The 57671-nt window shown below is 37.0% G+C and carries 48 protein-coding genes and 1 tRNA gene (1 of these 49 running past the window's edge); 30 read left to right on the top strand and 19 right to left on the bottom strand.

The window, feature by feature from the left end:
* Window positions 1-110: the beginning of a DNA (cytosine-5-)-methyltransferase gene (gene dcm, locus CWD90_RS13395; RefSeq protein ID WP_103476578.1), read on the bottom strand. 1120 nt of this gene lie to the left of the window's left edge; 110 of the gene's 1230 nt are visible here — the first part of the coding sequence; its start codon is at window positions 108-110; the stop codon falls past the left edge of the window.
* Window positions 111-244: 134 nt separating this feature from the next.
* Between dcm and CWD90_RS23470 the strand changes: the two genes are divergently transcribed.
* Window positions 245-736 (top strand): SH3 domain-containing protein, encoded by a 492-nt coding sequence (locus CWD90_RS23470; protein WP_239986518.1) that lies wholly within the window; start codon window positions 245-247, stop codon window positions 734-736.
* Between the two features lie 104 nt (window positions 737-840).
* Window positions 841-1446: a C40 family peptidase gene (locus CWD90_RS23465; RefSeq protein WP_239986517.1), complete on the top strand. Its 606-nt coding sequence runs from the start codon at window positions 841-843 to the stop codon at window positions 1444-1446.
* 7 nt (window positions 1447-1453) lie between these two features.
* On the opposite strand, the gene CWD90_RS13385 is transcribed toward CWD90_RS23465, so the two are convergent.
* The 6 genes from CWD90_RS13385 to CWD90_RS13360 all read right to left on the bottom strand — a co-directional run bounded on the left by CWD90_RS13385 (window position 1454) and on the right by CWD90_RS13360 (window position 9254).
* The gene (locus tag CWD90_RS13385; protein WP_103476577.1) at window positions 1454-2482 is read right to left on the bottom strand and encodes an SMP-30/gluconolactonase/LRE family protein; all 1029 of its coding nucleotides are present in this window, start codon (window positions 2480-2482) and stop codon (window positions 1454-1456) included.
* Window position 2483: 1 nt separating this feature from the next.
* Window positions 2484-3806, bottom strand: coding sequence for a GntP family permease (locus CWD90_RS13380; protein WP_103476576.1), 1323 nt, complete (start codon window positions 3804-3806; stop codon window positions 2484-2486).
* Window positions 3807-3850: 44 nt separating this feature from the next.
* Window positions 3851-5011, bottom strand: coding sequence for a galactonate dehydratase (gene dgoD, locus CWD90_RS13375; protein ID WP_103476575.1), 1161 nt, complete (start codon window positions 5009-5011; stop codon window positions 3851-3853).
* A 180-nt stretch (window positions 5012-5191) separates the two neighbouring features.
* Window positions 5192-6253 carry a Gfo/Idh/MocA family protein gene (locus CWD90_RS13370; protein ID WP_103476574.1) on the bottom strand — a complete coding sequence of 354 codons (1062 nt, stop codon included), beginning with the start codon at window positions 6251-6253 and terminating at the stop codon, window positions 5192-5194.
* Window positions 6254-6281: 28 nt separating this feature from the next.
* Entirely contained in the window at window positions 6282-8405 is a 2124-nt protein-coding gene (locus CWD90_RS13365; RefSeq protein WP_103476573.1) for an outer membrane protein assembly factor BamB family protein, read from the bottom strand.
* A gap of 189 nt (window positions 8406-8594) precedes the next feature.
* Entirely contained in the window at window positions 8595-9254 is a 660-nt protein-coding gene (locus CWD90_RS13360) for an SGNH/GDSL hydrolase family protein (RefSeq protein ID WP_103476572.1), read from the bottom strand.
* Between the two features lie 214 nt (window positions 9255-9468).
* Between CWD90_RS13360 and CWD90_RS13355 the strand changes: the two genes are divergently transcribed.
* A complete protein-coding gene (locus CWD90_RS13355; protein ID WP_103476571.1) occupies window positions 9469-10575 on the top strand; it encodes an acyltransferase family protein in 1107 nt (368 codons plus the stop codon).
* Between the two features lie 33 nt (window positions 10576-10608).
* Here CWD90_RS13355 and CWD90_RS13350 read toward each other — a convergent pair whose 3' ends face one another.
* The 6 genes from CWD90_RS13350 to CWD90_RS13325 form a co-directional block, all read right to left on the bottom strand.
* Window positions 10609-12237: a S41 family peptidase gene (locus CWD90_RS13350; protein ID WP_103476570.1), complete on the bottom strand. Its 1629-nt coding sequence runs from the start codon at window positions 12235-12237 to the stop codon at window positions 10609-10611.
* A gap of 11 nt (window positions 12238-12248) precedes the next feature.
* Window positions 12249-12677, bottom strand: a complete 429-nt coding sequence (gene rnpA, locus CWD90_RS13345; RefSeq protein ID WP_317045729.1) for a ribonuclease P protein component — start codon at window positions 12675-12677, stop codon at window positions 12249-12251.
* 171 nt (window positions 12678-12848) lie between these two features.
* On the bottom strand, window positions 12849-14717 hold the full coding sequence (locus CWD90_RS13340; RefSeq protein ID WP_103476569.1) for a M1 family metallopeptidase: 1869 nt from the start codon (window positions 14715-14717) through the stop codon (window positions 12849-12851).
* A 144-nt stretch (window positions 14718-14861) separates the two neighbouring features.
* Entirely contained in the window at window positions 14862-16493 is a 1632-nt protein-coding gene (locus tag CWD90_RS13335) for a S8 family peptidase (RefSeq protein WP_103476568.1), read from the bottom strand.
* Window positions 16494-16607: 114 nt separating this feature from the next.
* On the bottom strand, window positions 16608-17468 hold the full coding sequence (locus tag CWD90_RS13330; protein WP_103476567.1) for an MBL fold metallo-hydrolase: 861 nt from the start codon (window positions 17466-17468) through the stop codon (window positions 16608-16610).
* Window positions 17469-17585: 117 nt separating this feature from the next.
* A complete protein-coding gene (locus tag CWD90_RS13325) occupies window positions 17586-19367 on the bottom strand; it encodes a cation:proton antiporter (RefSeq protein WP_157941225.1) in 1782 nt (593 codons plus the stop codon).
* 239 nt (window positions 19368-19606) lie between these two features.
* Between CWD90_RS13325 and CWD90_RS13320 the strand changes: the two genes are divergently transcribed.
* Together CWD90_RS13320 and CWD90_RS13315 are read left to right on the top strand one after the other, a co-directional pair.
* Window positions 19607-21457 carry a cation:proton antiporter gene (locus tag CWD90_RS13320; RefSeq protein ID WP_103476619.1) on the top strand — a complete coding sequence of 617 codons (1851 nt, stop codon included), beginning with the start codon at window positions 19607-19609 and terminating at the stop codon, window positions 21455-21457.
* Between the two features lie 109 nt (window positions 21458-21566).
* A complete protein-coding gene (locus CWD90_RS13315; protein WP_103476565.1) occupies window positions 21567-23036 on the top strand; it encodes a sodium:solute symporter in 1470 nt (489 codons plus the stop codon).
* Window positions 23037-23146: 110 nt separating this feature from the next.
* Here CWD90_RS13315 and lepA read toward each other — a convergent pair whose 3' ends face one another.
* Entirely contained in the window at window positions 23147-24943 is a 1797-nt protein-coding gene (lepA, locus tag CWD90_RS13310; RefSeq protein ID WP_103476564.1) for a translation elongation factor 4, read from the bottom strand.
* Between the two features lie 385 nt (window positions 24944-25328).
* On the opposite strand from lepA, the gene CWD90_RS13305 reads away from it, so the two are divergent.
* From CWD90_RS13305 to dusB, 3 genes are all read left to right on the top strand, one after another.
* Window positions 25329-27686 carry an outer membrane beta-barrel family protein gene (locus tag CWD90_RS13305; RefSeq protein WP_157941224.1) on the top strand — a complete coding sequence of 786 codons (2358 nt, stop codon included), beginning with the start codon at window positions 25329-25331 and terminating at the stop codon, window positions 27684-27686.
* A 271-nt stretch (window positions 27687-27957) separates the two neighbouring features.
* On the top strand, window positions 27958-30282 hold the full coding sequence (locus CWD90_RS13300; protein WP_157941223.1) for an outer membrane beta-barrel family protein: 2325 nt from the start codon (window positions 27958-27960) through the stop codon (window positions 30280-30282).
* A 97-nt stretch (window positions 30283-30379) separates the two neighbouring features.
* Complete coding sequence (gene dusB / locus CWD90_RS13295; protein ID WP_103476561.1) at window positions 30380-31375, top strand: tRNA dihydrouridine synthase DusB; 996 nt, start codon at window positions 30380-30382, stop codon at window positions 31373-31375.
* Here the strand turns inward: dusB and CWD90_RS13290 are convergent.
* Both CWD90_RS13290 and rbfA read right to left on the bottom strand, forming a co-directional pair.
* Window positions 31372-32580: an ABC transporter permease gene (locus CWD90_RS13290; protein ID WP_103476560.1), complete on the bottom strand. Its 1209-nt coding sequence runs from the start codon at window positions 32578-32580 to the stop codon at window positions 31372-31374. The two genes, dusB and CWD90_RS13290, sit on opposite strands and share 4 nt — an antisense overlap.
* Before the next feature lie 2 nt (window positions 32581-32582).
* Window positions 32583-32975, bottom strand: a complete 393-nt coding sequence (gene rbfA, locus CWD90_RS13285) for a 30S ribosome-binding factor RbfA (protein WP_103476559.1) — start codon at window positions 32973-32975, stop codon at window positions 32583-32585.
* Window positions 32976-33160: 185 nt separating this feature from the next.
* On the opposite strand from rbfA, the gene mce reads away from it, so the two are divergent.
* The 3 genes from mce (at window position 33161) to CWD90_RS13270 (ending at window position 35247) form a co-directional block, all read left to right on the top strand.
* The gene (gene mce, locus CWD90_RS13280) at window positions 33161-33589 is read left to right on the top strand and encodes a methylmalonyl-CoA epimerase (protein ID WP_103476618.1); all 429 of its coding nucleotides are present in this window, start codon (window positions 33161-33163) and stop codon (window positions 33587-33589) included.
* Window positions 33590-33741: 152 nt separating this feature from the next.
* Window positions 33742-33818: transfer RNA gene (locus CWD90_RS13275), tRNA-Ile, on the top strand.
* Between the two features lie 217 nt (window positions 33819-34035).
* Window positions 34036-35247, top strand: a complete 1212-nt coding sequence (locus CWD90_RS13270) for a site-specific integrase (protein ID WP_103476617.1) — start codon at window positions 34036-34038, stop codon at window positions 35245-35247.
* A 21-nt stretch (window positions 35248-35268) separates the two neighbouring features.
* Here CWD90_RS13270 and CWD90_RS13265 read toward each other — a convergent pair whose 3' ends face one another.
* A complete protein-coding gene (locus tag CWD90_RS13265) occupies window positions 35269-35490 on the bottom strand; it encodes a helix-turn-helix domain-containing protein (protein WP_103476558.1) in 222 nt (73 codons plus the stop codon).
* Between the two features lie 161 nt (window positions 35491-35651).
* On the opposite strand from CWD90_RS13265, the gene CWD90_RS13260 reads away from it, so the two are divergent.
* From CWD90_RS13260 to CWD90_RS13170, 19 genes are all read left to right on the top strand, one after another.
* The gene (locus CWD90_RS13260) at window positions 35652-36413 is read left to right on the top strand and encodes a hypothetical protein (RefSeq protein ID WP_103476557.1); all 762 of its coding nucleotides are present in this window, start codon (window positions 35652-35654) and stop codon (window positions 36411-36413) included.
* Window positions 36414-36591: 178 nt separating this feature from the next.
* Window positions 36592-37074: a hypothetical protein gene (locus tag CWD90_RS13255; RefSeq protein WP_103476556.1), complete on the top strand. Its 483-nt coding sequence runs from the start codon at window positions 36592-36594 to the stop codon at window positions 37072-37074.
* A gap of 35 nt (window positions 37075-37109) precedes the next feature.
* On the top strand, window positions 37110-38126 hold the full coding sequence (locus CWD90_RS13250; protein ID WP_103476555.1) for a hypothetical protein: 1017 nt from the start codon (window positions 37110-37112) through the stop codon (window positions 38124-38126).
* Window positions 38127-38161: 35 nt separating this feature from the next.
* Window positions 38162-38575 carry a hypothetical protein gene (locus CWD90_RS13245; protein WP_103476554.1) on the top strand — a complete coding sequence of 138 codons (414 nt, stop codon included), beginning with the start codon at window positions 38162-38164 and terminating at the stop codon, window positions 38573-38575.
* Between the two features lie 186 nt (window positions 38576-38761).
* On the top strand, window positions 38762-39106 hold the full coding sequence (locus CWD90_RS13240; RefSeq protein ID WP_103476553.1) for a hypothetical protein: 345 nt from the start codon (window positions 38762-38764) through the stop codon (window positions 39104-39106).
* A 121-nt stretch (window positions 39107-39227) separates the two neighbouring features.
* Entirely contained in the window at window positions 39228-40118 is an 891-nt protein-coding gene (locus tag CWD90_RS13235; RefSeq protein ID WP_103476552.1) for an AAA family ATPase, read from the top strand.
* Window positions 40102-41085, top strand: a complete 984-nt coding sequence (locus CWD90_RS13230) for a DUF3871 family protein (RefSeq protein ID WP_103476551.1) — start codon at window positions 40102-40104, stop codon at window positions 41083-41085. The genes CWD90_RS13235 and CWD90_RS13230 overlap by 17 nt, the downstream gene beginning before the upstream one ends.
* A 66-nt stretch (window positions 41086-41151) precedes the next feature.
* Complete coding sequence (locus CWD90_RS13225; protein ID WP_103476550.1) at window positions 41152-41403, top strand: hypothetical protein; 252 nt, start codon at window positions 41152-41154, stop codon at window positions 41401-41403.
* Window positions 41404-41617: 214 nt separating this feature from the next.
* Window positions 41618-42364, top strand: coding sequence for a hypothetical protein (locus CWD90_RS13220; RefSeq protein WP_103476549.1), 747 nt, complete (start codon window positions 41618-41620; stop codon window positions 42362-42364).
* 191 nt (window positions 42365-42555) lie between these two features.
* Window positions 42556-43581 carry an AAA family ATPase gene (locus CWD90_RS13215; protein ID WP_103476548.1) on the top strand — a complete coding sequence of 342 codons (1026 nt, stop codon included), beginning with the start codon at window positions 42556-42558 and terminating at the stop codon, window positions 43579-43581.
* An 11-nt stretch (window positions 43582-43592) separates the two neighbouring features.
* Window positions 43593-44243 (top strand): NUMOD1 domain-containing DNA-binding protein, encoded by a 651-nt coding sequence (locus CWD90_RS13210; RefSeq protein WP_103476547.1) that lies wholly within the window; start codon window positions 43593-43595, stop codon window positions 44241-44243.
* A 232-nt stretch (window positions 44244-44475) separates the two neighbouring features.
* A complete protein-coding gene (locus tag CWD90_RS13205; RefSeq protein ID WP_103476546.1) occupies window positions 44476-45483 on the top strand; it encodes a restriction endonuclease subunit M in 1008 nt (335 codons plus the stop codon).
* Window positions 45484-45488: 5 nt separating this feature from the next.
* The gene (locus CWD90_RS13200) at window positions 45489-49415 is read left to right on the top strand and encodes an Eco57I restriction-modification methylase domain-containing protein (RefSeq protein ID WP_103476545.1); all 3927 of its coding nucleotides are present in this window, start codon (window positions 45489-45491) and stop codon (window positions 49413-49415) included.
* A gap of 62 nt (window positions 49416-49477) precedes the next feature.
* Complete coding sequence (locus CWD90_RS13195) at window positions 49478-51979, top strand: DUF4268 domain-containing protein (protein ID WP_103476544.1); 2502 nt, start codon at window positions 49478-49480, stop codon at window positions 51977-51979.
* 291 nt (window positions 51980-52270) lie between these two features.
* Complete coding sequence (locus tag CWD90_RS13190) at window positions 52271-52534, top strand: hypothetical protein (RefSeq protein WP_103476543.1); 264 nt, start codon at window positions 52271-52273, stop codon at window positions 52532-52534.
* 640 nt (window positions 52535-53174) lie between these two features.
* On the top strand, window positions 53175-53561 hold the full coding sequence (locus tag CWD90_RS13185) for a plasmid mobilization relaxosome protein MobC (RefSeq protein ID WP_103476542.1): 387 nt from the start codon (window positions 53175-53177) through the stop codon (window positions 53559-53561).
* Window positions 53558-55858 carry a relaxase/mobilization nuclease domain-containing protein gene (locus CWD90_RS13180; protein WP_103476541.1) on the top strand — a complete coding sequence of 767 codons (2301 nt, stop codon included), beginning with the start codon at window positions 53558-53560 and terminating at the stop codon, window positions 55856-55858. Before CWD90_RS13185 ends, CWD90_RS13180 begins: the two co-directional genes overlap by 4 nt.
* Before the next feature lie 254 nt (window positions 55859-56112).
* A complete protein-coding gene (locus CWD90_RS13175) occupies window positions 56113-56388 on the top strand; it encodes a ribbon-helix-helix domain-containing protein (protein ID WP_103476616.1) in 276 nt (91 codons plus the stop codon).
* Window positions 56381-56671 carry a type II toxin-antitoxin system RelE/ParE family toxin gene (locus CWD90_RS13170; RefSeq protein WP_103476540.1) on the top strand — a complete coding sequence of 97 codons (291 nt, stop codon included), beginning with the start codon at window positions 56381-56383 and terminating at the stop codon, window positions 56669-56671. The genes CWD90_RS13175 and CWD90_RS13170 overlap by 8 nt, the downstream gene beginning before the upstream one ends.
* A gap of 135 nt (window positions 56672-56806) precedes the next feature.
* Here the strand turns inward: CWD90_RS13170 and CWD90_RS13165 are convergent, their stop codons facing one another.
* Together CWD90_RS13165 and CWD90_RS13160 are read right to left on the bottom strand one after the other, a co-directional pair.
* Window positions 56807-57163, bottom strand: coding sequence for a type II toxin-antitoxin system HicB family antitoxin (locus tag CWD90_RS13165; protein ID WP_103476539.1), 357 nt, complete (start codon window positions 57161-57163; stop codon window positions 56807-56809).
* Window positions 57164-57173: 10 nt separating this feature from the next.
* Entirely contained in the window at window positions 57174-57419 is a 246-nt protein-coding gene (locus tag CWD90_RS13160) for a type II toxin-antitoxin system HicA family toxin (RefSeq protein ID WP_103476538.1), read from the bottom strand.
* Window positions 57420-57671 lie beyond the last annotated feature (252 nt).

Genomic DNA, 57671 nt, shown 5'->3' with positions numbered 1-57671 from the left:
GGCTCCCATTGGTTGGACCATATTATATCGTAGTTTTTCGTTTTTTCCAATCCTAATCGGAAGCCACCAACTCCGGCAAATAATTCTATGGTTTTTAATTTTTTCGTCATTGTAGTGCTTAAAATTAGACAAAAAATAGCTTATAAATTTAATTTTTGCTCTTGTAGTGGCCCTCTATCCTTAAATTTTTATAATTTTCCAGATTCCAAAATAATTTTCGTTTCACAATCCTAAAATAGTTTACATGAATTACTGCCAAAAGGGAAGGCTTTTTTTATTGATTACAGGTGTTTTTCTATTCTTTTCTTGTGGACCCGGAGTTGACGAAGGAGAGCTTATTATCAATACTTTGTATGAAGAAATAAAACAAGAATTTGCTCCGGATAAAAGGGTAGCCCTTTTTAATGTGGAAGTTCTTAAAATCGGGAACGAAACTATCTTGAAGGGGGAGTCTAACCTTCCTAAAGCTGTTGTTGCTTTCAAAGAAAAGCTGGTAGAAAATAAAATCGACTTTATAGATAGTATTCAATTATTACCTGCACCCTATATAAATGGGTCTACCCAAGGCCTTATTACAATTTCTGTGGCCAATTTACGGGCTAAACCTGCACACTCGTCCGAATTGGTTACCCAGGCCACCTTGGGAACGCCTGTAAAAATATTGAAGATAGAGGATGATTGGTACCTGATTCAAACTCCGGATAAATATTTATCCTGGGTAGATGGGGAGGGATAGAAGTACTTTCCAGTGAGAGGTTTAAATCTTGGAAATCTACATCAAAAGTAATTTACACCAATACTATCGGACATTCTTACTCTAAACCTGATAAGGAAGTACAAGTGGTTTCCGATATGGTAGCTGGAGGTGTATTGGAACGTATTGGAGAAGAAGGGGAGTTCTATTTTGTGGGTTACCCAGATGGAAGAAAGGCTTATATTGATAAACATGAAGCTCTGGATTATGATATTTGGTTGGCAGCTTTGGACCCTAGTCAGGAATCTTTGGTGAATACTTCCAAAACCTTAATGGGCGTTCCCTATTTATGGGGCGGTACTTCCACCAAAGGGGTAGATTGTAGTGGATTCACAAAAACAATATATTTTTTAAACGGAATTGTTCTACCTAGAGACGCTTCTCAACAAATACACACTGGTAAGGAGGTAGATGCTGAGAAGGATTTTGATAAGCTGGTTCCAGGAGACCTATTATTTTTTGGAAAACCGGCAACCGAAACTACTAAAGAACGTGTAATTCATGTGGGTATGTGGATAGGGAACAATGAGTTTATCCATTCTGCGGGAAGAGTGCATATTAGCAGTATGGACAAAAATGCCACAAATTATGACGAATATAATTTAAATAGGTATTTGCGCTCCAATCGATATCTCAAGGAAGCTAAGGACGGTTTAATAGAGCTAGCCATAACACCAGTTTTTAAGGACTAGTGCAGGATTATTTTAAGTTTACTCCCAAAATATAGTCATCTGCTGTAATGTAGAGTCTTTTTTCTTCTGAATCAAAAGCACAATTGGCTGTGGCCTGACCTGTATGGATTCTTGCCAATGCCTTCCCCATGGGATTAAATATCCAAATACCGCCTGGACCTGTAGCAAATAAGATTCCCTTGCTATTTGTTTTTAATCCGTCTGGCAGTCCCTGTTGCCCTTTTTTCCCTATAAGATCAGTTACCTCATGAAATAGCTTTTTATCGCTTAGCTTTCCTGGTTCCACAATCTTATATTGATACCAAGCTGCGTGTTCCTCGTCAGAATTTGCAACATAAAGCGTCTTACCATCAGCCGATATTCCAATTCCGTTAGGGCGGGAAAGGGAGTCCAATAACATTAATTCTCCTGAAGTCATTAAGCAATAAATACCTTGAAAATTTAACTCCTTATTGGGGTCACCCATTCTTTTTGGCAGCCCATAAGGGGGGTCGGTAAAATAGAGGTTGCCTTTTTCATCGAAAGTTCCATCATTTGGGCTATTTAATTTCTTGCCCATATATGAAGAAACTAGGGCAGTAAAGTCAGGCTTGGGAGCATCAATGGGTGCATTCATTTTGGCTACCTGTCGATTACCATGTTGCATAAGCACTAATTCGCCTTCCCCATTTAACAAGAGACCATTGGAGCCAGGTTCGTCTCCTGTAAACTCGGTACCCGAAAACCCTGAGGAATATAGGTAGGTAACCGTATCATTATTTTTTGGATCTAGCTTGTAGACCTTATTATTTGGGATGTCCGAAAACAATAAATAGTTGCCTTCTTTTATCCATAGTGGTCCTTCGGTCCAGGCAAAGCCGCTAGCAAGTATCTCAATTTTAGATTTTGGGTCAATAATCTGCAACGCTTCATCATCAAGTATTTCTATTGAAAATGAAGAAGAAATATCTTCTGCTGGCATTGATTTTTTGCTCACTTCTTTACAAGACCCCAAGAGAAGAACGGAGCTTATGATAGCACATGTTATTTTATTCATTTTAAGTCATTATTTTAACGATTATAGTGATAACGGTCATTGCCGTGACACCTAGGACAAAAGTTCCGGCAGATTGGATCTGATAGCCTTGTTTTACATTCATTCCGGTAAGTTGGGTAAGTACCCAAAAGAAACTGTCATTTACGTGAGATACTACTGAAGCTCCAGCACCAATGGCCAAGACGGTCATGGTAGCCATAAAAGGCTCGCTAAGACCTAATGCGGGCATTAATGGGGCTATTATGGAGGCGGTGGTTACCAATGCCACTGTGGATGATCCCTGAGTGGTCTTTAGACAGGCAGCCAAAAGAAAAGGCAGGAACAAACCCAATTGCATACCCGTAAATTCTGAGGTAATGGTATCGGCAATTCCTGAATTTTGCAACATCTTTCCAAAAACACCACCGGCTCCAGTGATAAAGATAATTGGAGCGGCCTCCCTTAACGATTCTCCAAACCAACCAGTAGAAGAGAATATCTTTTCGTCCAATTTTTTAGGCAATACCAGGGACAATAACACCCCTACCAAAAGCGCAATTACAGGAGTACCTAAAAAGGAAATAATCGTTTTAAAAATCGAAGGTTGAAAAGTAAACTCTGGATAATCCATGACCGATTTAAAAATAATCAGCAGAATGGGAATTACAATGGCCAATAAAGATTTCCAAAGGGCCGGTTGTTCCTGTTTGGTTGTCACTGCCTCCAGGATTATAGGAACATGAATGCGGGAGGCGAATTTAGTAGCAAAGAAATAACATGGAATTAAGGAAATACTACTGATCAGCAAGCCCCAAATCATTACACTCCCTAAATCGGCCCCCAAAATACCTGCAGCGGCAATGGGTCCAGGGGTAGGTGGCACCATGGTATGCGAAGCGGTTAAACCTAATGCCAGGGCCGCGGTGGTACCTGCAAAGGATACCCCAGCTTTATGTGAGAGTACCTTGTTCAAAGGGTTCATGATGAGAAGGGCGCTATCCGCAAATACGGGAATGGAAAGGATATATCCTGTAAGTAGCATGGCCAAATGAATGGATTTAGCTCCAATAACTTTTAAAATTTTTGAGGCTATAACAAATGCTCCGCCCGATTTTTCCAGGACCTTGCCAATGGTAACACCAAATAAAATTATTAAGCCTATTTTGCCCATTATATCCCCAAATCCATTATTGATTGAATTAATAATGGCTTCAATGTCCATTCCTGTCATAAATCCGTAAGCGATGGCTGAAAAAAGAAGCACAAAAAAAGGATGCACTTTAAATTTGATGATGCCTACTATCAATAGGGTAAGGGAAAGTATTAAGGCGATAAGGTAAGTCATGGTGTTTTTGGTTGGTTGTTGGTATTATTCAATTATAGATATACTTACCACTCGGTAAAGTTTCCATCAGGGCCCCGCCATATTGGGTTGGACCAATTATGTCCGATTTTTTGGCCTTCCCTTAATTTCTCTTCATTCAATTCAACACCCAATCCGGGTTTTTGAAATAAGTTAATATACCCATCCTTGATATCAAAAATTTCAGGATTCAGTACATAGTCCAATAGATCAAAGCCCTGATTGTAATGAATTCCTATGCTATTTTCTTGAATAAAGGCATTAGCTGAGACAAAATCGATATGTAATGCGGAAGCTAAAGATATGGGGCCTAAAGGGCAATGTGGAGCCAAGGCCACATCATAGGCTTCTGCCATAGTGGCTATTCTCCTTACCTCGGAAATTCCTCCGGCGTGGCTAAGATCTGGTTGAATAATGTCTACCACACCTTCTTCCAGAATTTTTTTAAAATCCCAACGGGAAAACATACGCTCCCCAGTGGCAATGGGTATACTGGTGTACGGATAAATATGTTTTAAGGCATCATTATTTTCGCTAAGTACCGGTTCTTCAATAAACATGGGTTCATAGGGCGAAAGTTCATCTATGAGTCGCTTAACCATGCCTTTGTGGACGCGCCCATGAAAATCCAGTCCTATGTCCAGATCGGTTCCAAATTCCTCCCTTAACAAACGAATGTTGTTTGCCACTTGTTTTACATCCTTTAAAGTAGATATCCAGTCCATTCCCCCTGTAGCATTCATTTTTACTGCTTTAAAACCTGCCTTTACTTTCTCATGGGCTTGTTCCAATAGCACTTCGGGATGATCGCCGCCTATCCAGCAGTACATTTTCATTTTATGTCGCACAGCACCTCCCAATAAATCGTAAACGGGAACCCCTAGAAACTTACCTTTTATGTCCCAAAGTGCTTGATCTATTCCTGAAAGAGCACTCATCAGGATGGGACCACCCCTGTAAAACCCACCACGATAGAGGACTTGCCATATGTCTTCAATATTTGATGCCGACCTTCCGATGAGGTATTGTTGAAGTTCCATTACGCAGGCGGCTACTGTATCGGCTTTTCCTTCCACCACCGGTTCACCCCAACCAATAATCCCTTCTCTAGTGGTTATCTTAACAAAAAGCCATCTTGGAGGGACTTTAAAAAGTTCAATTTTTTCAATAATAAGTTGTTCCTTCATAATGTTTTTACAATTTCTTTAACCCCTTCTAGGTTGTTCTAAAAATCGTATTTATTTATAGTGGTTGTAGTTAATCCGACACATGATTTTCATAAGTCTATGATATTAAAAGTATTAAGAAATTAAATATAACTAATTGTTATGAATATTTAGAATATCAGAGTTTTTCAACATATCAATCTAAAGTATAACAGTTAGTCCTGTCCTTACCGACTCATCGGCTGCCAATACAATTTTCAGGCTACTAATGGCATCCAATAAATGGGATGAAAGATCTTGATCGTTTACAATAGCATTTAATAAATATTGCTGTTCCAGTAAGCAAAGTCCATCATGATCAGGTTCTTCTTCCGTGGTAATATGATCATCCTTTTTAATAAAATTTCCTACCTTATCCAATTCGCTATAGTGAATTTTTAGGCTTCCAGTTTTTGTATGTCCTTCTATATCCTGTGAATTGTCTTCTGGTTTGTCTGCTATGGATACCGCTCCTTTTGGGCCAATAACATCCTTGATAAAAACGGCTGTTTCACTCATCATAGGTCCCCAGCCGGCCTCGTACCACCCAACAGAACCATCTTTAAAGCGCACCTGTAATTGACCGTAATTATACATCTTGGAATCAATTTCATTGGTTAAATTAGCTCCAATGGCACTGACACTAATGGGTGTAGATTGGGTCATTAAACACATAACATCTACATAATGAACGCCACAATCTACTATGGGCGACATTGAATTCATTAGTTGTTTATGGGTATACCACTTATCACCAGAACTTTGTTGGTTTAAGTTCATGCGCATTACCAACGGTTTACCAAGGGTACGGGCAATTTCAACAAATTTGGTCCAAGAAGGATGTACCCTAAGAATATAGCCTACTACCATTTTCCTGTTTTTTGCCTTGGCCAAAGCCACTAATTCTTCCGCCTCTTTAACGGTAAGGGCAAGGGGTTTCTCAACAAAAACATGGGCTCCTGCAAGTAAACTTTTTCTAACATAGTCGGCATGGGTGTCGGGATAGGTGTTAATAGATACTACATCTGGTTTGGATTCCCTCAAAGCGGTATCAAAATTATCAAAGGTGGGCAAGCCATCCAATTCCTGGGATAATTTCTCCCTACTTTGGGGCGTACGACTTACAAGGCCCACAATATCAAATTCAGGAAGTTTGTGATAGGCTCTTGCATGGGAGATTCCCATATTTCCGCACCCTACTACAAGGGTTTTTAATTTTTTCATATTCCTAATTTATATAGTTTCTTAATTTTTATTCCAAGGCAAAAGCAATAATTTGGTTTCCTTTTTCGGTTCCTAATTTTTCACCACCACATGCAATGGCAATGTACTGCTTGCCGTTTACTTCATACATGGCAGGAGTAGCAAATGCTGCGGCTGGGAGTTTATATTCCCATAGTAACTTACCGCTATTTTTATTAAAAGCTCTAAAATATCCATCTTTCGTGGCCCCAATAAACAATAGTCCGTTTTTAGTCACTACGGCCCCGCCATAATTTTCTGAACCTGTCTGTGGAAATCCTTTTTCTTTTAGTGTCAAAGTTTCTCCAAAAGTAATAGACCAGAGGTAATCGCCAGTATTAAGGTCTATAGCATGTAATGTGCCCCAAGGAGGGGAAATGGCAGGAAGCCCTTTACTGTCCAAGAATTTCTTATATCCTGTATGTTTATATATTGTTTCTATAGGTTTTGCCTCCTTTTTAATCACATTTTGTACTATTTCTTCTCCATACAAGAATTGCAGCAAAGCGTCCATTTCCGCTTTTTTAATCTGTGGAAATCCGGTCATCATTCCTTTTCCCATTTCAATAGTCAAGGCAACGGCGTTTTTTTTATGAGTTGATCTTAGGTTTACGAGGGATGGATATCCACTTGCCACATTACCTTTGCGGTCTTTTTGATGACATACCACGCAATATTTATTATAGGTATATTCTCCTAAAGGTAGGCTTGCATCCAAGGAGTCTTTTTCCATTTGAAGGAACCAGGCCATTTCATTGGAGTTTACGTACAAAATCCCTTCTTCGGGATCGGCGGCAGCACCGCCCCATTCCGCAGCCCCGTCATAACCAGGCAATAGGAGAACTGGATCTAAACCCGGAGGAGCATAGATTCTTTTGTCCGCTTCATTGAATTGGGTCAGTAATTCTTCCCTGTTTTCGGCATACGGACTTAGGTCTTTTTCGGTCAAGAGATTGGACTGTCTTGCAAAAGGTCTGGGTTTTGTTGGAAATGGTTGGGTTTCCCATGTTTCTTCACCATCCAAAGTAGAGGCGGGTACGGAGATCTCTTCAATATCGAACAATGGGGTTCCCGTTGCCCTATCGAAAAGAAACACATAGCCCTGTTTGGTTACTTGGGCCACCGCCAGAATCTTTTTCCCTTCCCTAGAAATTGTTATCAGGTTGGGCGGTGCCGAAGGATCTCTATCCCATAAGTCGTGGTGGGTAAATTGATAATGCCAAAGAAGTTTTCCTGATTGGGCATCCAAAGCCAATAAAGAATTGGCATAAAGGTTACTTCCTTTCCTTTCGCCACCATAAAAATCAGGAGCTGCAGATCCTGTTGGTACATAAAGGATTCCAGTTGCTTCATCCAAGGCCATACCGGCCCAGTTGTTGGCGGCACCTACTATCTCGCTTTTATAGGTATTGGGGTCTTCCCATGTTTCATTACCAGGTTCACCGGGATAAGGTATGGTATGGAAGGCCCATACCAGGGTACCGGTTAATACATTAAATGCCATTATATCTCCTGGAGCTGCTCCTCGACCTTCAGAGAGTCTAATGGGCATAACAATTAAATCCTTGTAAACCGTTCCTGGAGTATTGGATACTACAAATTTATCCTTTGCATTTGATGGCAATCCGGAGTGAAGGTCAATTTTTCCTTGTGTTCCAAATGAATAAATAGGTTTGCCCGTACTGGCATTTAAAGCAAAAAGATGGGCCCCTTGGGTAAACAGAATACGTTCATCTTCATTTTTTTTCCAATACGCTACACCTCGGCTGGTGGAATTCTCCTGGTTTAATGAATCGCCAAATTGCCAGATTTCTATTCCAGTTCGGGCGTCCAGGGCCACTGCCCGTAATGCTGCCGTAACCCCGTATAAAATAGAGTCCACTACAATGGGATTCATTTGCATTTGACCACTGTCAGGGGCCGAATAGGTCCAGGCGACCTTAAGTTGGGTAACATTTTCTGGAGTTATTTGTGAAAGGACGGAATAGTGGTTACGGTCCGACCCACCTAAATAGGATTTCCAAGTGGTATACTTACCGTAATCCGTATTGGTAGTAGTAACATCCTTGCAACCTAATAAACAAATTGCCGCTATAGTTAAGAGTGATAAATGTTTGGCAGTTGGAAGCGACATTTGTGGTGGTTTTATCGCTTAAATTAATTAATTTTTAGAGAACATAGGTCTTATTTTTCAGTTGTTCTAAATACTTTTAATTGTTTATAGATAGGACGGTTCAATTTTGTATTGGTTAAAATATGGAGGTAGGGGGTAAGCTATTTAGGTTTTATAAATAAAATACTTTTTTCTTTTGGTCTGTTTGAGCTATAATTTTTTCATTGTTTTTTTAAGGACAGGAACAATTAGTTTACTAAGATCTACATATCCCTCCTTGCTATAGTGGACATCTTTATCTCCCAAGCCATTTTTATGATGAATTGCAATAGATTTTTTATAAATGTCGTTGATAATAACGCCATTTTTTTTCATTATTGATTTTGCAACGGCATTGTATTTGTCAACATCGGCAGCATTTCTGCCAGCTTCATTAATAGGGACATAGGTAGTTGTTACATAGATTAATTTTGCAGAGGTATTGGACTTAAGGAAACTGACCAATTCTTCCAGATTTTGTCCATAGGTTTGAAGATCATAGGTTATAGTGCCGTTAATTTTATCTCTATTCCCATAGACTTTAGAATCTGGGTGTCGGTAACAAAGATCCCATAACCCCCAATTAAATTGAATAATATCCCAATCCTCCTGACCTACCCAAGTCTCAATTTTTTCCAATCCCGTTCCAGTATGTTGTGCATTTCCAGGATTGTGCAATACTATTGCCTTTGAGGCCAGGGCTTCTTTAACTTTAGGAAAATATCCTAAAGAAATGGAGTCTCCTATGATCAGTATTTTAGGCTCTTTTGGCTTGTAGCCTAGACAAAGAAAAATACTTAAGGCAATTAGAAGGAGAACCTTGTTTTTCATTGGAATGATTTTTCGAAAGGGAAAATTACTTAAAAAAATTTAGAAGGGGCATGGTGGCATTACTATAATGCCGTAACTTTATGGTTAGAGCCAATAAATAGGCAGCTTGTATTTTTAGGTGGGGATAGAACAATTTGCCCATGTTTATAATTCTTTATGAAGGTCTAAAGAAAATCACTACATTGTTCTTGCCAAATAACCAACCAATTATAAGATGACTAACGAATCTACCAACCTTACCAAGAGGTTATTTTCCCTAGACGTATTTCGCGGATTAACTATGTTTTTACTCATTGCAGAGGCTGCAGGCTTTCACGGAAGTTTTGGGGATTATACTGAAAATAATGCCTTTTTGCATCCTGTGGCAGAGCAGTTACATCACCATCCTTGGAACGGATTGCGGTTTTGGGACCTTATTCAGCCCTTTTTTATGTTTATAGTAGGGGTGGCGATGCCATTTTCATTGAGAAAGCGTTTGGCTACTGGAAGCAGAAAGGCCGCCACTAAACATATTTTGAGAAGATGTTTATTGCTATTTAGTTTTGGAGTATTGTTGCACTGCGTATATAGCCATGCATTGGTGTGGGAGTTATGGAACGTTTTGGTCCAATTGGCTTTTACCATCCTTATAGCCTATGCGATTATGAATCTTCCGCATCGTACCCAGATTATAATTTGTCTTGGAATATTAATTCTTACCGAAATTCTTTATCGAGTTTATAACCCACAAGATCCTTATAATCAAGGACAAAGTTTTGGATCTTGGATAGATATGTTGGTTATGGGAAAAATTAACGATGGAGGCTGGGTTTTCATAAATTTCCTACCCACCGCGGTCCATACGATAATGGGTGTGATTTGTGGCCAATTGTTGCTTTCCAATAAATCGGCCAAGGAAAAGTTAAGTCCCATATTAATGTGGGGAGCAGCTTTACTTGTGATGGGTTATGGGATGGATCTTCTAGGGATAACACCAATAATTAAAAGGATTGCAACTTCCTCATTTACTTTAGCATCAGGCGGATGGGCACTGCTGGCCTTGGCATTATTCTATTGGTGGATAGACATTAAAGATCATAAAAGTAATTGGTTGAAGATTTTTTCTGTAGTTGGGACAAATTCAATATTTATTTATTTGTTTGCTGAAACAGTGGGGTCACAGTGGTTTAGAGGTTTTGGGTTGATTTTTACAGAAGGAATATTGGCTCCTTTAGGGATGCAGGAAGGATTAATATTGGTGATAAATTCCTTTTTTGTCCTTTTTATGTTTTGGTATATAACCTACTTTTTGGATCAAAGGAAGGTATATTTTAAGATTTAGGGACCAAGGATTATTAAGCTTGCCGATAGTGGATTATTTTAGGATATCCGTATACTTGCTATTATCGTTTAACAAAACAGTGGCTGTCATTATGGCTTCGTCATTTTGTAGATGATAGTCATAAAGTCCATCCCTATAGAAATAACGCTTAAGAATCTCATCCTCTAAATTCTTTTGTATTTCCGCTTTATATTTATCCAAGGCCAAAATCTTGCTTTTGTCCATTTCTAACAATAGCGATTTATACTTCTCGGTAACCGAATTATTATATAGGGAGCTGTCCTCACCTGCCATCGCTTCCTTTAGCGCTTTTTCGGCTTTGGTTTCAAAGTCAAAACTACTTTTTGAAACATAATTCTTAAATGATGAAAAATCATCATCATTAAAGTTGAAATCCAAAACCTTTTCCAACGTGTTATTATAATAATAATCGGTGGCGTAATCAAAAATTACGTTGCCAGATAACAGGGCTTGGGTTAGGGTATTTGTTTTGGCTGCAGCGATTTCTATATCGGGTAAAACCCCACCCCCATCTTGTACTTTACGGCCATTTTTGGTTTTGAAATCCCTGAATTGGGTATTTTTAACTGCGTTTCCATTCTCATCCCTATTCCAATAGTCTAAAGATTGAATACACCTACCGGATGCCGTATAATATCTGGAGATGGTTACTTTTAATTGGGTACCATAAGTAAGTTTTAAAGGACGTTGTACCAATCCCTTGCCAAAGCTTCTTGCACCTACTATAACGGCACGGTCCAAATCCTGAAGACTGCCCGAGACAATTTCGCTGGCCGAGGCACTTCTGCCATTTACAAGGACTGCCAGTGGTATTTCAGTATCCACAGCTTGATTTGTAGTTTTATATTCCCTATTGAATTTCTTTACTTTGGACTTGGTAGTAACCACAAGTTCTCCTTTTGGGATAAAAAGATTGGTTACATTTATGGCTTCGCTCAATAGGCCTCCCGGATTATCCCTCAGGTCCAGAATAATTTTTTTGGCGCCATCATTTTTTAGATCTAGGAGTGCTTTTTTTGTTTGTTCCGTAGCTTTCTTATTAAATTTTAAAAGAACAATATAACCCGTATCCTCGCTGATCATCTTATAATATGGAACAGCGTCTACTTCTATGGATTCTCTATTCACTGTGGTAGATTTGGTTTCTCCCTGTCTAACATAGGTAATAGCTACACTTGTGTTGTTGGCACCCTTTAAAAGTTCGTCTGCATCATCCTTAACGTCAGATATGGCAATATCCCCGATCTTAATAATTTCGTCCCCTGCTTTAAGTCCGGCCTTATCTGCCGGGTAGCCTTTATAAGGCTCAACAATAACAATTTTATCTTTATAACTTCGAACAATAGATCCAATTCCTGAATATTCTCCGGCATTGTTTATTTTAAAGGATTCTACATCTTGTTCGTTAAGGAATTTAGTATAGGGATCAAGCTCTTCCAGCATGTTTTTAATGGCCGTATCCATTAGTTCTGCAGGATTGGTTTCATCCACATAGTTCATGTTCAATTCCTTGAACAGGGTAGTAAAAATTTCTATCTGTTTGGCAATTTCAAAAAAATCGCCCTTAAAGCTACTTCCGGCAATCAATAAGGCAACGGCGATAATGGGAATTAACACCCTCTTTTTAAAAATCTCTTTCATTAGTTCATAATTTATTTACTACCCTTGGCAATTTCATCAACAAATTTTCGCATCAGAGGAATAATAGTGTTTGTTATTTTAGATTGCGAAGGGATCTCCTTACCAAGGTATAAAAACATAAACGCAAAGTTGCTCTCTATGTTGTTAAAAATAAGATGCTTGTTCAGCCGATAGCTTTCGCGCATCAATCGTTTAATACGATTTCTTTTTACGGCACTTTTGAAATTTCTTTTGGAAACGGTTACCCCTACCTTGCATTTGGCATCGTCTTCATAACTGGTTTTTAGGTAAACAAGTTTTATGGGATAATTGGTAACACCAACCCCTTCGGCAAACAACTTCTCAATAAGTTTTTTGCTTTTTAGCTTTTCTTTTTTTGGGAAGCTAAAATTTGGATTGTCGCTGTTGGTCATAATAATATTGTCCCCTTGTGGGGGCAACCTAGAGTGATTGTTTATTGGATAAAGATACTATTTAGGGTTCAGAAGGAATAATTTTGTTTTTTCGCAAGATTCTAATTCTAAACACGCTTGGGGTCTCCTTAAGGGGACAACCCATTCCTATTATATAAATAACTAGGACCCAATGGGTGATCAACACTTTTTTAAGGACTAAGGGGCCTCTTGCCAAACATTGTTTTCCGGATCTACATCGGCCATTAATTGGGATGGGTCCAAAACAATTGCTTTAATGGCACTTAGCGGTTTGTCCAAGACAAAGTCATAGCTGGTATTCGCCCAAGGCCAATCTGGCAATACAGTTCTTTTTAAATTGGAATAAGGGTTCTCTTTTTCACCATACATCATACGCAAGGGCGCATAATACGTTTCTTGAGTACCATCATTAAAAAGCACCAATATATCTATAGGCATCGGCATAAGACCAATACGTTCCATGTTTACTTTTGTTTTTTGCCCTTCTGCCTCCACGGTCTTAATGCCGTAGTCTATGGTGTTGGTTGTTTGGGTCCAATCGGTAAGGTACCAGTCCAATTCCATACCGGATACTTTTTCAGCGGTTCTTTTTATGTCGTTTGGCGTAGGGTGTTTAAATTTAAAGTCTTGGTAATATTTTCTTAGGGTCTCCATAAGCTTATCCTGGCCTATGATATAGCCCAATTGTGATAAGAAGATAGCCCCTTTGCTATAGGCTGCGACACCATAGGCAAAATTTAGCTCATATCTATCTGCATGGGTAGTTTGGGGTTGTTCTTTACCGGAAGCCACCAAATTGTAGTATCCTTGATAGGAACTTTCAAAGGGGTTATCCTTTTTTTGGTCCATGATTTGGTCCATACCTAAGGTGGAGATAAAGGTGGTAAAACCTTCATCCATCCATTCATGTTTGGATTCGTTGCTTGCCAGTACATGCTGAAACCAGGAATGGGCCATTTCGTGAACCATAACGCCTACTAGGCTTCCAAAGTTTCTGCCTCCAGTAATCAGGGTACTCATGGCATATTCCATGCCTCCATCACCACCTTGTATTATCGAGTATTGTTCATATGGATAATCGCCAATATTTTTATTAAAAAATTTCATAGCCTCAGCCGTTTTAGGCTGAAGTTTTTTCCAATTTTCTAAGATTTCCTTATCATTCTTATAGAAAAAATGAAGCATTGGGCCATTTTCCACCTGCAAGGTGTCGTGAAGGTAGTCAGGGTCTGCGGCCCACATAAAATCGTGGACCATTGGAGCTTTAAAGTGCCATGTAAGTGTTTTTCCTTTGGTCTTTTTTACTTTTGACCCAGGAGATTCATACCCATGGCCTATTTCTTGGGCATTTTGTAAATATCCTGTTCCACCAACTACATATTTTTTGTCCAAGGTTAGCTTTACATCAAAATTGCCCCAAACCCCATGAAATTCACGCGCTATATAGGGATCGGCATGCCAGCCTTCAAAGTCGTACTCAGCCATTTTTGGGTACCACTGGCTCATGGATAGGGCCACACCTTCACTGCTGTTTCTACCGGCTCGTCTTATTTGCAGTGGTATTTGTCCATTAAAGGTCATTTCAAAGGTAGTTTTTCCGCCTGCAGGAATAGGTTTATTTAATTCAACAACCAAAACAGTACCCTCTTCCAAATAGGAAACCGCTTGGTTGTCCTGAGTAAGGGAAGAAACCCTTAGAAAACCTATTTCTTCTTGGGTAAGGCTTGCTATTCTGCTTTTGCCTTCCTCCATCATTCTACCGTCAGGATCGGAAATACTTTGTAAACGCATGTCCATTTCACTGCCAGGTTGAAAGGCATTGAAAAAAAGATGATAATAGACCCGGCTTAGTTCATCTGGTGAGTTATTGGTATAGATCAATTTTTGGGTCCCCTTGTAATGATAATTTTTAACGTCCACCTCTACTTCCATGGCATAATCTACATGTTGCTGCCAATAAGTGGTATTGTTTTGTGCTTCTAATGTAGCTGTTAAGCTTAGAATCGCAACGACTAAACCTATAAAAAGTCCTCTATTATATTTCATATGTTTAAACCTATTTAATAATAAAATGGAGAACGTGGATAAGGGCTGCGTTCCCCAATTTAAAAATTTAAATCATTCTCTTTAGATGACCAAAACAATCCTACTTCAGAGTACTTAATGACTGTTATAGCCTTGCCTTTTGCGTTAAAGTTTTAATTTACCTTTAGATACTGCATCTGCCATTATTAGGGCATTATATGCATTGACCATTTTTCCCGATTTGGAGATTTTTTGAAAATCCATTGCTTTGGATGCATCACCCGCAACCACTACTTTGGATTTGGTAGTAAGTCCGGAGTTCATCAATATGGCCTTTACTTGGGAAGCAGTTAATGTAGGGTAATAAGATCTTACCAGAGCGGCTACTCCTGCAACAGCTGGGGCGGCCATGGATGTACCACCCTGAAAATCGTATTCATTGTTCGGCATGGTAGAATAGATGGCATCACCAGGGGCAAAAATATCTACATTTATAATTCCATAATTAGAAAAGGAGGCTACCATTTCGGAACCATATTCGCTTGATAGAGCACCTACGGTTATAACATTATCCGCCATTTCAGGACCGTTATTAATTTGATCATTGGGAAAATTTGGATTGTTTGGGTCATCAAGGTCTTCGCCCGAATTTCCAGCGGCATGCACAAAGATAACATCGTGGTCCGCTGCATATTTAATGGCATCATATACCCATTGGGCATTTGGAGAGAAGGCTTTTCCAAAACTTCCGTTAATAATTTTGGCCCCGTTATCCACTGCATAGCGGATTCCCAAGGCAATATCTTTGTCATACTCATCCCCATTTGGAACTGCTCTAATACTCATAATCTCCACATTATTTGCAACCCCATTGGCACCAAGACCATTGTTCCGTTTTGCTGCAATTATACCGGCTACGTGAGTTCCATGACTTTCGTCCTCTACCCTATTTTTAGGATTTCCATTACCGTAATCCTTATCATTGATATCATAAGGATTATCGCCCACCATTTTCCGTCCATCAAAATCTACATTTAGATTATAGTTAAGTTGATCTGAAAAATGTTTAATTCCATCCTTAAGTTCTGAAAGCACCTCTGGAATAGTATCCTTGATACTTAACATTTGCATCAAGATACTGACATTTCTTTGCATGGTCTCGTCTTCCGTCTTTATTTCGGTCAAGTCTTTTTTAGAATAGTTTTCCTTCCCTAAAAGTGTTTTTACTTCTTTATCCGCATTTTGGACTGCCTGAAGTATTTGTTCGTATTGTTCCTTATTTTGAATTGCTTTTTGATAATCCTTGTCCAGGTTACTTTTGGCCTTGGCCTGTAAGGATGCGTCTCCTATTTTCTTACCAATAATACGGGCCATTTCCAATTGTTCGTTGTAGGATTCCCCTAAAAAGTTGTAGCCATGTATATCATCTATATAACCATTATTGTCATCATCCTTATTGTTCCCGGCAATTTCTCCTTTGTTAACCCAAAGGACATCTACCAAGTCCTCATGGGTTAGGTCCATTCCCGAATCCAACACCGCTACGATTACCTTTTCCCCTTTTTTATTCCCAATGATCTCTGCATAGGCCTTATCTACGCTCATACCTGGAATAGTGTCCGTAATTAAATCTGTATGACCCCAATTCTTTTTTTGCGTTTCGGTTAATTCCGAAATTTTAAGTGGAAGTGTATCAATATTATCAATTGGTGTGGAAACTAGGGCGGTACCACCACAGCCATAAAGTAAAATAGAGACCGATACGGCCAAAAAAGTTCTGTTTAATGTTAGTGTCATTTATTTACAGTGTTAAATTAGAATGTCTTATTCAATATGTTTTTGGGATATTTAGCCTTACTGCTTACTATAAAGCAATGGTTTACCTTGAAAAGGAGTCTACAATTGATCATATTATTCAAAAAGCTGGGCAAAGGTATGTATTTCTTTTAAACGTATACCTTTTTCGGTTGTTTGTAGGGAACAGATCTGGTTATGGGCATCATGTTCCAAAAACAGGTAATGATTGTTTTTCTCGGCCATTTCCAAAAACAATGCTTTTTCTGTAAGAGTTAATAGGGGCCGTGTATCATAACCCATAACATAGGGTAGTGGAATATGACCTGCGGTAGGAAGCAGATCCGCAGCAAAGACCAAAGTCTTTTCCTTATATTGAATGTGGGGGATCATTTGTTTCTCTGTATGTCCGTCCACAAATAAGATTCCAAAATCCAATTCTGTTTGGTCCTTAAAAGTGTTGTTGTCGCGGGCAACAAATCGCAGCTGGCCACTTTCTTGCATGGGCAGTAGATTTTCCTTTAGAAAGGAAGCCTTTTCCCGTTCATTAGGTTCCGTGGCCCATTTCCAATGTGCCTCATTGGTCCAGAAGACAGCATTTTTGAAGGCGGGTTCATAACCAGTTTTATCTTTGTTCCATTGTATGCTTCCTCCACAATGATCAAAATGCAGGTGTGTCAGGAATACATCAGTGATATCATCTCTATGAAAGCCGTATTGGTTTAGGGATTTATCCAAGGAATGGTCTCCCCATCTGTAATAGTATCCAAAGAATTTGTCGGACTGTTTATTGCCCATCCCGGTATCTATTAAAGTAAGTCGATTGCCATTCTCAATTAATAGACATCTGGCTGCCATATCTATCAAATTGTTGGAATCCGCAGGATTGGTTCTATTCCATAACGATTTTGGCACCACGCCAAACATAGCACCTCCGTCCAACTTAAAATTTCCTGATTCTATAGGGTATAACTTCATAAATAACCTAGCCTAAAGTAGCTGCAAATTAAGGAAAGCACTAGGGATATTTCTTGAAACTCTTGTTTATTAGAGGTTTTTTAACATTTAATCAATATTTATTTCTTCCCAACCGGACTATTGGAGGAAAATTACAGTTTCTTTTGGCTTTATAATCTCCTTGTAATGAAATGGACGTTTAAGACCATTTTCATCTTGAATTATTATAGGTAGGATATCTTTGTTTTTGGAACTTTTTTTAACCCAATTGCGAGTGGTAATTTCCTTCTCTATCCGTTCTGACTTTTCCTCAAAATCATTTGTGGCAATTTTATATGACCAAGGTACCATATCAGTTTTATTGGCAAACATTGAAGAGGCATCCATGTGATCCAGCAGATTTAGCCCAGCCCCATTTTCAACTGGGGATACAAGGACTATTCTGTTCGGGATATAAAATGAGTTGTAGGCCAATTGTGCGGATAGGAGATTAATTTCACTATTGCCGGTCAGTGCAATGAAGGTGTTTTTGGTAAGGGCATTGGCCGCTTCGAACGCATCTTCCTTAAGTCCGTTGCCATAGATTGCTTTCACACCCTGTGCATTGGCTTCATGCACCAAATCCTTATTGGAATCTATTAGGATCACTTCGTTCTTTTCGGCAAGTTGTCTAGAGATGTAAAGTCCCAAGGGGTTGGCCCCAAGAATCAGGTATCCATTTCGGGCATCCTGCTTTACAAGTTCTCCCCGTTTTTTTAGCCAATTGGTTGTCCAAGAAAGTAATATGGGTACTGTAAGTGTGGTGGATATGGCCATAAATACTAATATTGAAAAAATTTCTTGGGAAATAATGTTCATCTGAAGGCCTATTCCTGCAATTATTATCTCTACAGCTCCCCTCCCGTTCATGCCTGTTCCAATCGTGAATCCTTCGCGCCAGCCGTAACCACTTGGCAGGTAAAAAAGGGTAGTTCCTAAAATTTTACCAACGACAGCTCCTGTAATAATCCAAATTAACAAGGCCAGATCTGTCTGAAATACTTCTAGGGTGACATGAAAGCCTGCGGTAACAAAAAACAAGGGTGCCAGAAATCCTATGGAGATATCATGGAAGACACCGGTAACCTCCTTAAGGACGGTTCTAGAAAATACACCATCCCTTATAAACAGTCCGGCCATAAAGGCCCCTAATATACCGTGAAGTCCGGCAAGTTCGGCCAATTCGGAAAACCCCAACACAATAATGACGATAATGCTAAAAAGCAATGTCCGGCCAGTTAGTTTAGTCTTTATAAGTAACTTACCCAATAGTGGAAATATATAAATGCCAATCAATCCTGCGAAAGAGAAAAATAGAATGGCCTTGCCCGCCACCCAACCAAGACCTACGGTATCAATGCTGCCAGCCTCGACAAAACCAATAATTCCTGCAAAAATGATTAGCGCCAAAGTATCCGAGATTAGGGCACCGGCCATAAGTACATAGGCTATTCTCGTGTCCAAAAGCTTTAAGTCTACCAAAATTCGACTTTTAGTGGCTAAGGAGGTTACACCAACGGCAATACCTACGAACAGACCGGCAATCTGTGTACCGTCAAAATATAGGATGGTATAATAGCCCATAGCAAAAGGAACAACGAATCCGCCAATAGCTGCAAGAAGACCCGCCCATGATGCTTTTCCGAGATCTTTAAAGTTGATTTCCATCCCAATATAGGCCATGAGGAAGAGGATGCCCAGTTCCGCCAAAATATTCAGGGCATTGGAAGTTTCTAGAACACCCAACAAGGCAGGACCCAACAAGATTCCAATTAGAAGTTCGCCTAAAATGGAAGGGAAACCTATGCGTTTGGCAAATATTCCCCCAAGCCAAGCGGCTGACAATACCATTAGCAGATTTACTATATTTAGTTCTACCATAAGATCAATTTGGTTGTTGGGCAATCAGATGAAAAAATAGCTAAATATTTCTTATGCGGCAAGCAAGTGCTACATAATTCTTTACAGGTTCATAAATGGGCTGTTTGTCTATATTTTTTTGGAATGAAAACATTCTGGGGAACCGGATGAAATGTGCAAATTTAAAGCCGCTTCCAAGGTTTTTTTTATCATAGATGGATTTTTTCTATATTAAAACCTATATTGCTTCAAATTTTTTTATGGTAGAACTTGCTGGAATAATCGTTCTTGGTATCATTGCACAATGGGTTGCATGGCGGTTTAAATTACCGGCCATTTTACCGCTTATCCTTATAGGTCTATTGGTAGGACCTATATCTACTTTGTTTACAGAGGACGGCACCAAATTGATCAGACCAATCTGGAATAAGACAGAGGGTTTGTTTTTAGGGGAGAGCCTATATCATTTTGTATCTCTGGCTATTGGGGTTATCCTATTTGAGGGTGGACTTACCCTGAAGCGTTCCGAGGTAGCAAGAGTGGGCCCTGTAATTACCAAGTTGATTACCGTGGGCAGTGCGGTTACCTTTTTTTTAGCAGGTACGGCCGCTCATTTTATTTTCGATCTACCTTGGCAAATTTCATTTTTGTTTTCTGCACTTATAATTGTTACCGGACCAACGGTTATTACACCAATTCTTAGGAATATTCCATTAAAAAAAGATTTATCGGCGGTATTGAAATGGGAGGGCATATTGATCGATCCTATTGGTGCACTTGTGGCGGTATTGGTCTTTGAGTTCATTAGTATAGGGGAAGGGCAAGGCTATACCCAAACAGGACTTCTTGAGTTTGTAAAGGTGCTGTTATTAGGTTTCACCTTTGGTTTTACCTTTGCACATGCCTTGACCCTGGCTATAAAAAAGAATTATGTGCCTCATTATTTGTTAAATGTGGTTTCCTTGTCTGTAGTACTTTCTGTTTTTGTCATCTCCGAACTTTTTGCACATGAATCCGGGCTGTTGGCTGTGGTGGTCATGGGCATGGTTATGGGAAATACCCAGTTGCCAAATATTAAGGAACTGCTCTACTTTAAGGAGTCGCTCAGTATACTTTTAATTTCTATGCTTTTCATACTTCTTTCGGCAAGTATGAATTTACCGGAACTGGAATTATTGTATAGTCCCAAAACGCTAGTGCTTTTTGCTATAGTGGTTTTTGTGGTAAGACCGTTGGGGGTATTTTTGAGCACGATAGGCTCCAAACTTAACTTTAAGGAGAAGTTGTTTATTAGTTGGGTTGGACCTAGGGGTATTGTTGCTGCAGGTATTGCCTCCCTTTTCGGTTCTAAATTGATTTTAAGGGGTGAACCGGGAGCGGAATATATTACACCCTTGGTCTTTATGATTGTTTTGGGAACAGTTCTGCTCAATGCATCTACTGCGCGGATTATGGCAAAATTACTGGGGGTGTTTTTGGAAAAGTCCGAAGGTATCCTCATCGTTGGAGCTTCTAAGGTACCTAGATTAATAGCCAGCTATCTTAAAAAGAATAACAGACACGTTGTGCTGATAGATAACAACTCAAATAATATTGACAAAGCCAAAAACCTAGGCCTGGAAAGCTTTGTCGCTAACATTTATTCCGACAATTTAACGGACAATATAGAACTAAATGATGTAGGTTATCTTATGGCCTTGACGGGCAACTCTGACATTAACGAATATGCGATTGATACGTTCAAGAAAGAATTTGGGGAACACGGATCATTTAGACTTGTTAATACTGATGAGATGAACGATCCTGACAATAATCCTCATGAAGGTCTTTTTTCGCATACCGATGATTTTATTACATTGACCGAAGCCGCTAGAAGTAATCCTGTGATTCATGAAATAGAATTAAAGGGCAAGGAACATTATGAAGGCCTCATTGAAATTACGAAAGCAGATAAAGGTATTATTCCCCTTTTTGTTAAGAGCTTGGATGGGGACCTCAAAATTATTTCATCCTTTAGCAAGAATTTTGAAGATATTCAGGAAGGATCTAAGTTAGTCTATCTTGGTAAGTTGTTAGACGCTGATAACAAGGAAAAAAAACCTAAAAAATAAATTCTCAAGCCAATATTTAAGAGAGCATTTCTAATATTTACTTACATGGGTCGTCTAAAAATTGTAATAATAGGCACGGTACTTTAAGTTAAATTAAAATCCAACTGCATTGAATCCACTGATAGTTTTAGCCATAATTTCAATCTATTTTGTTCTATTGATGACCATTTCGTATTTCACCTCAAGAAATAGAAGTGATGAGTCTTATTTTACTGGGGACAGACAATCGCCTTGGTTTTTGGTGGCTTTTGGAATGGTGGGAGCTGGTCTTTCAGGAGTTACCTTTGTTTCCCTGCCCGGGATGGTAGGCAACAACAATTTTTATTTCTACCAGTTTATTTTAGGCAATGTAGTGGGCTATTTGTTTATTACTTTTGTTTTGATTCCGTTGTATTACAGATTAAGGCTGGTTTCCATTTATGGATATTTGGATCAGCGATATGGGGTTAAAACGTATAAGACCGGGTCTTTGTTCTTTCTGGTGTCCCAATCCTTTGGTGCTGCGTTAAGGTTACTTCTAGCTTCAAAAATACTTCAGTTCGCACTTTTCGACAAGCTAAATATCCCATTTCCCATAACAGTAATTATTATCTTGCTCTTAGTTTGGTTATATACCAACAAGTCTGGAATTAAGACCATAGTTTGGACCGATACTTTGCAGACGACCTTTCTGGTTTTAGGCGCTATAATTACGATTTATACGATTACAACCTCCTTAAATTTGTCTTTTTCCGAGGCTGTACAGCAGGTTACCGAGCATAAGTATTTTGAGGTGTTCAATTGGGATAGCAAATCGAGCAATAATTTTTTCAAACAGTTTATAGCGGGTATTCTTGTGGCTATAGCCATGATCGGGTTAGATCAGAATATGATGCAAAAAACATTGACCTGTAAAAATCAATGGGATGCGCAAAAAAATACTTTGACTTATAGTTTAATTTTAGCCTTGACCCAATTCTTGTTTTTAGGATTGGGAATTCTACTGTATAGCTATGCGGAAAAAAATGGGATTACTTTGGCCGTTGGTGAAAACGGTGCCCTTTTGGATACGGATAACCTTTTTCCCGATTTGGCGTTAAACCACCTTGGTGTCTTTGCTGGGATCAGTTTCTTGTTGGGTATCGTAGCAGCGTCTTTTTCAAGTGTTGATTCCTCCCTAACGGCCCTGACTACCTCTTTTACCTACGATTTTCTCGATATTTCACATAAATCCAGTGCTGATAAAAAAAGGCTTAAAAACTGGGTGCTACTCGGTTTTTCTGGAGTATTATTTTTAATAATTATGTTGTTTTCCAACAGTAGGGGAGATGTGGTATCGCTTATTTTTAAAGTAGCTGGGTATACCTATGGGCCTCTTTTGGGACTTTATATGTTGGGAATGTTCACCAAGATTCAGGTTAAGGATAAATGGGTGCCCATTGTCTGTCTAATGGCACCGGTACTTACCTATTTATTGAGTGTCTACTTTGCCAAAACCTTTAATTTCGATTTCGGTTTTATCAATATAGCGGTCAATGCCGGACTTACCATAATAGGATTATTATTGGTAAAACGCAAGGGGGAAAACACTTCACTTTAATAGTTAGATTGTCATGGAACGTTCCAACTAAAATCTTTTAGGAATGGTTCATTAAGAGATGCTAATACACCATTTTAGGCAATGTTAAGGCCCTTTTAAATGAATAAAGCTTAATCGTTCAGTTTAAGCACCGCCATAAAGGCCTGTTGGGGTATTTCTACATTTCCAACCTGACGCATACGTTTCTTACCCTTCTTTTGCTTTTCCAACAATTTTCTTTTTCTTGAGATATCACCACCATAACATTTGGCCGTTACATCCTTTCTCAAGGCCTTAATGGTTTCCCTAGAGATTATTTTGGCGCCAATTGCGGCTTGTATCGGAATGTCAAATTGTTGCCTTGGAATAAGCTCCTTAAGCTTTTCGCACATTTTTTTACCGATATTGGCAGCGTTGTCTGCATGAATCAGCGCGGACAAAGCATCCACAGGTTGAGCGTTTAGTAATATGTCTACCCTCACCAATTTGGAGGTTCGTAAACCTATAGGGGTATAATCAAATGAGGCATAGCCTTTGGATACTGTTTTTAACCTATCGTAAAAGTCGAATACAATCTCTGCCAATGGCATATCAAAATTCAATTCCACTCTTTCTGTGGTTAAATAAGTTTGATTCGTGATCAGCCCTCTTTTATCTATACATAAAGACATAACGTTGCCCACAAAATCGGCTTTTGTAATAATTGTGGCTTTAATATAAGGTTCCTCTACATGATCCAAAGTAGAGGGATCGGGTAAATCTGTAGGGTTATTAACTATAATGGGCACTTCTGGATTCTTACGTGTAAAGGCATGGTAGCTTACGTTAGGTACCGTTGTGATTACCGTCATATCAAACTCTCGCTCCAAACGTTCTTGGATGATTTCCATGTGCAGCATCCCCAAGAAACCGCAACGAAATCCAAATCCAAGCGCAGCACTGCTTTCTGGAGTAAAGACCAAAGAAGCATCGTTTAGCTGTAATTTTTCCATAGAAGAACGGAGTTCTTCGAAGTCTTCCGTATCTACAGGGTATATACCTGCAAATACCATGGGCTTGACATCTTCAAAACCACCAATAGGGTTTTTAGTAGGGCTCGCGGCATCCGTTATGGTATCGCCCACTTTTACTTCACGCGCATCCTTGATCCCGGTAATAAGATAGCCCACGTCTCCGGCTTTTATACTTTGTTTGGGGTGTTGCACCAATTTTAAGGTACCTACCTCATCAGCAAAATAATTTTTGTCCGTGGCGACGAATTTTATTTTTTGACCTTTTTTTATTTCACCATTAATTACCCTAAAATAGGTTTCTACCCCTCTGAAAGGATTGTAAACAGAATCGAATACAAGTGCCTGTAGGGATTCATCTAGATTGCCCTTGGGCGCCGGGATACGTTCTATAATGGCGGTTAAAATTTCTTGAATGCCCAAGCCAGTTTTGGCACTTGCAGGGATAACGTCCTCACGCTTGCAGCCTAATAAATCAACTATATCATCGGTAACCTCTTCCGGATTGGCACTTGGTAGGTCTACTTTATTTAAAACGGGAATGATCTCCAAATCATTTTCCAAAGCCAAATAAAGATTGGAAATGGTCTGCGCCTGAATGCTCTGTGCCGCATCTACAATCAATAAAGCGCCCTCACAGGCCGCTATGGACCGTGATACTTCATAGGAGAAATCTACGTGTCCTGGAGTATCGATAAGATTAAGAACATATTTTTCGCCCTCATGTTCGTAATCCATTTGAATAGCATGGCTCTTAATGGTAATTCCACGCTCCCGCTCAAGATCCATACTATCCAGTAGCTGGTCTTGTTTTTCCCGATCGGTCACCGAACCTGTAAATTCCAACAGCCTATCGGCCAAAGTACTTTTACCGTGATCGATATGCGCTATAATGCAGAAATTTCGTATGTTTTTCATTTATGATCAATTTACCTGATCTAAATCTACCCTTGGCAAAAATTGAAGAAGCGAAAGGCAATTCAGTTTCTCATTTTCCATGATTTGCGCTCCAAGGAGTCACATGCAAACCAAAGCAACCGCAAAGATAGGCTTTATCCATGATTTTTAAAGTAAAAATCTTGGGGGTAGCTTACATGCTGCGGCTGGGATTTAATTTTGGTAGATTAATAAAGGGTTTTTCTCTGGGCAAATTACCAGTTTGTAGATTTTTACTACAAATTTTAGCGAAAGCATTGTGGGTTGTTAAGAAAAAGTTAACTTTAAATTTTTTATAACTTAGAGGCCGCTGTTTGTGACAATGTTAAAGGTTTTTGCCCCATTTCTTCTCCTATTTTGTATTCCTTTGATAGGTCAAGAATACAAGGTTTCAGGGCATATTATGCAAACAGACGGTGCTGAGGTAGCCTTCGCAAATATACTGCTTTATAAAGTACCCGACACCAGTTTTGTCAAAGGTGCAGCTTCTGATGAAAATGGTTTATTTTCTTTTGATAATGTACTCCACAACCAATACTATATTCGAGCTAGTTATATAGGGAATTATTCTGACTATAAATTCGCGGATGTAAATTCCGATTTGGATGTGGGTTCCCTTTTTATAGATGTCCTTGGACAGGAATTAAATGAGGTCATAGTAGTCTCTAAAAAGCCTACACTTGAACAAAAGGTGGATCGTTTGGTATTTAATATTGAAAACACGGCGCTTTCAGATTCGGACATATGGAATGTTCTTAAGAGTACGCCTACGGTATTTGCCATGAACGATGTGATAACGGTTAAAGGGGAAAGAGGGGTTCAAATAATGATCAACGACAAGAAAGTGAACCTGCCAGCGGAGGATGTACTAAATCTTCTAAGTGGTACTTCCGCTAAAGGGGTACAGTCGATTGAGGTGATAACAACACCGCCGGCAAAATATGATGCCGAGGGGGGGACCTTGATTAACATTAAAATGAAAAAGAATTTAATTGCCGGGTATAATGGTGCCGTTTATAATAGATATAGTCAAGGTATATTTCCCAGGCAAATGTTCGGTACCAGTCACTATTTCAAGGGTAAGCAATTGGAGGCGTCTTTTAATTATAGTTTTACCCAGAACAAGATCTTAACGAATTATACGGATATCACTAATTTTATAGAGGACGAACAAATAACGGAGACCTGGACCTCTGATCTGGAGGTTATCTATAGAAGCAAGAAACACAATACGAGTGCTTTTTTAGATTATACCATAAACGACAAGAATGCGCTAAGTTTTTCTTCCATTGCCACCATTACACCATCTTATTTGACCAAGGATTTTTCCGATACAGAAATACAGGATGCCAATAATGGCAATACCTCTGGTTTTATTACTTTGAACAATGCCAAGTTTGAATCGATCAACGCGGCCTTTTATTTGGATTATGTACACCAGTTCAATGATTTAGGGTCAAAGTTGGGGGTTAATTCACATTTTACCTACTATGATTATGATAAAAACCAGGCTTTGGAAACCGACTTTTACGATGATAGTGGGGCTACAGTTGGGGAGAACGATTTTAACACCTTTAATAAGCAGCATACCAAGTTATTTAGTGTTCAAGCCGATTATTCAACACCTATGGGAGAAGATGCCAATTTTGAATCGGGTATAAAATATGCACTTATAGATTCCGAAAGTTATATTGCCCAGGAGGGTTTTGATCGAGATCAGGAAGGAATAGCGCCTACTGAAGATGGTACATTTTTTTACGATGAGGAAATTTTTTCAAGTTATGCAAGCTTTGATGCCAAATGGAATAACTGGACGATGAAATCTGGGCTAAGGTCCGAGTATACAGAAACTAAAGGGGACTTTAGTAATAGTGAAAACAAAATTAAAAATCATTATTTGGAATTGTTTCCAACCATATTTTTTCAATTTAACCCGAACAGAAAACATAGATTCGGGGCAAGCTACAAAAGAAGTATCATTAGGCCCAGTTACAATAAAATTAATCCTTTTCAGGTTTTTCAAAGTAATAATTCCGTGGTGGAAGGCAATGTAAATCTGCAGCCATCCTTTAAGAATTCGGTGATACTGTCTTATACCTACGACAGGGACTATACCTTTGAACTTTTTTATAGATATCATAGGAATATTATGAGATTGTTGACTTTTCAGGACAATGAAAGCAAATTCCTGAGGTTTATTACGCATAATACAGATAGGGAAATGGCCTATGGAATGGATTTTATTTATAGGAAAGAGATCTCCAATTCTTGGGACACCTATTTCCTTTCTTCCTACTATTATGGTACCGAGCGTTTTACCGATATTATATCACAAGAAACCGTAGACCAGGGACTGTGGACGCTCTTGCTACAGTTCAATAATAATTTTACCATGCTGGAAGACAGATCTTTAACTGCCAGCCTTAATTATAGCTATGTTTCACCAATCGTTATTGGAAATTCCAGACAGGAATACTACAATGAATGGGGGATTTCCCTAAAAAAGAATATTTGGGGCAAAAAAGGAACCATTACTATGGGATTGACCGATATTTTTAAGCAGTTTAAACTAAAAAATACCCGAAAGTATGGCAACCAAGATAATATCTCGATTTACAGGCCGAATAATAGAATATTTTCCCTTGGATTTAGGTATAATTTTGGCAATATGAAGATTAGGGACAACTATAAGTCCAAAGATACGGATGAAAGGGATCGGCTTTAAAATATACAACCAAGTCTTGGTGAACACACAAGATATTGAGGAGATAAAATTCTGCCCAAATTGGAATTAAGCTATACCTTCATAAGATTGGAACTGACTGATTATCGATTTTTTATGCGTTTCATCGATACATTCTTAATTATGACGTAAATTTGCAGCAAGACAGGCTCCAATTATATACCTCTTGAGAACTTATAAGTTTCTTTTTTTTTGCATTTTAATTACGCCACTAACCTTATTGGGACAATTCTATGAATTAGAGGGGAAAGTGATGAATGAACTTGACCAACCCATTCCCTATTCCATCATTTTACTCTTGCAGGTATCCGATACAACAACGGTAATGGGGACCTCTACAAATGAAAAAGGAGAGTTCCTATTACCCAGGGTTCCATCTAATACATACTATATACGGGCGAGCTTTATTGGCAACTTATCCCGTCTTATTACTGTCGATATTAAGGAGGACAAAAATATTGGGTCAATAATTATTGAGGAATACAACAGCGAATTGGATGAAGTTGAAGTAGTTTTAAAAAAGCCTGTCATAGAACGTAAAACAGACCGACTAATTTTTAATGTTGCCAACACCAACTTATCCCAAGAAAGTGCCTATTCCATTATAACCAAAACACCTGGGGTAATCATAATTGGAGATCAAATCTCTATTAAAAATTCCCCAACCGTAATATATATCAATAATAGAAGGGTATATCTGTCCAATTCGGAATTAAAGGATCTGTTGGAAAATTATGCAGGAGAAAATATTAGTGCTATCGAAGTAATCACCAATCCTACCGCCAAGTACGATGCGGAAGGGAGTGCAGTTTTAAATATTTTGGCCGCAAAAAATCTGTCCATCGGTTATAAGGGCGAAGTAAGCGGTAAAATCACTCAGGCCGTTTATCCAAAATATAAGCTCAGCAGCAGTCATTATTACAAAACTGAGGCCATTAATTTGTTCGCCAGCTATGGCTATAACCCTAAAAAGGAAGACAAAATGGATGAGAGCTTTATAAATTTTTTTAATGGAAATCTCAAGGACTTTAGAAGGGAAACAACATTTGGAAGTACTTCCAAATCCAATGTGCATACCCTAAATTCTGTTGCGGATATAAAATTGGCGGAAGATCAACAATTGAGTTTGGCTGCAAACATTCTGTATTCTCCCATAAAGAGGAACAATAATGTAGTATTTACCAAAGATTTTAATCAAGCTATGGAATTAGAATCCTATTCCAATACATTCAGCAATCTAAAAAACAACAATAGTAGTATTGCCTTAAATTTGGATTATGGTATCGTTCTGGGAAATAAGGGCTCCAATTTAAAATTCATTGGCAATTATCTTTATTTTGATGATGATCTATTTCAAGATTTAAGTACCGACTATTATAATGGTGACCAATCCTTAACCAATTCTAACCGCTTTAATTCCATGTCCCAACAACGTAATAATATTGTTACTGGACAAATTGATTTTTCATTTTCATTTGGCCATGGCCAAACCGATTTTGGATTTAAGTACTCATCTATAAGGAGCAATAGTAGTATCGGTTTTAATGGTCTGGATTTACCTCCTTCCACCAGCGATGATAAATTTCAGTATGATGAGGATATTTATGCTGCCTACACGAATCTTGCTCAAGATTGGGATGCATGGAGTTTGGTATTGGGCTTAAGAGGGGAGTATATAGCTGTAAACGCCAATTCCATTTCTTTGGGGAAGCTAAATGTAGATAATTACTTTAAACTTTTTCCAAGTTTCAGCCTGCAGCACAGTAGCGGGGAAGACCACATTTTTGGACTTAGTTATAAGAGGGCCATTGAGCGGCCAAGGTATCAAAGCCTAAATCCATATCGCTATTTTTTAAATGAACAACAGTACAACACGGGCAACCCTATGCTTGGACCCGCCATAGAAAATAAGCTTACCCTTGATTATACCTTAAAGGGCAAGTACATTTTTTCCTTGTATTACCAGCATATGAATAATGCCATTGAACAACTTATCTTTCAAGATAATATCAATAAAACCTTGAACACCACGGAATTTAATATCGAGGAAAATTTTCAATATAGTGCGGATTTTATTTATTTCGATTACCTTAAAGATTGGTGGTATGTAAGCACTTATATGTCCGGATATTATTTGGAAAGTTCCTTTTTAGCACAGCAGAGTGGGGGAATTCTTCATAAGAACAATACACTTGGATATTTGGGGCAAGTCTACAATCAGTTTACCCTTTCCAAAGACAGTAGTTTTGTTTCGGACCTTTCGTTATTGTATTTATCCAACTATATAGTGGGATCTTTTGGCTATAAGAACCAGTTCACTGCCGATCTCAGTTTTAGAAAGTCGTTCAGTAAAAAACGTTTTTATATTACCCTCGCGTTCAATGATATTTTTAATACCACCAATATTCCTTTAAAATCTTCCTATCTTAATCAGGACAATGGTTTTTTCTCCAAGCCTGAAAGTAGGAGTATTTCTTTGGGATTGAGATATAAATTTGGCAATTATCGGTTGCAGGATAACAATAGGGACACTACCCCTGCGGAACAAAAAAGACTTGAAGGGAAGAAGTCGTTTTAGGAAAAGGTTGGCTTCTGAACGATTCTTATCCCCTGAAAGTTAGGATTATATAATTTTTCAGTAATTTTGCAGTCCCAAAAATTAAAGTATACAAACTGTGCCTAAAATAGGAGACATTCAATTACCGGATTTCCCATTGCTGCTTGCGCCAATGGAAGACGTTAGCGATCCACCCTTCCGTGCCTTGTGCAAGGAACAGGGAGCAGATGTGGTGTATACCGAATTTATCTCTTCGGAAGGCCTTATTCGCGATGCCGCCAAAAGCGTCATGAAATTGGATATTTATGAAAAAGAGCGTCCGGTGGGGATACAAATTTTTGGGGCCAATCTAGACTCCATGCTACAATCTGTAGAGATAGTGGAAAAGTCTGGTCCGGATATAATCGATATCAATTTTGGATGTCCGGTGAAAAAAGTGGTGAGTAAAGGAGCGGGAGCTGGTATCCTGAAGGATATCGACTTAATGGTATCTTTGACCAAAGCCATGGTAGAGCATACCAAACTGCCAATTACCGTAAAGACCCGTCTGGGTTGGGATTCCGATTCCATTAAAATTGTTGAGGTCGCGGAACGCTTACAGGATGTTGGCTGCAAGGCCATATCCATTCATGGGAGAACCAGGGTGCAAATGTACAAGGGGGAAGCCGACTGGGGCCCTATTGCTGACGTAAAGAACAATCAACGCATGCATATTCCGGTTTTTGGAAATGGCGATGTAGATACTCCTGAAATGGCCATGAAAATGAGAGATGAATACGGGTTAGACGGAGCCATGATAGGCCGTGCAAGTATTGGGTATCCTTGGTTCTTTAAAGAAGTGAAGCATTATTTTAAGACTGGACTTCATGCTGCCCCTCCCACTATGGAAGAGCGAGTAGAGGCAGCCCGTAGGCACCTACAAATGGCTATAGATTGGAAAGGAGAGCAATTGGGTGTTTTTGAAACCCGTAGGCACTATACCAATTATTTCAAGGGAATTCCCAATTTCAAAGATTATCGTATGAAAATGGTCACTAGTGATCATTCAGTAGATGTGTTTGAAGCTTTTGATGAGGTAATGGAAAAATTCGGGGATTTCGAATTTGTGGGCTAATGTGCTATTAATTTCTTATTGATTCTACTACTGGCAATTAAAGAGGCAATTATGCCTAATACAATAATAGTTGCGAACACGACAAATACATTAATAAAACTGTATTCCACTGGATAGGATAGACTAGGCGTTATTTTAAGCCAGCCAAATGCCAATTGGGACCATACCAATAACGAACCCAAAAATACGCCGATAAAGCCACCCAGCCCTGTTACCATTATGCCCTGTACAAAATAAATTCTTCGAAGCGCCTTAATGGTGGTACCCAAATTATACAAGGTCTTTGAATTTTGTTGTTTGTCCAGAATCATCATAATTATGGCGCCTACTACATTAAAAAGTGCTATGATAAGCACTAGGGTGAAGATCAGGTAAGTGGCCAGATTCTCGGTATTTAACATCCTGTGGAGGGTACTATTCAATTCCCTTCGGTCCTTTAGAACAACTTGACCCGAAAAAATACCTTCAATTTGTTGTCTAAGTTGAGAATTATTGACGTTTGTGGTCAACTTAAAATTAATACCCGATATTTGGGTACTATCCTTTTCCAGTAAGGCTTGTACCAATGGCAGATCGGCAAAAATATATTTTCGATCTAACTCCTCTTCAATTTGGTATATGCCGCTAATTACAAGAGAAGTTTCATTGTAGCTGTCCTTTAACAAACGTTGCCCCAACAATCCCTTACCTGGTTTGGGCACTCTGATAACTAACGGATTTCTAAAATTGTTGATACTCAGACCCAAAAGATTAACGATACCTTGGCCTGCGACCCCCTGTAATCCGTTTATTGCCCAATCTCCGTAAAAGTATAGGCTACTATCTATGGGTGTCGTTTTTGTATAGGTGGAATCAATTCCTTTTATATAAGCAATATGGGGTTTTTGGTCATGTGTCAAATATACCTTGTCCTCAATTTCTTTGGAATAGGCCACAACGCCCTTTAATTGCTGAAGTTCTTTGTCCTGGGACTCCGAAACGCTAAAAAATTTACCAGTTAACGGCAGTGCCTTTAAATCTGGGTCTACCATATTGGTATAGGAAAGGCTAAACGTTTTTAGTCCTGCAAAACCGGAAAGCACAATAAAGAGCGCTGCCGATCCAATAACGATGACCAGAAAAGTAATAAAATTGATGATGTTTACGGCATTTTGGCTACTCTTGGAACGCAAGTACCGCTTTGCTATGTATAAAGGGAAGTTCAACCTTATGATTTTTTCCTTTTCTCTAATAGATCAGGATTCTTAACAGGATTTTCTTCGCCCTTAAGCGATTTTTCAATGCCGTCTATATATTCTAAGGAATCATCTAAAAAGAATAAAAGTTCAGGCACCCGTCTTAATTGATTTCTGGTGCGCTGTGCAAGTTCGTGCTTGATCAAAGGCTGATTGGATTTTATACCATCCATTAATTCTTTGCCCTTGGTAGAAGGAAAAATACTAACATAAATTTTGGCAATGGAGAGATCAGAGGTGACCGACACTTTGGATACCGACATTAGCGTACCTTTTAGTCCACCATCGGTTGCCGCACGCTGTAAAATATCCGCGATATCTTTTTGTATAACCCCGCCTATTTTCTTCTGTCGTTGTGTTTCCATAGGGCAAAAATACGATATATTTATGTAGATTCTATGATTGGGAACGGATTAGCTTTAGATTATGTGGAATGTAGTATTTTTGATAAAAGGGGGTAATAAGCCCATTAAGGATAGTAATAAATTAATGGAAGACGGCAAAAATTATCCAGACTCAAGTAAATCGGCATCAGCTAAATATGGTAAATATGAACAAAATTGAACATCTGGGAATAGCGGTACATGATTTGGAGGCTTCCAATGCTTTGTTCGAAAAATTATTGGGAGTGCCACATTATAAGGAGGAAGAGGTAGCCTCTGAGGGAGTGAAAACGTCCTTTTTTAAAGCAGGTCCCAATAAAATTGAATTATTACAGGCCATTGATGACCATAGTCCCATAGCTAAATTTTTGACTAAAAAGGGAGAGGGAGTACACCATATTGCCTTTGCAGTAGACGATATTGAAGCTGAAATGGAACGCTTGACCAAGGAAGGGTTTACCGTTTTAAATACAACCCCAAAGAAGGGAGCGGACAACAAATTGGTGGCCTTTCTACATCCCAAGGGTACCAATGGGGTGTTGATAGAGCTATGCCAGGAAGATCCCTCGGCAATTGCCCAAGGTGGGGAAGAATGATATTTGCTGGGTCAGAGGTTATTTAAGTCTAATTAAGCTTGTAATTTTGTTTGCAGCGTTGAAAAATAAATAGTAATATTGCATCCGCAATTTGCGGTTCCCGATTGCTTTTTCAGATAAGCGTATTTGAAGGTAGAAGCAAAAAAGGAATTGGTCCTATAGCTCAGTTGGTTAGAGCACCTGACTCATAATCAGGTGGTCCCTGGTTCGAGCCCAGGTGGGACCACCAGAAGAAGAGTCCAGCTTATTTATTTAAGTTGGACTTTTTCTTTTAGCCCCATAAACATAGGGTTTTAGGGAGAATAGAATACTTTCCTTTAGAAGTCAACTTGTCAACTTTTTTGAGCTTTGAGGTATCCCTGTGGGTATCCCAATTTAAATCTCAGGTATCCCATTATTACAAATCTGAATTGTATGCCAATTGTTTAACCCTAAACCAATTGGTCATGAATCAAAAAAATCTAATTGTCTTATTTTATTTGAATAAGGCGAAAACAAATCAAAAAGGAAAATGCCCTATTTACTGTAGAATCACCTACGAAAAGAATAGGAAACAATTTTCTACTGGATTATTCCTAAATCCAAAACAATGGAATTCAAAGAAGCAATATGTTACTCCAGAATCTTCTAGTGGACAACATTTAAATATTCAATTAGAATTAATTTCCTCTAAAATAACAGCCACCTATCTAAAACTACAGCTTAAAGGGATTGAATTTTCAATTGATGATGTTTTCAATTACTATGTTGGAAAGCCACTAAAAGATAAAGTAAAATTAGTCTACTATATAAAGGAATATGTTGCTAAGATTAAAAAACTTATCGGGAAAGACATTCAAATGGCTACTTGGAAAAAGTACAACTATGTATGCTCCCAAATTGAACGTTATGTCAAATGGAAATATAAAAAAATTGACATCCCTTTAGGAGATTTAACTTCTCAGTTTTTAGTTGATTTTGAGTATTATTTAAAGACGGAAGAAGAACAAAGCCAGGTTACTATAAACAAGGCAATACAGCGCTTTAGGAAGCCTATTAAGGTGGCTGTAGCGGAAGGTTATTTGGATAAAGACCCCTTTGCACTACATAAGCCTAGGAGAGTTAAAAAAGAGGTTATTTTCCTGTCTACGGAAGAATTGGAAAAGTTGGAATGCCATAATTTCTCACAACCTAGGTTACAATTGGTAAAAGACCTTTTTGTTTTCTGCTGTTATACGGGTTTGGCATATAACGAAATGTCCAATTTAAAAACGGAGCACATTATAAAGGGGTTTGACGGTAACCTTTGGATTAAAATGAAAAGGGAAAAAACAAGTAAGATGATTTCCATTCCTTTACTGCCACAAGCCAAGGTCCTACTAGATAAGTATAATAAAGAAGTGGAGGATTATTCGTTGCCAAAATTTAGCAACCAAAAGATTAATTCCTACTTAAAAGAAATTGCTGATATTGTCGGAATAAATAAATCCATTAGCCATCATATGGCTAGAAAGACATTTGCATCTACTGTGCTCCTTTATAATGATGTTCCCATGGAAATAGTAAGTGAATTATTGGGGCATTCCAGTATGAAGATTACCCAAGAATATTATGGAAAGGTTGTTCAGAAAAGAGTAAGTGAAGAAATAATTAGGCTGAAAGAGAGAAACCAGCAATAGGATAAGGGCAATTAATCCGTTTTATAATAAAAAGTCCTTAACATCAACGTTTAAGGCTTTGGCAATATTGGACAAGGTAAGTATGGTGGTGTTTATTTCAGCTCTTTCTATTCTGCCCACTTGATTTTTTGGAATATCAGCCTCCATAGCTAGCTGAAATTGAGACAAGAGCTTCTCTTCCCTTAAAGCCCTTATTTTGTTGCCTAATTTGAGTAATATTTTTTTTTCTTCTACTGTAAACACACGCTAAAGGTGTGGTATACTGTAAAATAAATCGGACACATATATGTGGTTTATGCATTTATTTTTTCCATATTTGAAACGTAAAAACCAAGTTATTACGGAAAACCGTACTAGCCAAATATCATGATGAATTATTATTGCATAAACTAAACCCAAAAATTATGACAAGAAACTATTTAAGCTTTGCAATCCTTTCTTTACTAATCTGTATATCATGTTCTGATAGTGATTCTCTTAAATCGGAGAATAATAATAAAGAAGACCTTGTAAGTATCAAATTATTAAAAAGTGTTGTTGACGACAGAGAATGGACTGAAAGGGATGATTCAATAGAAATTACCTACACGAATAATCTTATGCAAACATTCGATGATATTGGTGAGAAGCAATATATTGAGTATAACTCAGATAATAAAGTGTCAAAATCCACAAACCAGTTTGATGAGGTTAAGGAATTCTTCTACGAAGAGGCAAGATTACAAATGATTTCGGATGGTGAAAAAAATGTTGTGTTCAACTTTGATAAAAATGGGAATATAACCTCAGTTATTGAAGCAGTTGAGGGGGAGTATAATCAAAGCACCTACACAACCTTTAATTCCAAAGGGGATGTAGTAACTTATAGAATAGGTCCAGAAAATACTGAACATACTTCTGTATATACTTTTGATTTTGATGATAAAATTAACCCTTTTTACTCACTTTGGTCAGAATTTGGATTTTTTATTGATTTGGAGGTTTATCCGTATGATATAATACCGCTGAATTTCAAGCATAATCCTACAAAAATATATGAAGATAATGAATTGGAGCTCGAAATTAACTATACATATGATGACGATGGTTATCCAATAAGTTGTAGGTATACTAAATATTCAAGCACAGGGGAATCCAGTGGCAATGTATTGTTTACTTATTTATAAAGAACATTGCTGATAATAATTTTGGAGCTTGAAAAGCTAGGGTTTTTCCCAAAAGTTCAAAAATCCTAATTTTCATTAGGAGACCCCACATTTAAGGAATTGTCTAGATGAGAAACTTATATGCGGGGCGTAACCTTTCATTCAGTACTTGAAGTTCAGATAGATTAATCCCATAACTATGAAAAATATACATTTAGCATTACTTGCCTGTTTAGTGTGTCTAGCCACATATGGACAATGTGATATTAAAACAACTGAAAGACCAGATGGTAATATCATTAAATACTTTAATCCTAAACCAGTAATTCGACAAACTGAATATGAAATTGGGGTTTCAATTTATAAAAATATTACAACGGAAGTAGTAATGGTCAATACTTCAGTTTTGTTTAAAGGAAAACCACCTAAAAATCTAAGAGGAAACTTAATTATTCAAACTACAAATAGCAAGGGTATATCCTTAAAGCCTGTAATGTCAGAATTGATAGAAATGAACGGTAGGGATGTGGCAATTGGGCTTTATGAAATTGATGAAACATCATATAAAGAGTTGTCAAATTACTCGTTAAAAGGCATTTATGTGTATGTCGGCGATAATTTGGTTGGCGCTACTGTTACTGAAAATAAATTGACTTTAAAAAATAATTTAAATTGTTTTTAGTGTATTAAGCTAAAATTAAAAATGATAGAACTGTAATGGATACTTCAAAATTTGTCATCTCCTTTATTGGTGGGACCGTACTAGGGGCATTTATTATTGGGTTAATAAGTGGAATTTTGCCAACTGATGGAATTACACCAATATTTATAGCAATATTAATCTTTGGATGCTGTATTGGTTTGGTTTTTTTAATTGTAGAATCAATATTCGATAATACCAAAACTTTATATGATAATATTAAAAGTTCTAAGAAGATATCTGAAACTTTTCCTAGTTATAAAAATGCCTTGTTATTTCTTCTTCAAGATAAGTCGCCTAGTTTAGTTTCTAACGACTCTAAACTCTATTCTTACATGGTACCATTGAAAAATCACAGTAAGGGCTTTGATTATTATGAATTGAGTTCAAAAAGGAATGGAGGTGTTTGCTTTAGTATCGTTACAATGATTGGATTTAACACAATAGTTAAAACGGATTCAAATGTATATTTTGAAAATCAAACAACTGGAGTATGGGCTAATATCATTTATACTACTTCGAATACACATTTTTCCAAGGAAGAATATATTGAATTGAAGAATGAAGGGGATGTACATAAAGATAATGCGAAATCAGAATTAATCGAATTAATCAGAAATAAACCAGGATATGCAGGGGAAACATCTAGAGTACTAACGGAATATTATTATAATTTTTGTTATGATAATAGAGATTTAAAGAAGTCAGCTTTGGAGCTACTTACTTATAGAAGTAGTTTTTATACAAGTTTTGCCGAAGTTAAGGAGATAAAACCCAAATTGATAGAAAGGATAGCACATAATTTAAGTGACAATATTCCTAGCGTGCTTTTTATTCTATTTTATTTAGAAAATGGTTATGTACAGAGTCAACAAATATTCATAGCGGATAATATTGACACAATTTATTCCATAATGATTGCAGAACATGTTCAAACAGCAAAAAATCTAGGACATGTACCTATTGAAAAAGAATTGACGGAAGAGGATTTTTTAATGATAGAAAACCTACTGGAAGAACAAATGAATTATTAGGTTTCTGATATTTATTAAGATTATAGATAAAGATTATGACAGCTCAATTAAAAGAAAGGCTCATTATTGATGGAAAAGAATATGGTATGGCTACGGAGCCACTGGCAGCGTATTTAAAGGAATTGCAACCTAAGCCAAAACTTATCTTATTTAGTACAGCCTGTTGGCGTGGATATATAGGAAGTTGGGAGTTAATCAACAATCAACTTTACCTCATTGATTTTAGTGGTAAAATTGAAGATGGTAATGATATTATTGATGTTGGTCTTGACTATTTATTTCCTGGGAAAGAGAGGGTATATGCCCAATGGTTTAGCGGAACCGATCGTGTACCACATGGAAAAGTCACTAAATACGTCCATGCAGATTATTTATCAGAATATGAAAAGGAATTCGCATTGGAGTTTAAGGAAGGGAACTTAATTGATTATAAAGTAATAAGGATTTAGAAGTGTCAATAGGTAATTATCATACCCCCTTAAAGTAGTAATAGTAAATCCAAACCAAAAATTTTTTTCCAGTAATTTTTTTTTACCTTTTCTCAAGGTGAAAACGTATGAACCTAGACTTCAACCCCCGCTCCTCTTGACTTTTGGGGATACCCCCGTATTGTTTAATCTTAAAAATTTAAAACCATGGTAAAAATTGTGGATTACAAAACCTATCAAAAAGAGGATGGGAAAGAATTTTATGCACTAGTGGTGCAAGGTGGTATTGAGGCGGTAAAAAGCCAAGAGACCAATAGAACGTACCTAACTGTTAGGGAGGCTAAGGTTGCATGTACATTTAAAGAAGATATGTGCAAAGCTTCTATTGGAACAGAACTTGAAGGTAGGATTGAAAGGGTGGAAACCGAACCTTATCAGTATACCAATCAGGCGACTGGAGAAGTTATGACATTGACCCACCGTTTTGAATATATAAACGAAGAGGACTCTATTCTTAGGAATAATGTGATTAAAAGCGAAGTGGTGGCTTAGAAAAGTAATGACCCGCCTAGATAATGGAAGGACTTCTACATAAGAGGTCCTTTTTTTATGCCCTATTCTCAAAAAGTATAAAGTGTAATATTTTTAATTATAAACCCTTAAAATAATAATTATGGAATTAAAAACAGCGCAACGGCACCAAGTAAAACTAAGACTTGGATTAAGTGGAGCCAGTGGATTTGGAAAGACATTTTCTGCTTTATTGCTGGCAAATGGTATTACCAACGATTGGTCTAAAATAGCCATTATTGATACTGAAAACAACAGTGCCAATTTATATGCTCATTTGGGCAATTTTAACGTGCTTTCTCTAGATGAGCTCTACAGTCCAGAAAGATATATCAATGCCATTAAAACTTGTGAGAAAGCCTCTATGGAGGTCATAGTTATTGATAGTATTACCCATGAGTGGCAGGGTAAGGGAGGCTGTCTACAGATTCATGAACAATTAGGGGGAAGGTTCCAAGATTGGGCAAAGGTTTCTCCAAGGCATCAGAGTTTTATTGATGCCATTCTACAATCCTCATGTCATATAATAACTACTGTAAGGAGCAAGATTGACTACTCCTTGGATAGTGACCAAAATGGAAAGACTAAGGTTGTCAAACATGGTACCAAAGAAATTACGCGCGAGGGCTTTGAATATGAACTTACCGTGAATTTTGAACTAATCAATGACAAACATTTGGCGAAGGCATCCAAGGATAGAACAGGCTTATTTATGGACAAACAGGAATTCATAATAAATCAAGCCACTGGGAAAAAATTGATGCAGTGGTGCAATTTGGGACTATCCTTGGAGGATGTCAAACTAGAAATAGAATCATGTACTACTGTGGATGGGTTAAGGGAATTATACTCTAAATACACCAGTATGCAGTCTGAAATACATCCATTGCTTATAAAACGAAAACAGTCCATTGAAAACATGAATAACCAATTGATTGACCAAGAAAATATTGTTGAACCAAATAAAATAAATAACAATGGAATTAATAGCTAATCATAACCCCATAGAGATGATACAGGATGCTTCAAAAGTATCCAGTAATCCATCCAGTAGTTTTATAGAAGCCAATACACAGAAGGTTTCTTTAGAGCATTTAAAAAATGACTGTGTAATTCCAGTATTTAGCAAGGATAATGAATCCACCATTTCGCATTTTCAATTTATAGATAAAGCGCATGAAGTGGTTCAAAAATTATTCCCTGAAACGGAAATTAGACCGCCAAATATTAGGGTGAGCCATGTCATAAAAGGAAGGATTCCTTCAGCAGTGGGTAAACCTGCCAAGGAGCTAATGCCACATGAAAAGACCATCTATTATGAGCGCTGTGCCTTTTTAATTGAACTGCCAAGTGTAAAAGAAATTGTGAATGGGAACGAGCTTAATTTGAGCATAGGAGGTGTGAGAAGTCTTAGCCAAGAAAACCTTTATAGTAGAAAATCTTTGGAAAAATTCAAGGTTTTCATTGGTTTCAAGAATAGGGTATGTACCAATCTTTGTATAAGTACTGATGGTTTTTCCAATGATATACGTATTGGTTCTATACTGGACATGGAGCAGCGGATGGCACAGCTATTTGAAGGTTATGATAAGGAAAAGCATATTGGGACAATGAAGCGTTTGAGCAGCTATAAATTGACTGAAAGGCAGTTTGCTCATTTCATAGGAAAACTTCGCATGTACCCGCATTTGGATAAAACCGAGCACAGGCAGGTGTTTCCTGTATCACTCAATGACAGCCAAATAAACAATGTGGTCAAGGAGTACTATGTTGGGCAAAATTTTAGTAGAGACACTGATGGGTCCATTAACCTGTGGAATTTGTACAATATGTTTACGGAAGCGAACAAGTCCTCTTATATAGATAATAATTTGGAACGCAATGTCAATGCATACGAGTTAGTGAATAACCTAGGTATTTCCATGGAAAACCACACCTCCAATTGGTTGCTCTCAAATTAATATTATAGCTATTTCCTGTTTTGAGGGGAGGTGCAAGTTTAAAATATCCTCCTAGAAAATAATGTTATGAATGAAAAACAACTGGCAGAATTGCTTAAATACAGCTCCCCTAATGAACTTTACGTTGTGACCTGGAACAACTTGCTGAAGCTCCTATTTACCCCCTTTAAAGTCCTTGTTTTAGATGATTTGGAGGCATTGGTGAAAGGGAGCGTAGTTTGGGTGGAGCATGTAAAGATTACCAAGGAATTAAAAACGGTATATATTATTCAGGGGAGGGCATATTACTACCATCACTTTGAAATATTAACGGATTAGTTCCTATAGAGCAAACGGAGTTATGCTGAATTTTGGATATCCAAGCTTTTGAGACGGTTTCTCCTATATCAAAAAACCACTGAAAATGATTTTGTGCAACAAGGTTTGATTTATTAGTCTTTAAATCGGATTACCTTTATTTATTACTTACATTGGTTACACTAATTACATTGTATAAATTGACGCAGTGTAACTAGTGTAAGTAATTTGTTATATGAGGTATGTTATTAGAGAATTAAATTTTACGGATTTTACTACTGAGATAAATTATCATGGTTTAAGGGAAGATTTCCGCATTCAATCAATAGAGCAGCCTAGTCTTCAAGAACTTGAGCTTTTGCACTCCGTAACCGATTTTAAAATCAAGGAGCTTGATGTTGATGACGAACGTGGTATAGTTGGAGAAATATACAAGTACTTTTTAAAAGACTTTTTATATCCGAAAGTTTCAAGAATGGCAATCTACCATTATGGGGAATTCCAAAAGAATATTGATGAAAAATCAATTATCAATTCCGAATCCCTCCAGAACTATTCCAAAATAGTTATAAATGACTATCTTAAATGGTTTAGTGTAATAGAAGAAGCCCCTCATCTGGATGATGAAATTAAAAAAAGAGTTTTACAACAATTGGAAAGATTAATCCAGGATATTGAAAATTATATAAAGCATCCTTTTCCTTATGCAGACGGAAAACTTAAATTCAATTGGAACAAAGCTGATGTTCTCTATTTCTTCCACCTCCTACGAGAAAATAAACAAATAGAATACTTATCTAATACAGCGTATGCAAGGATTATTGACAATTTGATTGAATACAGTGACGGAGAAAATTTTTCACCGATCAATGATTCCAGAAAAAGACTAAGCGCATACAATCAACAAACTCCTCCTATAGTTTCAGAATCGAAGAAAAGACTTATGAATACGTTCCAGAATCCAGACTTCTACAAGGAATAATCCTTAGGGACAATAAACTTTCCTCAAATTTTATTTACTCTTCTTCATTACTTTGTATTGGATCCAGTCATGAATGGAATCTATAGCGCTATAATTGGGTTAAACTCCCGACCTTAGAAAAGAGGGAGAAATTTAAAAGAAAAGAAAGGAGTATGCATTTCTAGAGTGTGTATTCTAAATGAAGAAAAATTATGTTTAAAAACAAAAAAAATGAGGATGTAGAAACAGATAAAGAGCATCCATTATCAATTATGGAATTAATTAAGAAATCAGAAAAGGAGCCCGCTCCTGAAATCATATGGCGAGGAATTACTAAAGGTTCGTTCGGATTTATATTTGGTCCCAGTAAATCAGGTAAAACTGTTTTATGTGAAAACTTGGCGATGAAATTAGCTGTTGGTTCAGAGGATTATTTAGGCGATAAGTTGATTGAGCAACCTCAAAAAGTCTTATTCGTAAGTCTTGAGGAATATTGGCTCAGCAGAGCTTATCGAAATGCTAAACAAATAAGCATTTTTGAAGATGTTTCAAAGAAAAGATTGGAACAAAATTATCAAACTTCGCCTAAGGATTTTTTAAGATATGTTGATAATGATAAAGATTGGTCGCGTTTTCAAAACTTAATTGAAGAAAGTGAGGCTCAGGTTGTTTTTATAGACAGTTTGACCAGACTTGCCTCAAATATTGAAGAAAGTGAGACCGCTAAAAGGGTGACCCAAAAGCTTAGGGATATTACCTATAATCTAGGGATTACCATGATTGTTATTCATCATTCAACGAAAATGGGAGACAAACCCATTACACGTGATAGTATGGCTGGTAGTAGAGTTTTGGCTCAAGAAGCTGACTTTGCCATTGCAGTTACTAGAACACAGTTGAATGACAGGTATATTAAAAATATCTTTTTCAGGTACGCCGATGATTATTCTGAAACCGTAACAACGTATAGTATTGACGACAAACTTTGGATTAACTCCATCGGTGAAGTTCATGAATATAAGTTGTATCAGGAAATGGATGGTCGTAGGGACAATAGTAACGCAGACGGGATTTTGGAGTATCTAAAATCGAACTCATGCAGTGCTAGTGGTGAATTGGAAAAGGAATTTGTCTCAACGAATACTATGAGCCGAAAAACGCTCTTTAATAACCTTAAAAAGTTAATTCTACAAAATGAAATAGTTAATAATAATGGGAATTACTGCATACCAAAATAAACTATTGGAACATGAGTTCGTTTGGGCTTGTTTACAAAGCAGTAAATAGAGAAACCCAGGAAGTCTATATAGGGGCTACTACGAAATCTATTAAAGAAAGAATAGTAGACCATATAAATAAGGCTTCGAGATTGGAAGGCAGTAATTTTCAAAGCGCCATTGCAACATATGGCGCTGATGCCTTCAGCTGGGTAGAGATTGATACCGCAAATGACATCAACGAATTAGCCAAGAAAGAGAAAGATTTCATTTTGAAATATGACTCATTTAAAAATGGTTTGAATTCAGATTCAGGAGGTGGTTTTAAAAAGATGGTTTACCAATTTGATTTGAAAGGTAATTTGATTTCAGAATATGATTCCTTAACTAGTGCAGCTAGTGTAACTGGTGTAACCAATAAAAGGATATCAAATGCTTGCCTTAGCAAGACACATTTACTTGACAATAATTATTGGAGTTACAATGAGAATTTTACCATTGATATGGCTGTTGATGATAGAAAAAAGTTTGTTTGTCAAAATACATTAAATGGAGAATTTATAATTAAATATGTTTCTGTAGCCGAAGCATCAAGGATTTCAGGAATATCCAAAACCTGTATTTCAAGATGTTGTAGAGGTGAGAGAGAACAAACAGGTGGGTTTCTTTGGAAATACACCTAAGTTTAAAGGGCAGCAGTAATGTTGCCCTTTTTTATTTAATTAGATTAACTCCCAAAGGTTACAAAAGATTTATATTTTTAAGGTTTTATAATTATTTTGAAAATACCAATAATTATATGACAATATTGCAGTTTGATGTAAAAATATAATTTATAATCACCATTTAAGCACACACTTCGGCAAATTAGAAGTAGTTAAAGATTCATTAACCTCTAATAATCAAAACAATTAATTGTGTAATAAAATTGACATATTAGAAAATGAAATCCTTGAAAAATATCCTGATGTACTGGATGTTCTTTTACGCGACCACACTACTCATAAGAATATTTTATGGGCAACTAATAACTACGATAGTTTAGGTATATCATATAGTTTTAAATCCGAAATATATCCTGAATTAATTACAGGGCATAATGGCAATGTAATTATGCCACGGGTACAAAAAGATAAAATTTTGCAACTATCAAGAGTGAGAAATATGGCAGAAGTATTTACACCATCTTGGATTTGTAATGCACAAAATAATCTAATTGATAATTCTTGGTTTGAGAAAGAAAATGTCTTTAATAAAGAAACAGAACTTGTTAATGGTAATTGGATTTGGGAGGTAAATCCACAAAAGATAATTTTCCCTAAGAATAAAACGTGGAAAAATTACATAAGAGATAAACGTCTTGAAATGGCTTGTGGTGAAGCGCCTTATATAACTAGTCGCTATGATACAACAACAGGGGCATTTATTCCTATATATGAAAGAATAGGCATATTAGACCGTAAACTTAGAGTGATTAATGAAAATGTAAATACTTCAGGTGAGTGGTTAAATGCTGCCCAAACAGCTTTTAAATCTACTTATGCATACGAATGGCAAGGAGATAGTTTGCTATTAGCAAGAGAAGCTATGTTGTTTACATTTATTGAAAACTATGTATTAAAGTTTGGCAAAGAGCCATTATTAAAATCTATAAAATACATAGCCTATATTATCTCTTGGAATATTTGGCAAATGGATGGTATTAAAGGGGTTGTTCCTGATTCTTGCGAAACAATTTGTACAACCACCGAAATACTTTTTGGTATCGAAGAAATTAAGTGCTTCCCTTGTGTTGGTTGCCAAAAAGAAGTACTAAAAAATCATAATGGTACATATTGTATTATAAAAGACTGGTCATATATTGACAAAACAACAGGACGCAAAGGCAAGAAGATAAGATTTATAGACCTATTAAATAATTAAGATTAATGAAATTTACTTCATCACTAAAACTTAAATTAATATATGTGTTTCGTATTAACGATACTGCACATTTAGGTTGTTTGAAAGTTGGGGAGGCTACTTCAGATAATGAAGATATTTGGGGACTTGAACCAAATAGTAGTAAACTTAATAAGTCTGCTAAAACAAGAATTAATCAATATACCCAAACAGCAGGTATATCTTATGATTTATTGTATACTGAAGTAACGGTTTTTAATGATAAAGGATCGATTAAATCGTTTAATGATTATGAGGTAAGAAATGTTCTTTTTCGTTCAGGTATCAAAAAAAAGGTTTTCGACATTGAAAATAAGGCTAATGAATGGGTTATTACAGATTTAGAAACCGTTATAAAGGCAATAAAGGCTGTAAAGGAAGGTAAAACATCATTAAACGCAAGTGAAATATCTACAAATCAAAGTCCAATAATTTTTAGACCTGAACAGAAAGATGCTATTGCCAAAACTAAAAAGCAATTTAAAAAAAGTGATGAAATGTTGTGGTTTGCTAAAATGCGTTTTGGTAAAACACTATCTGCTTTACAAGTAATTAGAGAACACGATTTTAAAAGAACATTAATACTAACGCACAGACCTGTTGTAGATTCAGGTTGGTTTGAAGATTTTGGTAAAATATTTTATGACAAAGAAGAGTATCATTATGGCTCTAAAAATAAAGGAGAAGAATTTCTCTCATTAGAAAAGCGTAGTAAAAAAGAAGATATTCATTACATATATTTTGCCTCTATGCAAGACTTAAGAGGTTCTGAATTAGTAGGCGGTAATTTTAATAAAAATGATGAGATTTTTGATGCTGCTTGGGATTTTATAATTGTAGATGAAGCCCACGAAGGAACGCAAACCGAACTAGGTGGCAATGTTTTAAATGTGCTGAGACGAAATAATCCTAAAATTCTTCATTTATCAGGTACGCCATTCAATTTAATAGATGATTACAAGGAAGAAGACATTTATACTTGGGATTATGTAATGGAGCAAAAGGCAAAACAAGATTGGGACGAAATACATTTTGGCGACCCTAATCCTTATGCATCATTGCCTAGGATGAATATTTTTACTTACGATTTAGGTAAACTTATAAATGACTTTGTAGATGAAGATGTAGCATTTAATTTCAAAGAGTTTTTTAGAGTTGATGAAACAGACAATTTTATACATAAAAAAGATGTAGAAAAGTTTTTAAACCTTATTTGCAAAGGTGATTCTGAAAGCAACTATCCTTTTGCCACCCAAGAATATAGAGATAATTTCCGTCATTCTTTATGGATGGTTCCAGGCGTTAAAGAAGCAAGATCTTTAAGCACCTTATTAAATTCGCATCCAGTTTTTAGTCATTTTAATATTGTTAATGTAGCTGGAGACGGTGATGTAGATGAAGACAATGAAGAAGCACTTAAAAAAGTTGAAAAAGCAATAACAGATAAACCACAAGATACCTACACAATAACTTTATCCTGTGGTCGTCTTACAACGGGTGTTTCTGTAAAGGCATGGACAGCAGTATTTATGCTTTCAGGTTCTCACAATACTTCTGCATCAAGTTATATGCAAACTATTTTTAGAGTACAAACACCTGCAACTATTAATGGTAAGGTTAAAGAAGAATGTTTTGTATTTGACTTTGCACCTGATAGAACACTTAAAGTAATTGCCGAAACTGCAAAAATGTCTGCTAAAGCAGGTAAAACGACAGACCAAGACCGTATAGTAATGGGCGAGTTTTTAAACTTTTGTCCAATTATTTCTGCTGATGGTACTCAAATGAAAGAGTATAACGTCAATACAATGCTTGAACAACTTAAAAAAGTATACATAGAGCGAGTTGTAAGTAATGGTTTTGAAGATTCTCACTTATACAATAACGACCAATTGATGAAATTAGGGGCTGTTGAATTAGAAGAATTTAATGGACTTAAAAAGATTATTGGTAGCACTAAGGCAATTCCAAGAACAAGTGAGATAGATATTAATAAACAAGGTTTTACAGAGGAAGAATACCAAAAATTAGAAGCAGCTAAGAAAAAGAGAGAAGAAGATTTAACAGAAGAGGATAAAAAACTTTTAGACGAGAGAAAAGAGAAAAAGAAAAATAGAGATACTGCTGTTTCTATTCTTCGAGGTATTTCTATTCGTATGCCATTACTAATTTATGGTGCAGATATTAAAAATGAAGAAAAGGAATTAACTATTGACAATTTTGCTGATTTAGTTGATAACCAATCTTGGACAGAGTTTATGCCAAAAGGTGTGACAAAAGCCACTTTTGAAAAGTTTAAAAAATACTATGAGCCTGATGTATTTAGAGCAGCTGGTAAACGTATACGTGCTTTATCAAGAGCAACAGATAGTTTAACTATAGATGAGCGTATAGAACGTATTACAGCAATCTTTGGTAAGTTTAAAAACCCTGATAAAGAAACAGTATTGACACCTTGGCGTGTAGTTAATATGCATATGGGTAATTGTCTTGGTGGTTATGTGTTTTTTGATGATGATTTTGAAAATACGACTACTACACCACGTTACATTAATCAAGATAAAATAACTGAAGAGGTTTATAAAACAGATAGTAATATCCTTGAAATTAATTCAAAATCAGGCTTATACCCTTTGTTTATAGCTTATAGTGTATATCGTTATGCTATAAAAATAGCCTATCCTAATAAAGATTATGATGAACTAACAGTTTCAGAACAACATAAAATTTGGGATAAAGTTGTAGCAAATAATGTTTTTGTGTTGTGTAAAACACCAATGGCAAAAAGCATAACAAGACGCACATTGGTAGGATTTAGAGATGTTACAGTAAATACAAGGTATTTTGAGGACTTAGAAAACCAAATTACAAATAAACAATCTAATTTTTTAGAGAAAGTCAAAAAAGGGAAATCCTATTGGAAAGCTAATAAAAATAATGATATGAAATTTAACTCAATAGTTGGTAATCCACCTTATCAAGTAATGGATGGTGGTAATAGTGTAAGTGCAAAACCAGTATATCATCACTTTGTAGAAATAGCAAAAAGCATTCAACCAGATTACGTGTCTTTAATTATGCCAGCAAGATGGTATGCAGGTGGTAAAGGTTTAGATACGTTTAGAGAAACAATGCTTAATGATAAACGTATTTCAAAATTATTTGACTATCCTAATTCTAACGATTGTTTTACAAACGTAGATATTGCTGGAGGCTTATGTTATTTCCTTTGGGATAAAGAATACAATGGAAAAACTAAAATAACCAATTATATTAATGGAGAGTTAAGTACGGAAACAAGAGATTTAGACGCTTTTGATATTTTAATAAGAGATAATAAAGCAATCCCTATTTTAAAGAAAGTGCAAAAGTTAAATAAATCAAATAAAACATTAAATAATCTTATTTCAACTTCAAGACCATTTGGTATTAGAGGTTTTTACAAACCTAAAAAACAAGGATTACCTTGTTATTTTACTCAGCGTATAGGTCTGAAATTTGCTTCTGAAAAAGATATATCTGATAAATTTGATTATTTAGATAAATGGAAATTATTAATACCGAAATCACCTATTGCAGGTCAAACAGATTTTACTAAACCTGTCGGTTTTTATTATGAAGGTAATACTCGAATAGCTAAACCAGGTGAATGTTGTACGGAAACATATTTAGTTGCTTTTTCGTCAGATTCCGAAGAAGAAGTGAAATCTTTCAAATCTTATCTATTCACCAAAGTAGTTCGATTTTTATTATTGCAAAGAGTTGTATCACAAGATGTTACAAGAAAGTGTTTTGCTTTTATACCTGATTTAGAAAGCTATGAAGCTACATATACCGATGAGCAATTATGTAAACTTTGGGGTATTACAGCCGATGAATGGAGCTATATTGAAAGCAGAGTAAGAAATATTTAACCAGAGTTTTGTTTTTTAAGTCATAAAATTCAAACAAACCAATAAGATCATTCATTATAAATATGAAAGCAAACGAACTACCAATTACCAATTTCTTACAAGCACCTAATGTACAGTTTGTAATACCTGTATATCAACGGAATTACGATTGGACAAATAATGAGTGCAAAGAGTTAATTAGTGATGTTATTGCGGTAGAAAAATATAACAGAGGTACACACTTTATCGGTAGTATTGTTTTTATACACGAAGGCACTTATAGCACAAGCGAAGTTAAAGAATTAGTGATTATTGATGGTCAGCAACGTTTAACAACCATTAACATTATATATGTAGCTTTATTTCGTTTTGCGAAAGATAACAGCCTGAAAAATGAAGCTGATATGTTGCTTAATATGTTTTTAACCAATCAGTATGTTCAGAACGAATCAAGCAAACTCAAATTAAAACAAACAGACACCAACTCATTAGCATTTAAAGCTATTATGCATGGTACAGAAAATGAGTTTAACCACTACTCTAATGTAATTGAAAACTTCAAATATTTTCAAGGTATTATTACAAAAGAGAGTTTTCCTACCATACTTAATGGACTAAAGCGATTAATTTTTGTTGAAATATCATTAGAAAGAGGTAAGGACGACCCACAACGCATTTTTGAGAGTTTAAATTCTACTGGGTTAGATTTATCACAATCCGATTTAATTAGGAACTATATTCTGATGGATTTAGACCCTAAAAATCAGAATAAAGTATTTGAACAAATTTGGAATCCTATTGAAGAAAACGCAAGAGATTTAATTAAGCAGAAGTCTGTGGTATCCGACTATATAAGAGATTATCTAACCTTACGTAACAAGAAAATACCTAATAAAAACAAAGTTTATTTGGAATTTAAGAAACTCTATTCAATTAAAGATGAAGAATATCATCAAGAGTTGGAAAACATAAAATCACTTTCAACACATTATAAAAAGTTTATTAATCCATACATAGTACAAGAAAATAATGTGAGAAGAGAATTGGAATATATTTCTCGACTAGAAATAAATGTAGCATTCCCTTTTCTTTTGCAAGTATTTGAAGATGCGGAGAATGGTTTAATAACCAATGATGATTTAATTAAAGTATTAAAACTTATACAATCTTATACTTGGAGAAGATTCGTAGTAGGCTTACCTACTAACGCATTGAATAAAATATTTATGACCTTATATTCCGAAGTTGATACTGAAGAGTATTACGACTCTATTGCTTTGGCTTTGATAAAAAAAAGTGGGGGATCTAAATTTCCAACTGATGAAGACTTAAAAACGGCATTAAAAGATAAAGATTTATATAATATTCAGTCTAAAAACAGGAATTATATGTTCGAGTTGTTAGAGAATTATAACAATAGAGAATATGTAAATACAGCTAATGAAAACATCACAATAGAACACATTTTCCCTCAAACTCCTAATGAAGATTGGAATAAAGCTATTACACCAGACGACTATTTTCAATTTAAAGAAAAGTTTGTTAATTCTATAGCTAATTTAACCTTGTCAGGTAATAATGGAGCTTTAAGTAATAAGTCTTTTAGGGATAAAAAAACAATGAACAGACAAGGTGCTGAACAAGGTTATAATTACAGTCGTCTTTGGTTAAACGACTATCTTAAAACTATTGATAATTGGAATATTGCTAACTATAATGAACGCTTTAACTTAATTTATAGTCGTTTTCTTAATATTTGGGAATACCCTAATATTACCATCCCTGATTCTGAAAATTCAGAGGAACAAAATATATACGATGCTGAATCTCCTAGGCATAAAAAATTAGAATATTTTATTTTTGAGAACACAAAAGTGGATGAAGAAGTAATAGCTCAAATGTATTTTTATGTCATTGAAAAACTATATGAGAAAAACGCTCAACTTTTGTTGGAAGCTAATGAGGTATTTAAAATAACCCGTAATGCATCCGATTTTAGGGCTCCACAAGAATTACAAAGCGGTTATTTTATTGAATCTAATATAGATAGTAGCTCTAAATTCAGCACTCTTAAAAAACTCCTCCCCCTATTTGAACTTGAAGATGAATTGCTCATAAAATATGCCTATAGTGGAAATGATAATTTACCAAATCGTTTTAATGTACGTAAAGAATTTTGGAGGCAATTGTTACCTTTAATTACAGGAACAGAGCTCTTCTCAAATGTAAACCCTTCTAAAGAATCGTGGATAAATGCAGGAGCAGGAATAAGTGGTCTGGGATATGCCTTTGTTATTACAAGTAAATACGTGAGAATAGAACTTGTGATGACTTCCTCAAGCAAAGAAAATAACAAAAACTATTTCAAAAAGTTATTTAATAATAAGGAAGAGATTGAGGAAAGATTTGGGAAAAAACTTGAATGGGAAGAATTGCCTGAAAATAAAATGAGCCGTATTAAGTATGAATTGCAAGAAGTCAATTTATATGACAGATCCCATTGGAATAAAATGAATGATTTTTTAGTAACATATTTACCTAAATTTGAAAAAGCACTGCAACCAAGCATTATGAATCTAAAATAATTTTTAATAAAAAAGGCATACAATTCGGTTACCCATTAAGTTGACAAGTTGTCAAAGAGTTGGATTTTAACAGGTTACTCTCCCTGGTTCGAGCCCAGGTGGGACCACTTAGAAATCAGACAGTTACATAAATTTGTAACTGTCTTTTTTGTTTTTCGGCGTGCTTTCGGCGTGCTTTTTTAAAATCAATTTCTCCCTTACTTAGCATTAGCAAGTATAATAAAACACATTCCCAAAAGAATAATGCTCCGCTCTTTAAAGAAGCTACCTTTAAAGTTGTAATTCCTTAAATTGTTAATTGTCGGAACTCATGACGGTGCAAATGAGGGAGCAATTGAAGGAGCAACTAAGGGAGTAAAGGAAAAACTAGCTATTCTTCTTACTGCTATAGCCGATGTTGAAGGCAAAAGAGTTCCTGATTATAGAGTAAAGACCGAACTTGCCGAAAGTTCAATAGAAAGATATATTGCTCAGTTACGTTATGTTGGTCTAATTGAATTTAGAGGAGATGCTCCTCAAACAGGGGGGGTACTATCTGACAGATGTTTTAAATGACAAACTTAAGCTTTAAGCTACCTTGATAATCAAAATATCATGAAGACAAGAACCTTTATGTTTGAAGATTTCACACGCAAATAAGTAGAGAAAGCTGTTTTAGCCTTTTTAATGAAGGCAAATACAATAAAGCTAAATATGGTTTGTGGTAAAAAGGAATGATAAATTTTTCCACTGATTAGAAACAGGCACATTTTGACACGCTCTGTGAGCCCATTGTTGTCCAAGCCCTTGCGGAAGTTAAAAACCCCTCAAGTCCAAAACCACCAGAACAGACTCGCTTCGCCAATCTACATTCAGCATCTTTCGGTTTCCGGTTTTTTAACCCCCTCGGAGCCGCGCAAAAGTACAAGCGGCGAAAAAACCGCTTGACCTTTCTTCTCCCTACCCACAAATAAAAGGATTTTTCCATGTTTCCTTAATTTTTTAAACACCATATTGGACCGGATAAATCTCCTAACTGTACCCATTTGAATTCATATGGTTCGATATGTTTTAAGAGGTTAAATTTTTGATTATAAGATAGTTATATTCAATATCGATCAACTATATTTATCTTTGAAAAAGATAGCAAGTTGTATTCTAAGTAACTTAGAATTGTCTACTTCTGACGAAGTGTTTGCCTAAAAGAGCAAAGGAAATGGAAAGCAGGAAAAGAGGCCGTAAACGATTGGGAAAAAGTAAGCGGTACCATAACGTAATGCTGCGGTTCAACGATGTGGAATATGATAAATTGAGGATAATCTGCGAATCTTATCACTTGAATATTTACGAAAGGGGCGTAATTAGCCCCTTCCTAAGAAGACTGGTATTGGACAGGGAATCGGAGGAAAAGGACAGGCTTCAAAATACCTCGGAACTTGCCCATCATATCAACAGGATAGGCAGCAATATCAACCAATTGGTAAAACTGGCACACTTCAAGAATCTGAGAAGTCCGAACAGTGGTTTGGTAGACGAGATTCAAAGGACAAATGAACTGCTGGACGCACTTATCGAAATTACAAAAGAAGAACAATTGGGATGATAGGAAGGATAGGATATGGGGAAAGCTGTCAGGGAATGCTGAACTATGTCTTCGACAAGGAAGGCATGCGCATTCTCGGTTACGGGAACATGTACTCACAGGACATATCACAAAAATTCTTCGGTAGCGTACTCCATTTCCAGGGGCAGCGCAATGCCACCAAGAACCGTTATGCCCATATTACCCTGAACCTTCCGTTAGGGGAACACCTAGACGACAAAATCTTCCAAGCAGTCTCAATGGAATACATGGTGCAAATGGGCTATGGCGAACAGCCCTTTGTAATTGTAAGGCACACCGATACCGGGCACGAGCATGTCCATATAATTACGACCAATGTGGACGATGATGGAAAGGTCCTCGGAATTTTCAATAGTTACCGAAGGAACGTGGCCACCCAACGCTACCTTGAACAAAAGTTTAACCTATCGCCATCGCCACGTACCAAACAGCAGAGGGAACTACCGATCTACAGATTGCCAGAACTACAGTTCGGCATGGACACTGCCCAAGGGACGAAGTACTATTTGCAGGATGTGCTCAGCGGAATCCTCCAAAAACACAAAGTGCGAAGTTTCGGGGAGCTGGCAAAACTCGTAAAGCCCTATCACATTCAAGTGAGGCAAACAAAAAACATATCGGGAAGGATAGGGGTGGCCTATGGCCTGGACAATCTGAAGGGCTATAGGACCCGGTTCATCAACGGCTCCACCGTGCACCGAAGCTTGAGCGGCCCGAAACTACAAAAGGTCTTCGAGGCCAATTCAAAATCCAAGCTACTTCCGATGCACCGCAAACGTTTGCTGAAACAAATAGAAACTACCTATGGCCTCTTCAAGACAATTCGGTCTAAGGAATTGGCAGCAGTGCTCAAGGAATATCAGGACATCGATATCAAACTGGACAGAAAAGGGCTTGCCATCAAGGGATATACCATCCATGATAGATCGGGATATGAGTTCACGGAAAAGGAGCTGGGCCAAAAAATGAGAATGGATATGCGACCAGTAATTTTTGGAAAAGGTGACGAACCCACGGAAATCGATACCAATAGCAGTCAGTTCGGAATAGAGATCCAAAAATTGATAAAGGAGGCATTCCAAACATCCCATCTTAAATCCCCAGAACGGAACGGACTGCTATCGGAAAGTATCATGACCAAAAGCTTATCGGATATCCTTCCATATATAGCAACCTCAAAAAACTACATTTTCCTTGAACGCTATTTACCAAGTAATCAAAAAGAATTGTTGAAGGAAGCTCTTGAACGGGAATTCCCAACGGTCAGGGAAAGATTATATCAACTTGAAACCAAAAAGGAAATGGAAACCTTGGAAGGTAAGTTCAACCTTATCGGCAAGGTGTTGGAAAAAGGCATATTCGATGTCGGGATGGAAAAGGGAAGCGTCCGGCTTTTGTTCCATTCCCTAGGGGTAAAGTATCACGACAACCAGTTGTCTTTTGCCAATTCGAACAGGCATACGGTCCCAGTCCGTTTGGGAAATTTACCTTTCCCCAAGGCCATGGAGCAATATGTATCCACCGGATTTGTACATCAAAATCATTCGGTGCTGGAACTATTGGCTGAAAAGAATTCGGAGAACAGCCCGAAGCTGACGGCATCCGCCTTTTTCCTGCCCATGATTTTTCCAAAGCTTTATGAAAAAATGGATCCTGTTTACCATAAGCAATATGAAAATGTCGCCTTGGGTTCCTATGTGAAATATGCCGAACGGATGCATGCCCCTTTTGAAAAATCGCCAAAGGACTATATCGCATTTTTCAATGCCAAAGGGTTCTATTTTACCAGAACGGAAAATGGTTTCGAGATTAAATCCATTTATACGGACAACGGAACAAGTTGCACGCTCTCTAAAAAGACAGGCCTTTATTTGAATTCCGTTCCCGATGTAACTAAAATATTAGAGGAACAACAGTCCATCATCAACGGACTAGTTAAAGACGGCAGGGACCATCTGAAGAACCTATGGGCGGGCCATCTAATGGAAAGGGGAAGGTACGACAAGGTCGCCTTTATGCTCACATTTGAAAAAAGCTACCCCAACCTGCATCCAGAAATGGTGCACCACCACATGGACAACGGGCTTCGAAAAAGTGTGGGCGAAGCGATCAAAAGACAATCAAGTATCCAACAGAATCATTTATTGCGGAAAGGCGTCTATGCCATCAGTTCGTTGTTGGGCAATAGGGGCAAAGGGTACGAAGAGGTCTATAACGGGTTCAGGGATGAAATGACAGATTATTCAAAGTACAAGGGTAGGGGGATGTCGATTTAAATCTGAATAGATATCTTACTAGTCATCATTAGTCCAAAAAAAGCTGTTTTAGAAAACTTATTTTTTCACTAATGCATTCAATTGCTTCCCAGAATGTTTAATGGAGCATAAGGCGCATTGTGTTTAAAGCTATCCTTGACACCCAAACTCGGTCGAAAATGGAGTAATTCTCGTTATTATCGCCAAATCTTTTAAAAAAGTATGCTGATAATATGTTATATTGCGTATATTATATGATTTATAAGAATGAAATTATGGCTACAGTCCGAAAATCATTGACCATTACCGCAGCCCAAGAGAAATGGATTAAATTGCAAATTGAAAATGGAGGTTTCGCCAACGACAGCGAATATATGCGACATCTAATACGTTTGGACGAGGAACGTAATAGGGAATTTTTAATTACTAAAGCAGCTATTCGGGAGGGCTATGACAGTGGTGTTAGCCCTAAGGTCAGAACCGTTGACGAAATTATGAATGCGGCATTAGATCGCCGAACGGACAAAACCCACGGGAAACAGAATGCATAGATATACTCTATCCTCCAGGGCTGACAATGACCTTGATGATATAGCAGATTATACTTTAGAGATTTGGGGTGAAAACCAGACTCGAGATTATATTGCCGGGTTCGTGCAATGTTTTCAATCTTTAGCGAATAAACCAGATCTTGGTAGAAATGCTGCTGAATATGCACCGCTCCTAAAAAGATATAATTACAAAGCCCATACCATTTTTTACGAACCGACGGACCAGGGTATTTTTGTCGTCCGCATATTAGGTCAGAGACAGGATTTTGAACGCCATCTTTAAGCGCTTGTTAAAAAAGCGAGAATGTTCGAAAATAAAACTTGGCTGTTCTTCAGTTGTGTAGTAGTCTGGCACTTATTGGTTAAACATGCTTCTGAAATTTATCTTAGTCCCAAAAAAGGTTCGTTTTTAGGGACTTTAGCTTTTTAAGACCTTATCCTCATTTTTGATCAAATAATCCAAGGAGCGATTTACAATGTCGTTCAATTTCAAACCCTTCTTTACGGCCAACATGGATATTCTTCTATGAATGGCACTTGGCACCCTAACGTTGAAAACTCCTTTATAGGTTTTCTCTGGATCCTTGCCAAGCTCTTTACAAGTTTCCAGGTAATCATTAACAGCTTCCTTAAAACCGGCTTCCAATTCTTTGACATTATCGGCCTCAAAATTGACCAGGTCGCTGATTCCTTCTAATTTTCCGTAAAAAACCTTGTCTTCTGCACTGTAATTTACGCTTCCCAAATATCCTTTGTATTCCAAATAATCTTTCATGACTTTATAATTAAAAATCCAACTTTTCCAAAATCTGCCGAATTATGTACTGTTTCACAATGTTTGCCGGATGAGGCTTGTGTAAATTGATGATATCATTATTCGAGTTGACGAATTTAATTCTAGACCCGCCCGTTTTGCCCTTTCCCAATTTTTCATAGTAGCCTTTATGGTTCAGTATTTTAACCAACTCATCCCAAGTAAGGTCATTCGGCACTTTCAGAAACTTGGCAATTAACTTTTCGATCTTGGACATATGCAAAGATAACAAAAATCAACAATAGTAACTAAAATATAGTTACTATTTTTCGTCCGAAGTATTTTTAAAAATGAAATAGGTAATAGTTGATGAAGAATATTCTTTCATAGTCCCGTAAAATGGTCGTGGCCGTTGCAGAAGTGCTCTACGTATAAGATATTGACCCTAGTAGGTTGTTTTTACGGAGCCATTCGGAGAACCGGCCTTGGTTGGATTTGCCGGATAAAAATGGTCAGGAAGCCTTGGAAT

The organism is Arenibacter catalasegens (genome assembly GCF_002909235.1).
In the GTDB taxonomy this organism is placed as follows: Bacteria; Bacteroidota; Bacteroidia; order Flavobacteriales; family Flavobacteriaceae; genus Arenibacter; species Arenibacter catalasegens.
This window is presented reverse-complemented; position numbering and strand designations above follow the sequence as displayed.

What these genes read in the sequence shown, in the direction of transcription:
- CWD90_RS23470 (WP_239986518.1), top strand. Translation starts at nt 245, where the DNA reads ATGAATTACTGCCAAAAGGGAAGGCTTTTTTTATTGATTACAGGTGTT.
- CWD90_RS13385 (WP_103476577.1), bottom strand. Translation starts at nt 2,482, where the DNA reads ATGAATAAAATAACATGTGCTATCATAAGCTCCGTTCTTCTCTTGGGG.
- CWD90_RS13380 (WP_103476576.1), bottom strand. Translation starts at nt 3,806, where the DNA reads ATGACTTACCTTATCGCCTTAATACTTTCCCTTACCCTATTGATAGTA.
- dgoD (WP_103476575.1), bottom strand. Translation starts at nt 5,011, where the DNA reads ATGAAGGAACAACTTATTATTGAAAAAATTGAACTTTTTAAAGTCCCT.
- CWD90_RS13370 (WP_103476574.1), bottom strand. Translation starts at nt 6,253, where the DNA reads ATGAAAAAATTAAAAACCCTTGTAGTAGGGTGCGGAAATATGGGAATC.
- CWD90_RS13365 (WP_103476573.1), bottom strand. Translation starts at nt 8,405, where the DNA reads ATGTCGCTTCCAACTGCCAAACATTTATCACTCTTAACTATAGCGGCA.
- CWD90_RS13360 (WP_103476572.1), bottom strand. Translation starts at nt 9,254, where the DNA reads ATGAAAAACAAGGTTCTCCTTCTAATTGCCTTAAGTATTTTTCTTTGT.
- CWD90_RS13355 (WP_103476571.1), top strand. Translation starts at nt 9,469, where the DNA reads ATGACTAACGAATCTACCAACCTTACCAAGAGGTTATTTTCCCTAGAC.
- CWD90_RS13350 (WP_103476570.1), bottom strand. Translation starts at nt 12,237, where the DNA reads ATGAAAGAGATTTTTAAAAAGAGGGTGTTAATTCCCATTATCGCCGTT.
- CWD90_RS13340 (WP_103476569.1), bottom strand. Translation starts at nt 14,717, where the DNA reads ATGAAATATAATAGAGGACTTTTTATAGGTTTAGTCGTTGCGATTCTA.
- CWD90_RS13335 (WP_103476568.1), bottom strand. Translation starts at nt 16,493, where the DNA reads ATGACACTAACATTAAACAGAACTTTTTTGGCCGTATCGGTCTCTATT.
- CWD90_RS13330 (WP_103476567.1), bottom strand. Translation starts at nt 17,468, where the DNA reads ATGAAGTTATACCCTATAGAATCAGGAAATTTTAAGTTGGACGGAGGT.
- CWD90_RS13325 (WP_157941225.1), bottom strand. Translation starts at nt 19,367, where the DNA reads ATGGTAGAACTAAATATAGTAAATCTGCTAATGGTATTGTCAGCCGCT.
- CWD90_RS13320 (WP_103476619.1), top strand. Translation starts at nt 19,607, where the DNA reads ATGGTAGAACTTGCTGGAATAATCGTTCTTGGTATCATTGCACAATGG.
- lepA (WP_103476564.1), bottom strand. Translation starts at nt 24,943, where the DNA reads ATGAAAAACATACGAAATTTCTGCATTATAGCGCATATCGATCACGGT.
- CWD90_RS13300 (WP_157941223.1), top strand. Translation starts at nt 27,958, where the DNA reads ATGAATGAACTTGACCAACCCATTCCCTATTCCATCATTTTACTCTTG.
- rbfA (WP_103476559.1), bottom strand. Translation starts at nt 32,975, where the DNA reads ATGGAAACACAACGACAGAAGAAAATAGGCGGGGTTATACAAAAAGAT.
- mce (WP_103476618.1), top strand. Translation starts at nt 33,161, where the DNA reads ATGAACAAAATTGAACATCTGGGAATAGCGGTACATGATTTGGAGGCT.
- CWD90_RS13270 (WP_103476617.1), top strand. Translation starts at nt 34,036, where the DNA reads ATGAATCAAAAAAATCTAATTGTCTTATTTTATTTGAATAAGGCGAAA.
- CWD90_RS13260 (WP_103476557.1), top strand. Translation starts at nt 35,652, where the DNA reads ATGACAAGAAACTATTTAAGCTTTGCAATCCTTTCTTTACTAATCTGT.
- CWD90_RS13255 (WP_103476556.1), top strand. Translation starts at nt 36,592, where the DNA reads ATGAAAAATATACATTTAGCATTACTTGCCTGTTTAGTGTGTCTAGCC.
- CWD90_RS13250 (WP_103476555.1), top strand. Translation starts at nt 37,110, where the DNA reads ATGGATACTTCAAAATTTGTCATCTCCTTTATTGGTGGGACCGTACTA.
- CWD90_RS13245 (WP_103476554.1), top strand. Translation starts at nt 38,162, where the DNA reads ATGACAGCTCAATTAAAAGAAAGGCTCATTATTGATGGAAAAGAATAT.
- CWD90_RS13240 (WP_103476553.1), top strand. Translation starts at nt 38,762, where the DNA reads ATGGTAAAAATTGTGGATTACAAAACCTATCAAAAAGAGGATGGGAAA.
- CWD90_RS13235 (WP_103476552.1), top strand. Translation starts at nt 39,228, where the DNA reads ATGGAATTAAAAACAGCGCAACGGCACCAAGTAAAACTAAGACTTGGA.
- CWD90_RS13230 (WP_103476551.1), top strand. Translation starts at nt 40,102, where the DNA reads ATGGAATTAATAGCTAATCATAACCCCATAGAGATGATACAGGATGCT.
- CWD90_RS13225 (WP_103476550.1), top strand. Translation starts at nt 41,152, where the DNA reads ATGAATGAAAAACAACTGGCAGAATTGCTTAAATACAGCTCCCCTAAT.
- CWD90_RS13220 (WP_103476549.1), top strand. Translation starts at nt 41,618, where the DNA reads ATGAGGTATGTTATTAGAGAATTAAATTTTACGGATTTTACTACTGAG.
- CWD90_RS13215 (WP_103476548.1), top strand. Translation starts at nt 42,556, where the DNA reads ATGTTTAAAAACAAAAAAAATGAGGATGTAGAAACAGATAAAGAGCAT.
- CWD90_RS13210 (WP_103476547.1), top strand. Translation starts at nt 43,593, where the DNA reads ATGAGTTCGTTTGGGCTTGTTTACAAAGCAGTAAATAGAGAAACCCAG.
- CWD90_RS13200 (WP_103476545.1), top strand. Translation starts at nt 45,489, where the DNA reads ATGAAATTTACTTCATCACTAAAACTTAAATTAATATATGTGTTTCGT.
- CWD90_RS13195 (WP_103476544.1), top strand. Translation starts at nt 49,478, where the DNA reads ATGAAAGCAAACGAACTACCAATTACCAATTTCTTACAAGCACCTAAT.
- CWD90_RS13185 (WP_103476542.1), top strand. Translation starts at nt 53,175, where the DNA reads ATGGAAAGCAGGAAAAGAGGCCGTAAACGATTGGGAAAAAGTAAGCGG.
- CWD90_RS13180 (WP_103476541.1), top strand. Translation starts at nt 53,558, where the DNA reads ATGATAGGAAGGATAGGATATGGGGAAAGCTGTCAGGGAATGCTGAAC.
- CWD90_RS13175 (WP_103476616.1), top strand. Translation starts at nt 56,113, where the DNA reads ATGGCTACAGTCCGAAAATCATTGACCATTACCGCAGCCCAAGAGAAA.
- CWD90_RS13170 (WP_103476540.1), top strand. Translation starts at nt 56,381, where the DNA reads ATGCATAGATATACTCTATCCTCCAGGGCTGACAATGACCTTGATGAT.
- CWD90_RS13165 (WP_103476539.1), bottom strand. Translation starts at nt 57,163, where the DNA reads ATGAAAGATTATTTGGAATACAAAGGATATTTGGGAAGCGTAAATTAC.
- CWD90_RS13160 (WP_103476538.1), bottom strand. Translation starts at nt 57,419, where the DNA reads ATGTCCAAGATCGAAAAGTTAATTGCCAAGTTTCTGAAAGTGCCGAAT.